The organism is Pseudomonas cichorii (assembly GCF_019719005.1).
Taxonomy (GTDB): domain Bacteria; phylum Pseudomonadota; class Gammaproteobacteria; order Pseudomonadales; family Pseudomonadaceae; genus Aquipseudomonas; species Aquipseudomonas cichorii_E.
Genome location: NZ_JAIGPJ010000021.1, coordinates 55,831 through 100,107, shown reverse-complemented (window position 1 = coordinate 100,107; position 44,277 = coordinate 55,831). Strand labels below are relative to the sequence as shown.

The 44,277-nt window shown below is 54.9% G+C and carries 34 protein-coding genes, 1 tRNA gene and 2 pseudogenes (1 of these 37 only partly in view); 15 read left to right on the top strand and 22 right to left on the bottom strand.

The genetic code is table 11. From position 1 onward, the window contains the following. From K5D32_RS16305 to K5D32_RS16290, 4 genes and pseudogenes are all read left to right on the top strand, one after another. A pseudogene (locus K5D32_RS16305) lies at nucleotides 1–165 on the top strand (type VI secretion system tip protein VgrG); the annotation flags it as partial. Beyond that, the gene (locus tag K5D32_RS16300) at nucleotides 152–1,051 is read left to right on the top strand and encodes a DUF4123 domain-containing protein (protein WP_221601036.1); all 900 of its coding nucleotides are present in this window, start codon (nucleotides 152–154) and stop codon (nucleotides 1,049–1,051) included. The pseudogene K5D32_RS16305 and the gene K5D32_RS16300, both read left to right, overlap by 14 nt. After that, complete coding sequence (locus K5D32_RS16295; RefSeq protein ID WP_260407417.1) at nucleotides 1,048–4,716, top strand: toxin VasX; 3,669 nt, start codon at nucleotides 1,048–1,050, stop codon at nucleotides 4,714–4,716. Before K5D32_RS16300 ends, K5D32_RS16295 begins: the two co-directional genes overlap by 4 nt. Next, nucleotides 4,709–5,839: a hypothetical protein gene (locus tag K5D32_RS16290; RefSeq protein WP_221601034.1), complete on the top strand. Its 1,131-nt coding sequence runs from the start codon at nucleotides 4,709–4,711 to the stop codon at nucleotides 5,837–5,839. The genes K5D32_RS16295 and K5D32_RS16290 overlap by 8 nt, the downstream gene beginning before the upstream one ends. Before the next feature lie 127 nt (nucleotides 5,840–5,966). Here the strand turns inward: K5D32_RS16290 and K5D32_RS16285 are convergent, their stop codons facing one another. The 5 genes from K5D32_RS16285 to K5D32_RS16265 all read right to left on the bottom strand — a co-directional run bounded on the left by K5D32_RS16285 (nucleotide 5,967) and on the right by K5D32_RS16265 (nucleotide 11,526). After that, on the bottom strand, nucleotides 5,967–6,767 hold the full coding sequence (locus K5D32_RS16285) for a carbon-nitrogen hydrolase family protein (protein WP_221601032.1): 801 nt from the start codon (nucleotides 6,765–6,767) through the stop codon (nucleotides 5,967–5,969). An 18-nt stretch (nucleotides 6,768–6,785) separates the two neighbouring features. After that, nucleotides 6,786–8,465, bottom strand: coding sequence for an NAD(P)/FAD-dependent oxidoreductase (locus K5D32_RS16280; protein ID WP_200995008.1), 1,680 nt, complete (start codon nucleotides 8,463–8,465; stop codon nucleotides 6,786–6,788). A gap of 180 nt (nucleotides 8,466–8,645) precedes the next feature. Next, nucleotides 8,646–9,689, bottom strand: coding sequence for a methyl-accepting chemotaxis protein (locus K5D32_RS16275; protein WP_221601030.1), 1,044 nt, complete (start codon nucleotides 9,687–9,689; stop codon nucleotides 8,646–8,648). 296 nt (nucleotides 9,690–9,985) lie between these two features. Then, the gene (locus K5D32_RS16270; RefSeq protein ID WP_221593951.1) at nucleotides 9,986–10,447 is read right to left on the bottom strand and encodes an Lrp/AsnC family transcriptional regulator; all 462 of its coding nucleotides are present in this window, start codon (nucleotides 10,445–10,447) and stop codon (nucleotides 9,986–9,988) included. A gap of 11 nt (nucleotides 10,448–10,458) precedes the next feature. Next, a complete protein-coding gene (locus K5D32_RS16265) occupies nucleotides 10,459–11,526 on the bottom strand; it encodes an FUSC family protein (RefSeq protein ID WP_221593950.1) in 1,068 nt (355 codons plus the stop codon). A 143-nt stretch (nucleotides 11,527–11,669) separates the two neighbouring features. Between K5D32_RS16265 and K5D32_RS16260 the strand changes: the two genes are divergently transcribed. The 4 genes and pseudogenes from K5D32_RS16260 to K5D32_RS16245 all read left to right on the top strand — a co-directional run bounded on the left by K5D32_RS16260 (nucleotide 11,670) and on the right by K5D32_RS16245 (nucleotide 15,037). Further along, the gene (locus K5D32_RS16260) at nucleotides 11,670–12,899 is read left to right on the top strand and encodes an acyl-CoA thioesterase/bile acid-CoA:amino acid N-acyltransferase family protein (protein ID WP_221601028.1); all 1,230 of its coding nucleotides are present in this window, start codon (nucleotides 11,670–11,672) and stop codon (nucleotides 12,897–12,899) included. Between the two features lie 153 nt (nucleotides 12,900–13,052). Next, nucleotides 13,053–13,304, top strand: coding sequence for a helix-turn-helix transcriptional regulator (locus tag K5D32_RS16255; RefSeq protein WP_221577915.1), 252 nt, complete (start codon nucleotides 13,053–13,055; stop codon nucleotides 13,302–13,304). 64 nt (nucleotides 13,305–13,368) lie between these two features. Then, nucleotides 13,369–13,929, top strand: a pseudogene (locus tag K5D32_RS16250) (HipA domain-containing protein); the annotation flags it as partial. 217 nt (nucleotides 13,930–14,146) lie between these two features. Continuing rightward, on the top strand, nucleotides 14,147–15,037 hold the full coding sequence (locus tag K5D32_RS16245) for a glycosyltransferase (protein WP_221577914.1): 891 nt from the start codon (nucleotides 14,147–14,149) through the stop codon (nucleotides 15,035–15,037). Here the strand turns inward: K5D32_RS16245 and K5D32_RS16240 are convergent. Both K5D32_RS16240 and K5D32_RS16235 read right to left on the bottom strand, forming a co-directional pair. After that, entirely contained in the window at nucleotides 15,027–16,229 is a 1,203-nt protein-coding gene (locus K5D32_RS16240) for an O-antigen ligase (protein ID WP_221601039.1), read from the bottom strand. The two genes, K5D32_RS16245 and K5D32_RS16240, sit on opposite strands and share 11 nt — an antisense overlap. A gap of 529 nt (nucleotides 16,230–16,758) precedes the next feature. Next, the gene (locus K5D32_RS16235) at nucleotides 16,759–17,190 is read right to left on the bottom strand and encodes a hypothetical protein (RefSeq protein ID WP_221596543.1); all 432 of its coding nucleotides are present in this window, start codon (nucleotides 17,188–17,190) and stop codon (nucleotides 16,759–16,761) included. Between the two features lie 183 nt (nucleotides 17,191–17,373). Between K5D32_RS16235 and K5D32_RS16230 the strand changes: the two genes are divergently transcribed. The 4 genes from K5D32_RS16230 (at nucleotide 17,374) to K5D32_RS16215 (ending at nucleotide 20,966) form a co-directional block, all read left to right on the top strand. Beyond that, nucleotides 17,374–17,667 carry a helix-turn-helix domain-containing protein gene (locus K5D32_RS16230; RefSeq protein ID WP_221601026.1) on the top strand — a complete coding sequence of 98 codons (294 nt, stop codon included), beginning with the start codon at nucleotides 17,374–17,376 and terminating at the stop codon, nucleotides 17,665–17,667. A gap of 433 nt (nucleotides 17,668–18,100) precedes the next feature. Next, a complete protein-coding gene (locus tag K5D32_RS16225; RefSeq protein ID WP_221601024.1) occupies nucleotides 18,101–18,997 on the top strand; it encodes a sce7726 family protein in 897 nt (298 codons plus the stop codon). Nucleotides 18,998–19,004: 7 nt separating this feature from the next. After that, a complete protein-coding gene (locus tag K5D32_RS16220; RefSeq protein WP_221601022.1) occupies nucleotides 19,005–19,940 on the top strand; it encodes a sce7725 family protein in 936 nt (311 codons plus the stop codon). Between the two features lie 150 nt (nucleotides 19,941–20,090). Further along, complete coding sequence (locus K5D32_RS16215) at nucleotides 20,091–20,966, top strand: RES family NAD+ phosphorylase (RefSeq protein WP_221601020.1); 876 nt, start codon at nucleotides 20,091–20,093, stop codon at nucleotides 20,964–20,966. Between the two features lie 696 nt (nucleotides 20,967–21,662). Here K5D32_RS16215 and K5D32_RS16210 read toward each other — a convergent pair. From K5D32_RS16210 to rpsU, 6 genes are all read right to left on the bottom strand, one after another. Continuing rightward, on the bottom strand, nucleotides 21,663–23,789 hold the full coding sequence (locus tag K5D32_RS16210) for a hypothetical protein (protein ID WP_260407416.1): 2,127 nt from the start codon (nucleotides 23,787–23,789) through the stop codon (nucleotides 21,663–21,665). A 1,053-nt stretch (nucleotides 23,790–24,842) separates the two neighbouring features. Further along, nucleotides 24,843–24,919: transfer RNA gene (locus K5D32_RS16205), tRNA-Ile, on the bottom strand. A 15-nt stretch (nucleotides 24,920–24,934) separates the two neighbouring features. Beyond that, the gene (locus tag K5D32_RS16200; protein ID WP_221601017.1) at nucleotides 24,935–28,105 is read right to left on the bottom strand and encodes a bifunctional diguanylate cyclase/phosphodiesterase; all 3,171 of its coding nucleotides are present in this window, start codon (nucleotides 28,103–28,105) and stop codon (nucleotides 24,935–24,937) included. Nucleotides 28,106–28,244: 139 nt separating this feature from the next. Further along, nucleotides 28,245–30,095 (bottom strand): RNA polymerase sigma factor RpoD, encoded by a 1,851-nt coding sequence (gene rpoD, locus K5D32_RS16195; RefSeq protein ID WP_025258329.1) that lies wholly within the window; start codon nucleotides 30,093–30,095, stop codon nucleotides 28,245–28,247. 67 nt (nucleotides 30,096–30,162) lie between these two features. Then, nucleotides 30,163–32,118 carry a DNA primase gene (gene dnaG / locus K5D32_RS16190; RefSeq protein ID WP_221601016.1) on the bottom strand — a complete coding sequence of 652 codons (1,956 nt, stop codon included), beginning with the start codon at nucleotides 32,116–32,118 and terminating at the stop codon, nucleotides 30,163–30,165. Between the two features lie 469 nt (nucleotides 32,119–32,587). Continuing rightward, the gene (rpsU, locus tag K5D32_RS16185) at nucleotides 32,588–32,803 is read right to left on the bottom strand and encodes a 30S ribosomal protein S21 (RefSeq protein WP_002551877.1); all 216 of its coding nucleotides are present in this window, start codon (nucleotides 32,801–32,803) and stop codon (nucleotides 32,588–32,590) included. A 198-nt stretch (nucleotides 32,804–33,001) separates the two neighbouring features. On the opposite strand from rpsU, the gene tsaD reads away from it, so the two are divergent. After that, entirely contained in the window at nucleotides 33,002–34,027 is a 1,026-nt protein-coding gene (gene tsaD, locus K5D32_RS16180; protein WP_221577901.1) for a tRNA (adenosine(37)-N6)-threonylcarbamoyltransferase complex transferase subunit TsaD, read from the top strand. A gap of 40 nt (nucleotides 34,028–34,067) precedes the next feature. On the opposite strand, the gene plsY is transcribed toward tsaD, so the two are convergent. Continuing rightward, a complete protein-coding gene (gene plsY / locus K5D32_RS16175; protein WP_221577900.1) occupies nucleotides 34,068–34,637 on the bottom strand; it encodes a glycerol-3-phosphate 1-O-acyltransferase PlsY in 570 nt (189 codons plus the stop codon). A gap of 74 nt (nucleotides 34,638–34,711) precedes the next feature. Between plsY and folB the strand changes: the two genes are divergently transcribed. Together folB and folK are read left to right on the top strand one after the other, a co-directional pair. Continuing rightward, on the top strand, nucleotides 34,712–35,065 hold the full coding sequence (folB, locus tag K5D32_RS16170) for a dihydroneopterin aldolase (protein WP_198724423.1): 354 nt from the start codon (nucleotides 34,712–34,714) through the stop codon (nucleotides 35,063–35,065). Then, nucleotides 35,056–35,571, top strand: coding sequence for a 2-amino-4-hydroxy-6-hydroxymethyldihydropteridine diphosphokinase (gene folK / locus K5D32_RS16165; RefSeq protein ID WP_221577899.1), 516 nt, complete (start codon nucleotides 35,056–35,058; stop codon nucleotides 35,569–35,571). The genes folB and folK overlap by 10 nt, the downstream gene beginning before the upstream one ends. Before the next feature lie 8 nt (nucleotides 35,572–35,579). On the opposite strand, the gene K5D32_RS16160 is transcribed toward folK, so the two are convergent. The 8 genes from K5D32_RS16160 to rsmA all read right to left on the bottom strand — a co-directional run. Next, entirely contained in the window at nucleotides 35,580–36,818 is a 1,239-nt protein-coding gene (locus tag K5D32_RS16160; RefSeq protein ID WP_221601014.1) for a multifunctional CCA addition/repair protein, read from the bottom strand. An 86-nt stretch (nucleotides 36,819–36,904) separates the two neighbouring features. Next, nucleotides 36,905–38,467: a SpoVR family protein gene (locus K5D32_RS16155; RefSeq protein WP_221593942.1), complete on the bottom strand. Its 1,563-nt coding sequence runs from the start codon at nucleotides 38,465–38,467 to the stop codon at nucleotides 36,905–36,907. After that, on the bottom strand, nucleotides 38,464–39,735 hold the full coding sequence (locus tag K5D32_RS16150; protein WP_221577896.1) for a YeaH/YhbH family protein: 1,272 nt from the start codon (nucleotides 39,733–39,735) through the stop codon (nucleotides 38,464–38,466). Before K5D32_RS16150 ends, K5D32_RS16155 begins: the two co-directional genes overlap by 4 nt. A 116-nt stretch (nucleotides 39,736–39,851) precedes the next feature. Next, complete coding sequence (locus K5D32_RS16145) at nucleotides 39,852–41,774, bottom strand: PrkA family serine protein kinase (RefSeq protein ID WP_025258338.1); 1,923 nt, start codon at nucleotides 41,772–41,774, stop codon at nucleotides 39,852–39,854. A gap of 335 nt (nucleotides 41,775–42,109) precedes the next feature. After that, nucleotides 42,110–42,430 (bottom strand): thiosulfate sulfurtransferase GlpE, encoded by a 321-nt coding sequence (gene glpE, locus K5D32_RS16140; RefSeq protein ID WP_198724434.1) that lies wholly within the window; start codon nucleotides 42,428–42,430, stop codon nucleotides 42,110–42,112. Between the two features lie 23 nt (nucleotides 42,431–42,453). Beyond that, complete coding sequence (locus tag K5D32_RS16135) at nucleotides 42,454–43,338, bottom strand: symmetrical bis(5'-nucleosyl)-tetraphosphatase (protein WP_221593940.1); 885 nt, start codon at nucleotides 43,336–43,338, stop codon at nucleotides 42,454–42,456. Next, the gene (apaG, locus tag K5D32_RS16130) at nucleotides 43,338–43,718 is read right to left on the bottom strand and encodes a Co2+/Mg2+ efflux protein ApaG (RefSeq protein WP_117166859.1); all 381 of its coding nucleotides are present in this window, start codon (nucleotides 43,716–43,718) and stop codon (nucleotides 43,338–43,340) included. Before apaG ends, K5D32_RS16135 begins: the two co-directional genes overlap by 1 nt. Nucleotides 43,719–43,835: 117 nt before the next feature. Beyond that, a protein-coding gene (gene rsmA, locus K5D32_RS16125; RefSeq protein WP_221593939.1) for a 16S rRNA (adenine(1518)-N(6)/adenine(1519)-N(6))-dimethyltransferase RsmA crosses the window boundary here: on the bottom strand, nucleotides 43,836–44,277 show its 3' portion. It continues 365 nt past the right edge of the window; the window shows 442 of its 807 coding nt (coding positions 366–807); its start codon lies off the right edge, out of view — the gene reads right to left on this strand; the stop codon is at nucleotides 43,836–43,838.

Below are 44,277 nucleotides of genomic sequence, written 5' to 3'. Positions count from 1 at the left end.
GGAACGGGGGCAGCGCCGTTGTTGCCGGGGCCGTTGAAGCAGGCGGATGCGGATAAGGCCGGGAAACTGCTGATCCCGGCACAGCGTCAGGCATTGATGCAGAAGAAGCCGATTTGTGCGGTATGCGAACAAGCCAAGCTGGAGGCATCAAATGCTAAAGCCTGACTTGCCTCTAAGTGGCAGCCTACCCCGCGACCTGCCGTGGCGAAAAAACGTTGCTCTACTGCTGGATGGCGTCAGTGTCGAAAAGTTACCTCAAAAATTGTATACGTGGTCGGACTCTCCTGATTTCGAGCCTCTTTATCTCGGGACGCGCTGGTCAGCGTTGAACGATATTTCGCCGACCCTCATACGCCTGAGTGGACAGAACGATCCGGTTTTTCAGCAGTTTCTGGCGCACGCCGACAAGGAATGGGGCTATCTGGTTTTCAGTGACCAACCCTGGAGTAACATGCTGGATCACTTTCGCTGGCTGACCAGCGTTACCCATCCACAAGGCGCAGAAGTACTGCTTCGTTTAGCTGACCCCGCAGTAGCGCATGCCTTGCTTGATCAAGCGAAGCACCTTAATGACGCGACATTGTGGGGACCTTGTCTGCAAATAGTGACGGCAGACGCAGCCTTGGGATGCTGGCACCAGCACCATCGTCCCGCCAATGCACCCGTCACTTCGCATGCCAAACCTTACCGGCTGAACGACTCACAAATCACACTGCTGGATGAGGTCAACTTCAGATCCGTTGTCATGCGGCTGGACCAGCATCTGTATGAATACTTCCCAGCGTTCCAGACAGAACTGCAAACACTGGAGCGCTGGAAATACCTGAACGAACTCGCATCACAATCTTATGAAAGAGGGTTTTGCAGCGAGTTCGAAATCACTCTCTACGCAAATATCCACGGTTTTCTCGGGAAAATGGCATTGGCAGAGCACCCGGATCTCGATGACTTGCTTGCATCGACTTCAGAGCAAACGCCTGTACAACGACTGGAATACGTAGCCAATATCGCCAAGGAAAGGGCTGAAAGCCTGCAAAGGAATCCAGGATGACTACCCCGACACCCTCAGGGAAAAACCCTAACAACGTTAGCGTAAGCCGCGATGACGCCAAGAGCTCCACGGGCACCTGCCCACTGATGAAGGGCAAGATCCAACTGGTACCTTTGCGCTATGGATTGGTGAACGGCACAGCACTGGATCCGTCGAACGAAATCCCCGTGCCATACAAACTTGGTACTCGTCCACTGGGCATACGTCTGTTACGCGATGGCTGGCTCTATGTGATCGACAGTCAGAACGACGAACTGTCAGAGTATCGAATCATTGACGGTCTGGTCAGCGCGATGCTGTGGCAAGGGGCTGATGTACAAAGTGACACACGGGATCAGCCGATCAAGAAACCTGTCTTGACGTTTTCAACACGCAGTACCCTATATATCACGTACTCAGAAATTCAGTGGACAGCAAAGAAATGCCATCAGGTGCTCAAGGATAAATCCGAGCGCAAGCTTTTCATGCAGGCCGTCGACCTGAGCAAGGCTAATTGTGAAACTGGAGGGCCGAGCCTGCTAACGCCTGCTCTGGCTGAGCGCTGGCTGGCTGAAGTAGCAACCGCTCGCGTGCAGAACGAGCAAAAAGCGAAAGACGAAGCGGCACTCAAGGCTGACGTTGATGCGCAAAATGCTGAACGACGCAAGCGAAATGAGCCACAAATACAGGTGACCACGCTTGAGTCAGTCACTGTCCATGCTACTCCGGAAAATGAACGCAAACCCTATTTGTGGGAAATTCCTGAGCGCTTTCGCGAAACGTCGATGACTCCACTGAGTAGCTGCATCGAAGCGGAGTACCGGCAAGATGTGCTGTATTTGGTGGTAGACGATCATATCGGTGTACTTCGCGATCTTGCCAACTATCAGGATCAGGTTGTCGAGTGGATCAGCACATGGGCCAATGGCGGACCCCAAGAGGGTGCCAACGAGCGCGACTACCTGCTGGCCTGCTATATCGAATCGCTGACTCAACTCACACAAGGGGACATCAGCGGGCTGGCTGATGCAAGTGACGACCCCGGCATCAAACGGATGCTCGGTGATCTGGAGAAACGCAAAGATCCTGAGAAAAGCACTACGCGTCAGGCCATGCTCGAATACCTCAACAAAGGTGGGCTGATGGCCCCGCCGAAAGGAAGTCCGGTACCACCAGAACTTAACAGGCAGCAAAGGGAAATTTTCAACGACCCCATGTATCAAGAGTCCGTGGCCAGTACCATGGCAGTAAATAGAGCCCTGGAAGATACTGAGCGCCGCTATTACACGCGGGAACACTTCAAGACCTCTCCGCAAGACTTCGTCGAGACACACTTTGAAGCCCTGATTAAACTCGGTAAAGAGCAAGATCGGCGGATAAGGGATGTACTCAAGGGAGCCAAGATGGGCCAACGAGGCGTCAATGACCTGATCGACCGTGAGGCCATGGACAATGCCCTTTTTGAGCACAGGGCATCACTCACGCGCTGGAACAAATTACTCGACCAGATTACTGCAGATCGAACAACAATGATTTGCACCGGCCGCTTTCATAAAAGTGCTTGGTACTACGACCCCAAAAACACCAAACAGGTGGGTCAGGCTTTTACAACAGAGTATGCATGCCTGAAAGACTTTTGCCGAAGCGATGAAGCCTGCGACTCGGCTCTCAAGTACCTTGAAGAAAAACCGCAATTCAGTCGCCCCATGTTTTATGCGCTGCCTTATAGCGAACAGACGGCTGTATGGGTTCAGTATGCTTTCGCCCAAACTGCTGGCATTACCCTGTTTAACAACTTACCCGAACACCTCAAAAGCCTCAAAGAAATTGAGGAACACCGTTTGCCGGCCCTTGATCAGCTTCCGGAAGATACTCGTGCGGTAGCCGACGCAGCACAGCAGACCATGAGCCCGGCTCTGAAACGTGGTATGGAAAAAGTTCTGGCTGACTTTGATCAGGTGCTCAAGGGGCAGGCCATGCCTGATCTTGATCAAATGTTCCGTCGTTTGCCCAAAGCCTTGCCAACTCGAATTCTGGATGCGGCGAAGCGCGAGGGAGTGACCTTTACCGTGGCGTCGGACGCTGAGAAGGAAGCACTTAGAAGCACCCTCAAAGACTTGTTCGAAGAACGGGAACATTTGAAGACCCTGACTCGCAAACGCGAAGTCGCAAAAGGTAATGCGGGCCACAAGTCGCCAGGAGCTCTGCAACTCCAGGCCGATATACAAATAGCTAAAAAACAGCTGGAAGGCACCGAGGCCAGACTGGCGGGTGCGCTCAGCCCTATTGGCGACTTACCGGACAACAGTGTCCGGCTGTATGGAGCAACGCCTGTACGCGCAGGCATTACTGTTGTATTTCCTGCGGCGAATCATCAAGAAATATCAGGCTTGATGAAAAACTTCCGAAGTGGTGTAAAGGCTGCGCCGAAACAGAATCTGATGGGGGATGGTGCAGCATTACTGTTGTTTTTTGCGCAGGCGTTGAACTTACGGCAAGTAGCGATAGAAACGGCCAACCAACCCAAAGACAAACGTGTATTGCTACCTGTCATCAGTGCAGCAGTTTCCACTGGTGCCGCAGGTTTTGCTGCAGCTCAGGGGATAGTCGATACGGCATTAACTGCTCGTAGCTCACTTCTGGCAAAAGGTTTGCAAAATAATGCAATAGAACATCTTTATGTCCAGATGGGCAAGTTACATATTGGCTTGGGAGTCACGACCTACGGACTTGGAATAATCGCAGCTGCTATAAGCCTCAATAATTATCAAAACAGTTGGGAACAAGCTGTCCGCAGCGGAAACGAGGGTGCTCAGACAGGAGCGATGATGTCAATGGCTGGTTCAGGGGGGTTGCTGGCCAGCAATGCATATGGGATAGGCAATACGCTCCAAGCAACCTATACCGTACTTGCAGCCGAGCAAGGTGCCGCCAGAACCGCCGCATGGGCAATATCAGGAGCCCGGCTATCGAGCGTGTTTTTCCGTGCGAACCTGGCAGGTGCCTTGTTTACCGCACTGGAGTTGGGTGGCAACTTTATTTACAACTACTACAACACCAGTTCGCATGACCAATGGCTACAGAGTACACCGTGGGGGCAGGATACGAGCAAACGCAAGTCTCTGAGACTGGCTGAATACCAACGCTCCCTCATAGAGATAATGCAGACACCTTCTGTGCAGGTAGGCCGTATCGAGCACGACTCTTGGTGGAAAAATCTGTTGCTGAGAGCCAAAATCGGCGATATCCATCTGCTGTTACCCGGGCTTGATACAGGCGCATTCCTGGCACCTCTGGCAGGCAAGTCTAGTTATCAGTTGAAAATCGGGGCATACCGCATTAATACAATTATTATGGACAGGGCGCGGACCACTGAACACTGGGAAATTCTTAGTGAGCCTGTCGTCGCAAGATTACGCCGTATAGAAGACAACCAAGTGGTTCTCTGCGTAGGTTACCCAGAGACTAATGAACGGATTGTAGGCTCATCTGGTGAGGAGTTGATGCTGGTTGTAGCTATTCAAAGCACTAGCCCCAATGGGCAGCCTCAGCAGAGAACACACTATATTCGTCTTGATCCAAGGGGAACTGGTGCCTTCCCCGCAGTTGATCGAGTCCCACCTCCCCCTCACGCGCCTCTGCTACAAGTAGAGCCACTGATGCTGGAGCTTTCTTCGCATGCCTAAAAACCTTGATGTAGAACCTATCGATCCTGCTGCAACGAAATTGCACCGTGCAGGAGATGTCGAGCGGTTTCCTTCTGGTAGCACGACATATTTAGCACCCTTGCCGCTGCCCACCGACGTCCCCCCACACAGCCCTTATGTGAGCGACCTGAATGATACGTATCTGGATTTCGGCGGCGGCAAGCCTCAAGTGTTTTCATGGCAGATGACACTGGGCGGTCCTTTTACTATTGCAGTCTTAATAGTCTTGGGTATTCCGCTGGCTGTTGGACTGATTGTTGCTACAAGCGGAGTTGTGCTGACTGAAGCTCTGGAGTTCAGTAGAGACCTTTTTCTTGCTGCTCGCGAACTAGCTATCGGGATGTTTCTGTTAATTTTGAGCATCGGCCTTGCCGTATGGATCTACAACCATAAAAGGTTCACACAAGTCATTCCAACCCGCTTCAATCGTCAACGCCGTGAAGTGTGCTTCATGCCTACGGGCGCAGAAACTCCGGTTTTCGTACCCTGGGAATCACTCTCCGCCTGGGTGGTTCAAGCACAAGGTGCCACACAGTATGGGGTCCGGCGACAGTACGGGATGGGCATGGGGTTCGAGCATGAGGGCCAGTTGGTCAGCGTCGAATTCGTATGCGGCGGTCTGCCATTGGCAATCGCACACTGGGAAGCCGTACGCGCCTACATGGAGTACGAGGTTCACGACCTGAAAAGCATTCAAGACCCCATGGATCTGCAAGGCCCCAACGACCCGCCCCATGAAGGGATGCACACGTTCCGAAATGCTCACGCCCGTCTGTATCGCCGGATTCGTGCAAAGGAAGTGGGTTGGGTCTATGCGTTCTTTTGGTACCTCTACCATGTCATGACGTTCTGGACGCTGCCCAATATGATCGTTGAATGGGAAGTGCGGCGTATCGCCAAAGTAGGACGCAAAGCATTGCCTGAAGCCATGCGCTCATGGTCTGAGCCATTGCCAGAAGAACAATGGGCAAAGCCCAGTGATGATTTAAAGCGCCTGAGCCAGCGGGTCAAAGTAATGAAAGAGCAGAAGCCACAGCGCTCAATCACAGACATCTTCGCAGAGGTTTATCTGACAGAAAGTAGTGTAAAGAAACAGGGGTGATGCTTTAGCGGTCTATGGAGACAAGCGCAGATGACGGGCAGGGCTTACCGGCTTGTTCGCGCATAAATTCTCCTACGATGTCTGCACATTTTGGTTGAATTCATGCGCGAACAACACAACGAGATACTCACGACCTGCCCAACACTCCATACAACTCCGGCCGTCGATCATGGAAATAGGGCGTGATCGCTCGCGTGCCTTCCAGCAATGGTTTGTCCAGCTCACTGACCCTCAGCGTTTCATCCCGCGCCGCCAGGGCCGGGCGGCTGCCGTCCGGTGCGCAAATACTGCTTTGTCCACAGTAATGAATCTCGCCCTCGCTGCCACAGTAATTGGCATACACCACATAACACTGGTTCTCGAACGCCCGCGCCCGCACGGTAATGTCACAGACGAAATCGTAAGGCTCCATGTTTGCCGTGGGCACCACAATCAGTTCGGCACCGGCGAGCGCCAGACGACGAGTGTTTTCGGGGAACTCCACGTCGTAGCAGATCAGCAGGCCGAGACGCCAGCCATCAAGCGTCACCACCGGAAAGTCATCGCTGCCCGCCGTGAACATCGATTTGTCCAGATCACCGTACAGATGGGTCTTGCGATAGTTGGCCAGGCTCTGTCCGTGGCTGTCGAGCAGTTGCGCCGCGTTGTAGATATGCCCGTCACTGCCGAGTTCGGGATAGCCATACACAATCGCGATCCCGTGGTTCCGGGCAATGGTTGCGACACGAGAAGCTGCGAGCCCATCGACCGGTTGCGCCAGTTTGCGGGCCGCTTCTGCTCCGATGTTGTAACCGGTCAGGAACATCTCCGGGCAGACCAGCAGGCCAGCCTTTTGCTCCGCTGCGGCCCGCGCCTGCTGCTCCAGCCGTAACAGGTTGGCATCGATATCCAGCGGCAGGGGCGGGCATTGATAAAACGCGATACGCATGGCTGTTTTCCTCCTGAATCAGTCGGCCAGGGCGATGGGGCCGATCTCGTGGAAGACATCCCCCGGCCCCGGATTTTCCGGGAACGTCTTGCCGCCAAAGTGAGTCATGATGCCCCACACGGCGTTCAATGACGTCTGCACTGCGCCCTCGACCCAGGCGGGTGTCCAGGAAATATCGTCGCCGGCCAGAAACATGCCGCGGTGTTCTGCAGGCATGTCCTGCTGCATGAAGTGCGAGTACATCCGCTGGTTATAGCGGTAATGACCCGGCAGCGCACCTTTGAAGGCCCCGAGGAAATGCGGGTCGGCTTCCCATGAAATGGTGATCGGGTCACCGATGATGCGCGCGGAGATATCCACTTTCGGATAGATCTTCTTCAAGGCATCCAGCGCCAGTTTCACCCGCTTCTCGATAGGCTGCGGCAGCATCTTCAGGGCGTCGCTCATCCATGAATAGGACAGGCAGATCACACCCGGTTTGTCGTCGCCGTTATCGAACAGGTAAGTGCCTCGGGTCAGCCGGTCGGTGAGGGTCATGCTCATGAGGTCGCGGCCGGTTTCCGGGTCTTTGTCTTTCCAGAACGGACGATCCACCATGACGAAGGTTTTCGAGGACTGCATGTAGCGGGTGCGATCCAGGGCCATCCACATCTTTTGCGAGAACAGCGACTCTTCACACTCGATCTGGGTGGTCAGCAACCAGCTCTGGCAGGTGGTCAGCACCGCCGAGTAATGCCGCGTATCGCCCCAGTTGTCGGTGACGGCCAGGTTGCCGTCCTCGGCCCGCGCAATCCGCTTGACCCCGGTGCGTGGCGCGCCGCGATGCAGTGACGACAGGCTGGTGCCTTCAGGCCAGTGGGCACAACGCTCCGGTACATGACGCCAGATGCCCAGTGGAACCTGTTCCACTCCGCCCACGATCAGGTGCTGGTTCTCGTCGCAGTTGGTCATGACCACGCGGAAGATTTCCAGCATCGAGTTGGGGAAGTCCGAGTCCCAGCCGCCAGTACCAAAGCCTACCTGGCCGAACACTTCCCGGTGATAGAACGACAGCTTGGCGAAGGCTTTGGAGGTGGCGACGAAATCGTAGAACGTGCGGTCGTCCCAGAGCGGAACCAGCTTGTTCCACAGCTCCTTGAGACGCGGCACATCGCGGTCGCGGATGGCCTGCTGGATATCGGCAAACTGCGAGCCGCACTCCAGAGCATCCGCCCACGCATCAGCCACTTCCTGAAAAAGCGCAGGCAAGTCCGACAGTTTTTGTGCGTAGTAAGTCGTGCCTTCCAGGTCGATGACGGTACTGCCCGAAGCAGCCGTCAGCGGGTTGGGGAAGGGGCGGGACTCAAGGCCCAGCTTGTCGACGTAGTGATAGAACGCGGTGGACGATACGGGAAAGCGCATGCCGCCCAGTTCCGCGATGATGCCTTCGGCACCCTCGAACGCCTGGGAGCGCAGGCGGCCACCCATTTTCGAGGCTTCGTAAACCACAGGTTTGAGGCCCAGCTTCATCAGTTCATAAGCCGCCACCAGCCCGGCGATACCGGCACCAATGATCGCGACTTCCTTGCCGTGGTTTTCTGCCGGAATGCTGCCCAGGCCTGCCGGATGCTCGATCCAGTCATCAAAGGGAAAAGGAAAGTCAGGGCCAAAAATGGTGATCGGCTTTTTGCCGTCCTGGGGATGACGATTGTTTTTCATGACAGACCTTGATTCGGCTACAGCGAAAACCACAGTCTAGATAAGCGCGAGTACGTTAATAAGACGCAAAGTGTCGTCGTTATGATTTGATTTTGTTCGATATGACGATGGTGGCGGTCACTTTGTCGATTTGAGCTGCGCAAGCGAGCCAGTGATGTCTGGCTCGCGGGTGCGGCTGTGTCAGGATTCTATGGCGGGAAGTTGTTGCTCTATCACGCCAAGCCATCCCATACCCGGCCAGGTTTCAAAACCGGGTGTCAGTGCATAGCCCTGAATGGCTTGAGCCTGCTGGGTGCTGTAACCGCTTTTGTGCCCGGTTCTGGTCTGTAGCTGGATGGGTTCGCCGAGCAGGCTTTCTGGGTCCGAGCTGGCAATGATCCGGTGGTTGGCGTCGACCATCATGACCCGGCTGCGCGCGCGCTCTTCATCACTCAGACGAACGCCGTCAATCACGGACCTGGCCTGGCTCTGCCAGTCGAAGAAAATACCGATGACGCCGACGACGGGGCTATGAGAACCGGCATTGCTGCGCACTGCCGCACTGAACGCGCATGTCTGCGAGTTGTTCAATAGCGGCTCTACAGTCACTTGCCCCGCGTAGTACTGATCGCTGGAGCTGTGACGCAATGCATTCTTGAACCAGGGCTCTTCGGCAACATTGGCCCCCATGACTTTCTCATAAGTGCCGGCACGGCCACAGGCAACCACTCGTCCTGTCGTGTCGGCGACCCATATGTCCAGGTAGACGGTGTAGCTGTCCAGAATGATGCCCAGACGTTTGCTGGCATGAGCGCATGTCTGCGGTGTCTGAGTGGTCAGCATGTCGACCAGCGAGGCATCCGTGGCCCACCAGCGGACGTCACATGTTCGTTCGTACAGGTTGCGGTCGATGATTTCGATCATGTTCAGGGACAGGTCGGCCAGGCGCTGGCCGCGCATGTCGAAACACATGCTCTGGCCCAGTTCGATCAACTGATTGACCGAGGCTTGCAAGTCATGAGTCAGGGCACCTGCGATCTTTGAAACACGCTCGGAGATATTCTTGACCTCTTCGGCCACGACCGAAAAACCTTTGCCTGCGCTACCGGCATGGGCCGCTTCGATCAGGGCATTGATTGCCAGCAGGCGTGTCTGTCGGGTAATCACTTGAATATCGCTGACGCCCCGATTGGCTAACGCCTCTACTTCTTTGGACAGGATGACGATCCGCTCTGGCTCAATCATTTTCGTTCTACTTGAAAAATGTGGGAGTGGCGGCAGAGTTCTCAAAGCTCGAGAGGGTGAAGCTGAAAAAGGGCCTGTTGGCCCCTGTCTATAGTTGTCCCTGATTTATTATTTATTGATGGCGTCCCTGATACGTGCAAATTATCTGAAAACTATCAGTAGTGTCACCTTGCCTGTATTTAGTTTTGATTATTATTCAGTAATGTCGCAATAAGGTAGGCGGACGTCGTAATCGGGTTTTTAAGGAGAAGTAGTTACACACTTTTCATACTGATCAGCCCATTGCAGAAGTCTGATCAAACAGCATGACCACGATCAATCTTGCTGCTGAGAATGATCGAAGTGGTGGTCTTTTCCACACCGTCGATACTGCCGATCAGGTCCAGCAACTGGTCCAGTTGTTCAGGCGAATCGGTGCGCAGCCAGGCGACATAATCGAACTCGCCACTGACGGCGCATAACTGCTGAACCTGCGCCAGAGTGCTGAGCCGACGCAGCACCTCTTTGCCCGAGCGAGGCTGGACGGTAATGCCCACGTAGGCCTGCAGGCCCCCATCAACGACCCGCTGGCTCAGGCGCACGCCATAACCGGTAATGATCTTGGTACTTTCCAGGCGAGCGAGGCGTGAAGTGACAGTGGTGCGGGCAATCCCCAGTTGCCGAGCCAGCATCGCCACGCTTTCCCGTGCATTGAGTTGCAGGGCTGCAATCAACTGGCGGTCGATATCGTCCAGAGTGAGAGGGCGGCTATCGGACAAAGTGCTCTCCTTCAAAATTTCCAGCGCCTGGCGGTCTTGGACAGGCGCTCTTGCAGGCCGTCGAGGTTGTGCGCCAATTGTTGGGTCATCAAGTGATAACCGGTCAGCTCGGCAGGTATTGCAGATTCGGTGGCCGTTGTTTCGGATTGCCGCGCCAGACGCTCGGTCGCACCGGTTTGCAGGGCGCGGGCCATGCCGATCAATTGCCTGCGGATCTGGCGGTAGTCGGCGTCCATGGAGGTTTTCAAGGCTGCGCCTGCGGCCTGATCGAGATCGGCAGGACGAATGTTGGAAAGGATCTCCAGCGTGCTCAGGCACATCCGGAAATGGCCCTGGATCGCATCCAGCTCGACCATGGAAATCTTCACTTCCTTGGACACCGACGGTAGCAGCGAGCGCAGTTGCAGCATCGTGGCGTTGAGTCGTGCGGTCAGCTTCAAGTGCTCATCGGCACTGATCGGCTCACCCTGATGGATGCGCCCGTACACCTTGGCGCAATCGCGCAGACCGCTGGCCAGGTTGTAGCGCCAGGAAAAGACCGCATACAGCGGCAAGGCAAAGGAGAAGGCCAGGGCCAGCGCGATACCGATCATGATATCCAGCGTTCGCCACAGACCATCACTGATCGGGTTGACCCCGTGTCCGGCCACGATAAACAGGGTGATTGCCGACAGCAGCGCGGTATAACCGCCCTTGCCGATGGCGTGATAAGCGAAGAATCCGCACATCACGGACATGATCACGTAAGTCAGCAACGGGATTTCCAGATACCCCTGCTGCACCACCACAAACAGCCCAAGGCCTGCGCCAATCAGTGTTCCGTATGCGCGCTCCACGGACTTCTTGCCGATATTGCCATGGTGCTGCAAACCGCCGATCACGATCAGCATCGTCACCGAAGCCCACTCGCCATGGGGCATGTTCAGGCCGGACGTCAGCAGGATCGACACCAGCAGCCCGACCACGATACGTGCCGCATGAATCAGCCGTGCATGCCGGTAACGGCGATACGGATCAAGCACAGGGCGCAGAACAGGGCGGAGCCAGGAAGGGATGAAAACAGAGCGCGAATTCGTCATGCGTTAAATGGCCGCGAGGTTGGGAAAGTGTCCATGCTTTGATGGTAGCGATGTCCAGTAAGCCACAACTGAAGGGGGAATTGTTTATTGCTTTGCCGCTTTGAGTCATTGTGACGGGTAGCAAGGACTCATGGAAAAAGCTGATGCCACATTTATCAATCACTCCGCTGGATGCTCTCCTCGACGAGCCGCGACGCATTTGTGTCGAAGGTCTGGCGGCGGGCCAACAGATAACCCTCATGGCAACGACCCGTCGTGGCGCAGGCCAGTCCTGGCAGAGCCATGCGACCTTTGTGGCCGATGCCCAAGGGATCGTCGATCTGCAGCGGGATGCGCCGATAGCGGGCGATTACGCTGAAATATCGGCCATGGGACTGCTCTGGAGCCAGCGCCCGTTGGGTGAGGCGAGCAAGGAAATCTTCCCGGATTCGGTGCTCGAACCGCTGCTGACCGAAGTCGCGCTGTCGGGCTGCGATCAATCCGTGACCATGATTCAGCGTCTCGCCGGGCCAGGCGTCAGCCGTCGCGATATTCGCGAGGACGGACTGGTGGGCACGTTATTCATGCCAGCAGGTGACGGACCGCATCCTGCCGTGATGGTCCTCAATGGCTCGGGTGGCGGCATCAACGAAGCGCGAGCGGCACTCTATGCGTCGCGAGGTTATGCCGCCCTGGCCTTGGGCTATTTCAAGGCGCCCGGTTTATCGGCCTACATCTCCAATACGCCACTGGAGTATTTCCAGCAGGCGCTGCTCTGGATTCGCCGCGAACTCAAACCGGCGAATGACTTCATCGCCCTGAGCGGCCAGTCCCGTGGCGGCGAGCTGGTGCTATTGCTTGGCAGCCTGTTTCCCGACCTGATATCCGCCGTGATCGGCTATGTTCCCAGCGCTCTGGTTCATGGCGGACAAGCTGCTGCTGACCCCGCCATAGGGCGCGACGGCCCCGCCTGGCTGTATCGCGGCCAGCCGCTGGATCACCTGTGGAACAACAATCGAACAGCCAATTGGGAGGCCAAGGACGCCGGACGTCGCAATGCCGAATCCATTCTCACGGCCCTCGACGATCCTGAAGCGGTAGCGCGTGTGGCCATCAAGGTCGAGCGAATCCGCGGTCCGGTCATTCTCCTGTCCGGCACCGACGACGCCGCATGGCCATCCAGCCTTTTCGGGCGCATGGTCGAGCAACGCTTGAAAGACCACCAACACCCATGGTCGGTGCAGCATCTGGATTTTCAGGATGCGGGGCATAGCATTCTTTTGCCTTACATACCGGCGACCTATGCCGATGATGGCAATCCGAGCGCGAATGCGCGGGCGAATGAGCAGTCGTGGTTGGGGGTGAAGAGGTTTTTGGAGAGGGCTACGAGCTAAAAGCGTGAGGTTTCAGGTTAAGGCTTGTCTTGACTCCGTTACAGTGATGCCCTGTAACTTAAACAAGACGCGCTTCCATGCCACGCCCGTTTTTGACTTTCTCAAGAGTCAGGTATACGTTACATTCAATATGAATTGTTACGTAAAGCGAACATGGATTACTCCCTGATCACCACGCGCCTCGGCGAGCAGATTCGCCAGCGTCGCCTCAACCGTGGGCTGACGCAGGCCAGGCTTGCAGCATTGGCTGCTGTCACCCGGCAAAAGGTCATCGCCATCGAGAAGGGCGATCTTTCAGTCGGTATGACGGCCTATGCACGAGTGCTGGGAGCTCTGGACTGTGAGTTCGCGGTCGTACCCGCTGTCATGCCCACGCTGGATGAAATTCAGGGAGTGTTTGACTGATGACGACCCTGCTGCAGGTTGCAACGCCAGAGGGGCAGAGTGGGAAGGTCCTCAGCATCGATGGAGACTATCTGTTCCGCGTCGTTTCGACCGGGATACCCAGCTCAATCCCATTGGCTTTGAAGACATGGCCGCACTGATGGGGCTACCGGCAGGGCAAAAGTACAGCAAGAGCTACTCGGCTATCGCCAAAGCGATCCGCCTGTTCTGCGCACCGGACCAGGTTCAAGATTCATTGGCGCAGTTATTCGCCATCGTCACCCTGAGCTGCATCGTCGGTAACGGCGATGCCCATCTGAAGAACTTCGGGCTGCTGTATTCCAACCCGGCCCAACGCGATGCGCGGCTCGCACCGGCCTACGATATCGTCAACACCACTGCCTATATTCCAGAAGACGTATTGGCGCTGGATCTTGTTGGCAACAAGTCGTTGTTTGCTTCACGGCAGGGGCTATTGGACTTCGCTCGGGTTTGTGATGTGGAGCAGCCAGAAAAGGTAATCAGTGGACAACTGCAAGCACTGGAGCAGGTTCTGGCTCGCTCAGACGGTCTTGCTGAACAGGCACCGAAGGTGGTCGCTGCGATCAAGAAATGTGCTGAGCCGTTTATGCAGACCTTCGGCTAGTGCATCGCAAGCCGCAAGCGTGTGCATCTTGCCCAGAGCAAGCCGCAGTACTTCTCATGGGGCATGCGTAACGGGCTGAGATGCCTACGAAAACAGGGGTGATTCAAGTAGTATTGCGCAAAATATATAGCCAGGGGCCACGAGCCTTGAGCCCGGCATTCACAATGTTCAGCTGAAAATACGGAATGCCGTACAGATACGACCCAGGGGATTTTTTATGTCTGCTCAACGTCACGAGGTCAGTGACACACCGTTGGTGACAGTGATCATCGCTTCCTACAATCACGCTCGCTACATAGAAGACAGCATCAATAGCGTCATCAACCAGACCTACCCGAATATCGAACTTCTGGTCGTCGATGACGGCTCCAAAGACGAGAGCCCGGAGCTCCTGAAGCAGCTTCAGGAAAAGCATGGTTTTGATTTGCGCTTTCAGGCCAACAAGGGCCTTGCCCGTACCCTCAATGATGCGATCGAGCGTGCGCGGGGCGAGTTGATTGTGCCGTTCGGCTCCGACGACATAATGTTTCCCCATCGTATTGCCACCCAGGTGGAATACATGAAGGACAAGCCCGAAGTGGGCATCTGCGCGGCCAACATCGAAACCATCGACCAGGACGGCAAGGTCATGGGCGAGCGGGAGCAGCGCAACCGCAATCTGGCATTCCGTCGTCTGGACTTCGACGACCTGTTCCTCAATCGCAAACCGGGACCGGCGTCAGCCACCTTGATGTTTCGCCGCGAAGCGCTGGACAAGGTGGGTGGTTTCAACCCTGAGATTCGTCTGGAAGATATCTATATCGAGCTGTCGATTGCTCGTGCCGGTTACTTTATCGACATTCTTGGCGAGGTCTTGGCGCAGTATCGTGACCATCCCAGCAATACCTTCAAGAATGGCCGGTTCATGGTGGACAACGTCTTGAAAACGTACGAGGTGTTCAGTGATCACCCGGAGTACGAGAGGGTGTGCATGAACTTTCGTAATTCCATGATGCTCAAGTATGCCAATCGCGATAAAGCACTGACCCGGGAAATCCTGGCGGACATCCCGGTCAAGTACTGGAACAGGAAAACCCTGCGCGGCATGTGGCGCCTGATCACTTCCTGAGTGCGTGTTCCTGCTTCCAGAGAATCAGCGACTGGGCGTAGATCAGCGCCATCGGCATCCAGATCAGGAACCAGTGCTCTTTCGGGCGTGACAAGAAGGCATTGCCTTCAGTCAGCCCGGAAGCAAATCCGAACACCAGCCAGGTCGCCGCAATGGTCACGGCGGCGTGACTGCGGTAGACCCAGCAAAAACGGATCGCCAGGCCATACAGCGTCATCCAGAGAGCCAGCCCCAGAATTCCGCCCGAATAGAGCACGCCCAGCTCCATATTGTGTGGATCGGCAAGATCGTAAGACAGACCTGGAATGACCACTGTCATCGATGTGCCGAAACCGTGGCCCAGCCATGGGTGTTCGCTGATCTGGCGCAGCGACTCCATCCATATCGCGGGCCGGTAGGACAGACCGCGTTGTGTGATTGCGTCGGGATAAATCACCAGAACAGCGACCAGGACAGCAAGGGCTGCCCCTATGGCCAACAGGCTGCGGTGCCGGTCACCCACAAGCAATAGCCAGCCCAGAGCGGCCGTCAGCCCGATCAAGGGCGTCCTTGATCCGGTTGCCATGATGGCTGCGCCAAGAAAAACAAGGCAGATAATCGGCAACGGGTTCCATGGCTTGCGCGCCTGAAACCATGTGGCCAGCCAGAAAGAAGCGAATGCGCCCAATACATGAGCGGTGAGCAACGGATTTTCGAGCACTCCGTAGCCATTCAGGCGGTTCTCGCCGGTCGGCATCTCGATAAACATGAAGTAGGCCAGTGACAGGCCTGCGACCAATGTGGCAAAGAGGGCCGAAAGGCGTGTGTACTGCTCCAGCCGTGCGGGGTAATGCAAGGCAATGATGCCGGTAGAAAACAACAGCAGCATGACGTACATCGGACGTTTGATCAGGCCTGGCAGATCATCCTCCGTCACGGCCCACGCAATGCTGATGAGGATATATACACTGAAGACACTGAAGGCTATGAATAGTGGATTACAGATGAGGGGCTTCAGCAAGCGTGGCTGCAGGACCAGCGTCAGAAAGGTGGGGAAGGCCAGGAAAATATAAAAAAGCTTGTGGTAGAGCGCTCGATCCCAGATCCAGAAAATTCCTGTCAGGGTAATCAGCCAGCCGAGCGGTAGTAAGTATTTGGTGATCAGGTTACTCAAGCGTTGGTTTCTACTCTCTACTGACACATCAACTGACATTTTTCGTGCCCATCTAAATAAGCCCTGTAATTGTATGCGATACGCCTCTGATTTATCAGGAGTATCTTGCGGGCTGTTTTTGGTCGGTGTTCCTGAAAACGGTGGGCCGTTGTTTTGTGTCAAAAAATCCAGGCAGCTATTCGTCTGTATAGCAGACCTGCGGTATTCCATCCCTGTACCTGCCAGTCATCCTCAACGTGACCGGTGCCCGTAGCTTACACGTCAGCGTGTGAAAAGTACGTGTGTCTTTTATTCAAAATCATTCCAAGTTCATCATCTGTATGGAGAAATCTCCAATTCAGGGAGGTTGAGAGGCTTCCATGAGGCGATTCGAGCGTCTCTGGCGCTGTAGGTTCCCGGATGGCTACGCAAGAGTGCCGGGAGCGCTGGACTGTGAGTTCTCGGTTATACCAGCTGTCATGGCTACGCTTGATGAAATGTGATGACGACCCTGCTGCTTGCAACGCCGGAGGGGCAGAGTGGAGACGCATGTGCAGTGCCCCTCTCTGCAAGAGACAGATGTTCTTGGTCACCTGTGTACATTGACCATCTGTTGGCGTATTTCGGCGGCGGTCTTGCCTTTGGTTTCCACCATCATGCCCGGAGCCTGGATCCTGGCAATATCCATATCGTTCAGGCCCAGGCTGCGCATGCCATCCACCCACCGCTGCAGACGTTCCGAAGCCGTATGCCTTGCATTGGGCCCTTTGGCCTTCAGGCAAGAGCTGCACATGTCATCCGGAAACGACCGGCTTTCCCATGTGCCGGGACGACGGTATTCAAATAACCCGCAATCACAGCGACACCACCAGAGAGTGCCCTTGCCCGAGCGGCTTGGACGATACCAGGCAATCGCGGTCATTTTTCCGCGTCGCTTGCCGGTGTAATCGGCGGCGTTTTCGGGGCGGGGAGAGAGGTGTGGCAGGTGGGTGAGGGGGAGTGGGGTCCTTGTGTTGTTCATGGGGGCTTCCTTGGTAAGCGGTTTCTGTCACCTTGCCGGCAGCGACATATTGGTGGCGTAGGGCGGGTGCCAGCGGCTTGAGATTAGTTCAAAAGCCAAGTGGGTTTGTTTGTAATAGGAAATATACTTCCTGTTCTGGCTTCTGTGCAACGTGTTGAATGCTCATTTTTTGAGCAGCTCCTGATGGACTACAACGTTGCCTTTGGCACAACCTTCAAGCGCTTGCGACGCCTTAAACGCATGACCCAGGAAGATTTCGGGGCTGTGGTGAGCGAGCGCTATGTCCGGATGCTGGAGAAGGGGGAATACTCGCCAACGCTAGGGACTGTTGCCGATCTTGCTCAGGTCTTGCAGGTGAGTCCGGTCACGTTGATTGTGCTTGTGCAGGCTGAGTACTTGGGTTTGGATGCGGAGACGCTGTTGGAAGAGGCGGTGAGGGATGTGCAGATTTTTGGTGGGGCTGATTCTGCGAGGTGATGTCGGATTGGTGGCCAGTTTGCGTGGGTTGCCACGTGCTTGGCAAAGTGAGTTTGGAAATTAGTGGATTTGCCGTCTTAGCCGCCGACAGCGCCTTACGTCTATATCTCAGAACGCCGAAATGAAGAAAGTCCGCCCTGAGGCTGGCCTTTTTTGCTCTGGTGGCCCACATGGGCTCGAAGCTGGGACCAAAGGATTATGGGTTACGTAGTAGGATCGCAAACCAACTGAAGCCTTGCATAGGGTACAAAGGTGCAGGAAGCTCAAGCTGAGAGCGGGCTTGGTAAAGTTAAGCGAGATTTAGACAAGCTACCTAGGGCACCGCTATTGTACGAAGCGACATGAGGGGGGAAGGGGTATACTGGCACTCTGGTCGAACCGGCGAAGCCCGGCTTTCCTCTGGCCCGAAAGGAACAATCAAAGAGTTAACTAGGTGAGCAGAGTTATTCAGGCAGAGAGTCACGTACAGGCGGCTATTGCGAGGATCTTCTCGTCTGCCGTCTTTCGGGAACTCGTAAGAGACGGTCGCTCGTCCCTTTTTGCTCGGTTGGTGCATGACATCTATGGCGAAGAAAATATCTGCACTTGTAGTGTCGGAAGATTCTTTGACGAGTGTTTCAATTTTTTGAAGCGGTCAGGCCTCCGAAATGAATATGCCTATAAATCTGCCATCATTCAGAAAATATTACTAGGCTCTCACTCTCTCAATACAGCTTCCATCGTTGATGAGTTCAGAGTAGGTGGGAACAAAGCTGATCTTGTAATGCTCAACGGGACTTCAAATGCGTTTGAAATTAAGTCTGAGAGAGATCGTCTGGATCGGCTACATGCTCAAGTCTCCTCGTACAGCGAAGTCTTTGCAGAGGTTACTGTGCTTTGTGCTGAAAAGCATTTGAGAGCAGTTCAAGATACCGTACCGGATTTTGTTGGTGTGTCGGTCCTTACTGAGCGCTATCAGATTTCAAAGGTTCGGAAGGGAGTAAATGATCCTGAGCGAACTAACTCAGTCTCTATATTCAATACTATCACGAAGAGAGAAGCAGCTAAGATTCTAAAGCGTTTAGGAGGGGCTGTACCAGATCTGCCTAATACCCTGATGCATCATGCGTTGGAATTGGAATTTTCAAAAATTCCTTCCGCGCTTGTGCATAATGAAATGGTAAAGGTTCTTAAGATAACTAGAAGTTTATCTGGGATGTCTGAGTCCTTGCAGGAAGTACCCCGGTCGTTGAGGTTTTTCGCACTGACCGTTCCGATGAAAAAACGTGGAAGGGAAAATCTGCTTGGAGCCTTGGATACTCCTTTAATGGATGCATTGAAATGGGGATGAATGGAGCATGTACTACCCTTACTTTCGTGGTAAACAGTATGATTTAATTGCAATTCGTGAATGTGCAGATATTATGGCCAGACGTGGGTTTGTCCCAATTCTTGAACCAGTTAAAGAGTCATTAAATGGCGTTGCTCGCACGATAGACACAGTAGTTGATGCTGGTGGCAGTATTGTATTGGTCATCAATCCTCAGTATGGCGAGCTTTCAAGGGATAGTTCTTCTATCCTTGAATTGTTGGAAAACAGTTATGGACAGAGTGACTCTGTATTTGCTGGTGTATTGCTCAACGAAAGTACGGATTTGGATGATATAAAAGAGCTCTTGGAAGCGCTCGATGGTCGGAGGGTCCTTTTTATTCATGCTGGGTTCCGCGATGGTGCAGACCTCCTGAGTTTGATCGAGCCCGAGGGCGACGTGGCTCATGTTTTTCTTGAGAAGGCCAATCGCAGGTATCAAAGAAATTTCAGCGAGTTTGAGCGTATTATAGTTCGAGATGGATTCAAAAAACGCGCAAATCGACTGCACCCAGAAGTTGAGTTTTTTTCAGATCTCCATATAACTTTCGAAGAAGAGGGGGCTGATGGATTTGGCGACTTTCTGATGGTTGGCGATGAGTATTCTGAAGGTGGTGGGCCTGCTTATGCTGTCGCAATTCACTTAACTTTTATCGACGATGATCAAGGTGATGATATGTTTATTCATCACTTCAAATCTGATAGGTTCGAAACCCCAACAGACCCTGCGGGGAAGTTTGCGGAAGCAGTTAGGAAGCTTGTTGCGGAAGCTACGGATCCAGATACTAAGATTTACAGGACAAGGGCGGTTCAAGAATTCATTGACTTGCACCGTCGTGGCCACTTTCCAGGGCTTGGTTATATCAAGAAACTGTCCATGCAGCATCATATTGAAGTAATGGCTAGTTATTTTCATGGAAGATGATATATGTACTGCTGCCCGGTTTGTTTTGGTGATTCACACCTTAGGCGGAACGTATTCCCTGAAGCTTCCACTCGTATAGGGGATTGTAATTACTGCCTGTCCGTAAACCAACCGTTGCTTGAGCCCATGGAGTTAAGGGAGCACTTTGAATTGCTCAGAGGTGTTTACATCACTGATCCTACAGGTTCTGGATTAGTTGATCTGCTAAAGAGTGATTGGGGTTTGTTCGCCCATGAGCGTATGGATGTCGCACATTCCAAGGAATTATTGAGCGATATTTTAGATGATGGGGAGGTGGTTAGGCAGAGATTCAAACCGTCGGATAATCTAGCCACTGAGGATGCGCTCCAACGCTGGAACGATCTTCGTCAGGAATTAATTCATCAGAATAGATATTTTCCCAAGACTGAAATCAATTTGTCACGGCTCAGTCGTCTATTTGGTTTTTTAATTTTGCCTCAAGGCGAGCTCCCGGAACTCTGGTTTAGAGCGCGAATACAAAGTGGCGTTGCTTCATTTCCTCCTGGTGAGATGGGTTCTCCCCCGAAGCATTTGGCATCTCACGGTAGAGCTAATCCTGCTGGTATACCCTACCTGTATTTGGCCTCCACCACTTTGACTGCAATCTCTGAAACAAGACCCCATACGGGCGAGCTTGCTTGTGTTGCAGCTTATGAAATTCCCGATGAATTAAAACTTGTAGATTTAAGACACCCCCGCCGGAGTGTATCTCCATTTATCTTGTCCGACGAAACTGAAATTTCTATGCTAAGAAGCGATATAGAGTTTCTCGAAAAACTGGGTGATGAGTTAACGAGACCTGTTCTTCCACGCTCTGCTGCATTTGACTATGTGCCTAGTCAGTTTTTATGTGAATACGTAAAAGTTTGCGGTTTTGATGGTGTTTTATATAGAAGCTCGGTCGGGGATGGTGTGAATCTGGCTTTGTTTAACCCGCAATTGGCAAGGGTTGGAGAAATAAGAAGCCAGCGTGTGATCAGCGTGATGGTGGATTTTGCTGAATAATTTTGCGGATTGGTTGGTTGTCGGCAAGGGGATAAGTCCGCTCATATCAGTCGCGATCATTGTTTTTGATCGCGATTTTTATTTTTTAATTGTGCTAGTTTGTCGGTGTGGTATTTTCATTCTTCTATGCTCACACCCTGTCATTAAAAATGAAGTAATCAAGGCGGCTAAATCGCCGGGCTTCTATTTTATATTTGTAAGTGTTCTATGACCCCCGCATTCCACGTCTGCATTTGATCCCCCAATGCTGCACTCCTGATCTCTTTCTGGAGCGAGCCCAACCATGATGCGTCCCGACGCCAAAGTCGAAAAAGTCTACCTCTACCCCAAGCCTGTCGACTTCTGAAAATCCATTGTAACCGCTCCATAAACCCCACCTAGCCAACGATGGGCAGAACGTTTAGCTGTGAAGTGTTAAAACTCTAGAGGCTTAAAGATTGTTCGCGTCTTTTTCCTTTTTCTGTCCTCCGTTGAGGCTATGAATATAGATCGCAAATGCGGACGGCAATTTATATAGCCCATTGTTGTCTGATTTTTCAGCTTTCATGTACTCAAATTCTTTAATTTAGTATCGGCTGTCTGATGTAGGAAGGAGCGTGTTTGTGGTTAGTCCCCAGTCTTGCTGTGCTACTAATATACATCTATCGGACAGCTCTATAATGTTCGCTCTCGTCACTTTTAAATATTTATTATGTGTTATTTTTCGGGCTCTAAATTGAGCTTCAGTTTGCTTTGATAAATACCTATGCGCTTTTTTGCTCGTTTAATAACATCGGCGAAATGCAGTATCTCAAAATAGGTTTCACCGAGAGGATACCTGGTTCGGTGGTCAAGAAGCGCCCCAGACTGAAACCATCCATTTCCTGTCGGAAATGGCGTCCATCCATTCAATCGTAACGGGTTTACTGTGTCACCTATCAGATAGCCGTATATTTTTTTTAGCTTTCCGCCTGATTTTGCAGCAAGCAACTGGGCGTACTCTGACAAATCACCGATATGATCGTCCATATATACACCTGGAGCTTTAAACTCAAGGATTATTGCTGAGCCCTCCTTGCTAAATAACGCGATATCTGGTCGCTTGCCTCCATTGTCGCTTGCTCGTTTTGCAAGAAGCTCCATAAAGTCCTTGTCTATATCCTCATCAAAAAGTTTCTTTCCATCATCCCAGGTGATACTCGATAAAGGCATGTCTGACGCGATATAATCGTAGTAGTGATATTCTTCACTTAATAGCCATATGTCGTGGTCGCTAACATCAGAGCTATCTTTTCTCATCGGAAAGAAGATGCTGTGTATGATGCGCTCATCTTTACGTTTGGTGTTATCAGTAATCTGTTGCATTTTAAGACTTTTGCTGCATGCCAGATCCAATATTTGAACAATTGCGGCCCTGCGCACGATTAGTTGTGATAGATTTGCCATATCAAAATTTTTTAATGAAGAAGTGTACTTCCATGAAAGTTCATTTATTTTTATTCGAAACTCATCTGTGTCAGGTTCTGTGTTTATTATTTCTTCCTTGAGATTAAATATTTCAACGGTTTCGTCGACTACTCTTTCTTGATATTTCTTTAAAACACGTTCAGCAACTGCATGTGCTGATTCGCCATACATTATGCGGGTTGAAGTATCATGAAGCATTGCTTCAGTGATGCCAAACTGTTCAATGATCTCTAAGAGAACGGTTTCCTTATTCCAGCTTGTGGGTACTACCATTTCGTGGATGGTCAAGTCTATAGCATCATAAATTGAGGCATAAGATATTTTTCCAGTCGAAAATATTTCCCCGCTTGGGATCTCCTCCGGTATATTTTCAAAGTTATCCCGCTGCTCATTAACACTTTGATCCAGGTAATCGCTTTCGATCAGAACTATATGGTGCAAGCCATGTACTGGATTGTTCTGCTCTGCTCGAGTCCTTAGATATCGATGAGTTATGTCTTTGACAGGGGACGATTTGGCGCAGAGCGCAATCGAGTTTTTGGGTAATCCGTATTGTCTAGCATCCAGCTGATAGTGAGACACCTTAAAGTTTTGGGTCGTATTAAGGTATGTACCTGTTTTTGGATCTTGCTCCTTGATTTGAACTATACGCTCGCTGGTTACAATTGGTAGATCGGCACGTGTTAATAGCTCATTTTGTACGGCTGCTCCACTTTGGTGTGTTGTAAAGGATATTTCAAACTGTCCTAATTGATTTTCAAGTCCGATAAGTCGTTGAAGGAAAGTTACGAGGACGGTTTTCTTCAATGTCGATGCTGAGTAATGATTTGATATTCCTTCAGTAGGCAAAGTTCGGCTTCTTATGTTGTCTTTGAGCTCGCTTAATTTGAAAGATGTACCTATCGCACTCGTACTTCCTGAGTCGCTAGTGAAATGATGTGCATCGATTTGTTTTTGCGGCTCTTTATAGTGCATCTCTCGCCGAATCAAATCCCTCCCTTGACGAAAGGTACTATCGATAGAAAGAGAAGAGAAATGATGGAAGAATTGGATTCTTCCAGCCCCTTTGCATCTTCCAATTCCTGAGATGGAAAGGTCATCTTTATATGAGGTATCTTTAGTTAGGAATGCCTTAAGCTGATCATCTCCAAAGCCACACCCATTGTCGACGCAAGACACCGATACGCTTTCGGTGCCTCCGATCAAGTCGGATAACAAATCTACGGTGATAGTGATTTGCAAGCTTTCAACGCTTTGATCACTATGTTTTCTGATAAGATATGAATCAATAGAGTTGGAAATTAGCTCTTCAAAAACCACATATGGATTTGAGCTTAGTTTCGTGTTTTTTATGCTTCCCCTGATGTCGAGTGTCATATTTCTCAGCTTGATTTTTCAGGTTTTGATGGCGTGTTAAGAATTGATCAAATTAGCGGAGTTAAGCAAGAGTTTTTTCCGGATTTTGGCCCAGCTTGACGATAGGCCTGTGCGATCGGCAGAGACACGTCTTGCGTCTGTATTGGCCCATTACAGGACTGCGTGACGCGCATAAAGCCTTGGGGCGCCCGTGCTATTCATCAGTTATCTTGGAGAATTTTAGCAGCCCGTACCCTATAGCACTTGTCATCCAGTTGTGGTGGTCAATTGTTCCAGTGGACCTACATTTCCTATGCTCTCTCAGCCAGAATTCGCGAGGGTAGCCGGAATCTTGGCTTGGGCCTGATGCCAGAGGTTTCAAGGCCAGCTAGGTGGGGTTGTTTTTAGCAGGAAGTATGTTTCCTGTTTTGGCGTTTGTGTAATGGTGGGAGTGGCGATTTTTTGAGTTGCCACTGATGGACTGCATGAGTGCGCTAATAGCTTAGGCGGTTACCGATGGTTTTGAAATGCCCGAGACCGTTGATCCCTTGCTCAAATTTGAGTAGCCTGACGCGGTCTGGATATACACGGAGCGCGCATTCATTAGGCCTGAGAGAGATCTCTTGATCTATCGTGAATCATGCGTGTTCAGATGCCGCCATTGGTTCCGGTCGTGCCGGTTGATGGGTTCGCCCTAAGGGCATCCGCGAACCCCCCTTCATCGGGGGGGGGGGGGGCTTTTTTTACGGCCGGGATCTTCCGAGCCGCAGATTATTTCCACGATGCCCCCGCACAGGCTCCCCTCTGATCTTTTTCAGAAGCAGCTTCCAAGCCTGCATCTTGTCAGCTTTTTTGAAATTGACTGGCTCATTGTCCGCGTCTTCGTCCCGGACGTATGCACTCTCGACGAACAGCTTCAGGGTGTTTTCTTGCTCGCGTCTTTGCGGACGTTGAAATAGATTTCGGATTGTGTATCCCGATAGCCCGGAAGGTGTGGTGGTCACTTTGTGGACATGTTCTGCTCAGGGAGGCACAAAAACAAAAAAACCGCGCAAAGCGCGGCTTTCTAAAACATGGTGGGCCCACACGGACTCGAACCGTGGACCAAAGGATTATGAGTCCTCTGCTCTAACCAACTGAGCTATGGGCCCTCAGTAGGCCGCGGATTATAACGGCGGTTTCGCGGCTGTGCTATCCGAAAAATCCGAAAGATTCATAAGAAGAAATCTGGAGCAGAATTCCTCGGGTGGCAAGGGGAGGCTGACGATGTAGCCCTGGATCTGTTCGCAGCCGTGTTCGGTCAGGAATTTCTGTTGTTCGGGGTTCTCCACGCCTTCGGCGATGATGGTGAGTTGCATGCTGCGGCCCAGGGCGATGATGGCGCGGACGATGGCGGCGTCGTGGGTGTCTTCCGGGAGGCCGCGGACGAAGGACTGGTCGATTTTCAGGATGTCCAGAGGCAGGCGCTTGAGGTAGCTCAGGGATGAGTAGCCGGTGCCGAAGTCGTCGATGGCCAGCTGGACGCCGAGTTTTTTCAGTTTGTGGAGCACCGACAGGGCTTCTTCTGTCTGGCTCATGATGAAGTTTTCGGTGATTTCCAGTTGCAGGCAGCCGGGCTCCAGGTCGTTGTCTGCGAGCAGCTGTTCGATGCGTTTGAGCAGATTGGGCTGGCGTAGCTGGGCGCCGGCCAGATTGACCGAGAGCGGGCCGAAAGGCGCGTAGTTCTTGCGCCATTCGTACATCTGACGACAGGCGTGTTCCAGAACCCAGTCGCCTATTTGCAGGATCATGCCGTTCTCTTCCGCCAACGGGATGAAGTGCTCGGGCGGCACTTCGCCAAAGGTCGGGTGGCTCCAGCGAATCAGGGCTTCGGCGCCTACCAGTCTGTTGGTCAGCAGGCTGGTCTTGGGTTGGTAGGACAGGCTCAGTTCGTTGCGTTCGATGGCTCTGCGCAGTTCCTGTTCAAGGGCGATCCTTTCGCTGGCCTGGGAGGTCAGGTCGCGGGTGTAGCTTTCGATCCGGTTGCGGCCCTTGGCCTTGGAGCGGTACATCGCCGCATCGGCGTTCTTGACCAGCGTGGCGACGTCGGTGCCATCGGTGGGGAACAGGCAACTGCCGATGCTGGCACTCATGAAGAACTCGTGCTCGCCCGCCTGGAAAGGCGCCGTGAAGCAGGCCAGGAGTTTGTTGCCGATGGTTTGTGCATCTCCGGGTTGCAGCAGGCCGGGCAGCAGGACGATGAATTCATCGCCGCCCAGGCGCGCCACGGTGTCGATGTCGCGCAGCGTCTCCTTGAGGCGCTGTGCGATGCCTTTGAGAAGCAGGTCGCCCACGGGGTGCCCGAGGCTGTCGTTGATGTGCTTGAAGCGATCCAGATCGATAAACAACACGGCACCGAGGCTGCCCGATTCTTCGCTGTGCAACAGGGCAGAGTGCAGGCGGTTTTCAAACAGCGTGCGGTTGGGCAGGCCGGTCAAGGGGTCGTGATGGGCCTGATAGTCCAGGCGCGCCTGGGCGTGCTTGAGACTGGAAATGTCGGCAAAGACGGCGACGAAGTGGGTGATGAAGCGATCCTTGTTACGCACGGCGCTGATCGTCAGCCAGCAGGGGTAAAGCTCGCCATTCTTGCGGCGGTTGCAGATTTCTCCTTGCCAGTGTCCTTCTGCGCTCAATTGATGCCACATGGCCGCATAGAAGGCGCTGTCATGCTGGCCCGAGGCGAGCAGGCGAGGTGTCTGGCCCAGTGCTTCATCCTCGCCGTAGCCGGTGATTTCGCTGAACGCCCGGTTGACGGCGTTGATGCGCTGGCGCGTATCGGTGATCAGCACGCCTTCGGCGGTACTCTCGAAGACGGTGGCGGCCAGGTGCAGTTTCTCCTGCATCTGCTGGCGCTCGGTAATGTCCCGGGCCAGGGTCATGATGCATTCTTCCCCGGCGATGAGCAGGGGATGCGATGACATTTCGCAAAGCCTGACCTGTCCGTCCAGGTGCCGGATCTGGCCGCGAAAATCCCGTACCACGCCATTTTGTTGCAGTTGCTTGATCAGTTGCTGGCGTTCATGAGGGTCGACCCATATCTGCAGGTCGAGGCCTGAGCGCTCAAGGCACTGGCTTTCGCTGTAGCCGGTCATCCGGCAGAAACCTTCATTGACCTCCAGCAGCAGGCCGTCGCTGGTCCGGGCGATAAGCAGGCCGTCGGGTGATGAATGGAAGGCCTTGGCGAACTTCTCTTCAGAGAGTTGCAACTGCTGCTGGGCCTGCTTGAGGGGCGTGATATCGCTGATGGTGAGCAATACGGCTGGCGTTGTGCTCATCTCGAAGGGTTCGGCTGACATCAGGCAGGAAAAGGTGCGCCCGTCCTTGCGCCGCAGAGGCATTTCCAGGTTGCGGATCCGGTCCTGTTGCAGGCGCTCCAGCAAGCCCGGACCGACTCCCGGCACTGCCCACAGGTTGATTTGCGTGGCGGTTTTACCGATGACTTCTTCGCTACTCATGCCGATCTGGGTCACGAAGGCTTTGTTGACCTCGAGAATGATGCCGTCGGACAGGCGGGCGATGATCAGGATATCCGGGCATTGGGCAAAGACCGAGGCGAATTTCCCTTCGGACAGGCGCAGGGCTTCCTCGGTCAGCTTGCTGTCGCTGATGTCGATCATCAGGCCGCGAATGACGGGATCCGGCCCGTGCTTGATCAGGCTGACGATGTCCCGGATCCAGAGTGTCCGCCCTTCGGCATTGCGGACCCGGTAGTCGAGGCTGTGATCATTGCCGCTCAAGGCTTGTTGCTTGCAGAAGGTTTCGGCAGCATTCAGGTCTTCGGGGTGCACGATGCTGCGCCAGAAGCCAGGTTGCAGCCATTTCGACAGTGGATAACCCAGCAGGCTTTCTGCCTGCGGCGAGACGTAGTTGTAGGTCATCTTTTCCGGGTTGGCTTCCCAGGCCACGGCGGAAAGGCTTTCTACCAGCCCCCGGTAATGATGTTCGCTGCCACGAAGTTTCTGCTCCAGCTCGATGCCGCGGGAAATCTCCAGGCTGAGCTTTCGGTTATTACGGATAACCACTGCAAGAGCAGCCGAAAGTAGTAATAAGCCCGGCAGGCCATAAAGTAGAAAGTTTTCCCAATGCACCGGTTCGTGGTTTATCCAACTGTGAACTTCGGGCTGTTGCAGGCTCGTCAGCGTGTTGTCCGACGCGAGTAGCAAGGCTTTGGAGTCCTGCTGGGCGAGCCATGAGCCTGGGTTCTGTGTTTGATGAGGCCGGGCAGGCAAGTCCTGGGTGTTGGCGTTTGCTATGGAGCCGATCAGACAAAAGAGTGTGATGGCCGACAGTCGTAACATGGCAGCCTCATAGCGGCGGATAGTAATGAGACGAGTGTAGACGGCGTTGGGGAAGGGGTGAAAAAACTACTAACCGGAAAGTGTTATGCCAGAAAAGCAAAACCCCCGGCGGGCCGGGGGTTTTGACTTGCGTGTGCTGTTACTCGTCAAGGAACGAGCGCAGGTGCTCGCTTCTTGTCGGGTGACGCAGCTTGCGCAGTGCCTTGGCTTCGATCTGACGAATCCGCTCGCGGGTTACGTCGAACTGTTTACCAACCTCTTCCAGCGTGTGGTCGGTATTCATGTCGATGCCGAAACGCATGCGCAGAACCTTCGCTTCACGGGCGGTAAGACCCGACAGCACTTCACGCGTGGCTTCTTTCAGGCTTTCAACAGTGGCGACATCGATTGGCGACTGCATGGTCGAGTCTTCGATGAAGTCACCCAGATGCGAGTCTTCGTCGTCACCGATCGGGGTTTCCATGGAGATCGGCTCTTTGGCGATCTTCAGTACCTTGCGGATCTTGTCCTCAGGCATTTCCATGCGTTCGCCCAGCTCTTCCGGAGTCGGTTCACGACCCATTTCCTGCAGCATCTGGCGGGAAATACGGTTGAGCTTGTTGATCGTCTCGATCATGTGCACCGGAATACGGATGGTGCGTGCCTGGTCGGCAATCGAGCGAGTGATCGCCTGACGGATCCACCAGGTTGCATAGGTCGAGAACTTGTAGCCACGACGGTATTCGAACTTGTCCACCGCTTTCATCAGGCCGATGTTGCCTTCCTGGATCAGGTCGAGGAATTGCAGGCCGCGGTTGGTGTACTTCTTGGCGATGGAGATAACCAGACGCAAGTTCGCTTCGACCATCTCTTTCTTCGCGCGGCGGGCCTTGGCCTCACCGATCGACATGCGACGGTTGATGTCCTTGATCTCGGCAATCTTCAGGCCGGTTTCTTCTTCGAGCGCGGTCAGCTTCTGCTGGCAACGCTGGATGTCCGGCTGCAGACGGGCAATGGCTTCGGCGTACTTGCTCTTGCCTTTGGCCAGTGCGTCGGTCCAGCTTTCGTCAACTTCGTTGCCGGGGAACTGGCGCAGGAAGTCGGCACGTGGCATGCGGGCATCACGCACACAGAGTTGCATGATCGCGCGCTCTTGAGCACGGAGACGATCAAGTGCACTGCGAACGCGCTCTACCAGGCCTTCAAACTGTTTTGGAACCAGTTTGATCGGCATGAACAGTTCAGCCAGGGCAACCAGTTCGGCGATGGAATTCTTGTCTTCACGACCGAATTTCTTGAGCGCCTTGCGGGTGATTTCCATCTGGTCGGCAACGGCGCCAAAGCGCTGCTGGGCAATGACCGGATCAGGACCGCTTTCGGCTTCTTCTTCATCGTCGGAAGCGTCGCCCGATTCTTCTTCGTCATCGTCGCTGTCGTCAGCCTTGGCTGCTTTTGCGTCGATAGGCGGCGGGACTTCGGCCGGCGGTGCAATGCCGTCGTCCGGGTCGATGTAACCGCTCAGAACGTCGGACAGGCGGCCGCCTTCGCTCGTGACACGCTCGTATTCGGAGAGAATATGATCAACCGTGCCAGGGAAGTGCGCGATGGCGCTCATCACTTCACGGATGCCTTCCTCGATACGTTTGGCGATTTCGATTTCGCCTTCACGGGTCAGGAGTTCAACGGTACCCATTTCGCGCATGTACATACGCACGGGATCGGTAGTACGACCGATGTCGGTTTCAACCGCTGCCAATGCTGCGGCCGCTTCTTCTGCGGCGGCTTCATCGGTATCGGCATCGGCCAGCATCAGGGCGTCTGCGTCCGGAGCACTCTCGTGTACCGGGATCCCCATGTCATTGATCATGCGGATGATGTCTTCCACCTGCTCAGGATCTGAAATATCCTCAGGCAAGTGGTCGTTGACCTCTGCGTAAGTCAGATACTTCTGCTCACGACCCAGGGTGATCAACTCTTTGATACGAGACTGCTGTTGCGCTTTTCCGGACATAACACCCTATCCACTGAAGGTCTTGGCGGGCAAAAAACAAGCCGAGGATTATACCCGAGCTGTGACCTCACGCGCCAGTTGAGGTCGGGTTTTGTGCAGAAACATTGCGATTATATAGCTGGACGAGCAGGGTTTTTTCCTCTGCTGTCAGGCCGATTTTGCTGCCTTTATCGACCAGTTCATCAATGCGTCGCACACGTTGTCTATCTGATAGCCTAGTTATAGTGTCGAAAAACTGTTGTTCAAGGTTATCGGCCTCGATCAACCATTCCTTTTCTGCCAATGCGCGCAGCAATCGGCCCTGTTCCGTGCCATGCCAACGCGCTATCAATTGTAACGACCGAAGATTCGGATTCTTTTGCCTGGCCTCGATCAAGGCGACCAGTAACTGCGCCTGTGCGTGGTCTTCTGCGGCGAAATGGCTCGCATTTTCGACTTTCTCGGCCAGTTCCGGGTGATGCAGCAGGGTTCTCAGTGCCGCTTGCAACGGCGGTTCTACGGCCGTTGGTACACGTGGTGCACGAGGTTCGAACTCCTGACGCTTGCCCTTTTTGTCCCAGGGCTTCTTGTCCCATTTTTTCTGATTCTGACCACCGGCTTTCTTGGGCGTCCATTGCGGCTGCTCTTCGTGGCCGCCGTGCTGCTGGTAATCCGCGAAATCCGGCATTGCGTCGTAATCGACGTACGGATCGTAGCTGGGAGGCACATCTGCAGGCGCACTTTGTACCAACTGGCTGACGGCTTCGTTGTTAAGGCCGGTGATTTCGCTGAGGCGCTGACGCATCAACGTGCGCAGATTGGCGCCGGGAACCTTGTCGATCAGCGGTGCTGCGAGGGTGGCCATATGGGCCTTGCCTTCGAGGGAGCGCGGGTCGGACTCCTTGGTCAACTGCTCGAAAAAATAGTCGGCCAGCGGCTGGGCATGCTGATTGATGCGTGCCTTGAAAGCATCGGTGCCTTCGGAGCGCACCAGAGTGTCCGGGTCTTCGCCTTCGGGCAGGAACAGAAAGCGGGCGCGTCGTCCGTCCTGCAGGCTCGACAGGGTGGCTTCCAGTGCGCGCCATGCGGCATTGCGGCCGGCCTGGTCGCCGTCGAAGCAGAACAGGACGTTGGGCACGACCCTGAACAGCCGTTTCAAGTGCTCTTCGCTGGTTGCGGTGCCGAGTGTCGCGACGGCATTGCGCAGGCCTTGCTGGGCCAGGGCGATGACGTCCATGTAGCCCTCGACGACGATGATTTCGTCGAGGTTGCGATTGTATTTGCGTGCCTCGAACAGGCCGTACAGCTCCTGGCCCTTGTGAAAGACCGGGGTTTCAGGGGAGTTCAGGTACTTGGGTTTGTCGTCGCCCAGTACCCGGCCACCAAAGGCAATGACGCGGCCTCGTGAGTCGCGGATCGGAAACATGACCCGGTCGCGAAAGCGGTCGTAGCGCTTGCCGGTTTCCGCGTTCTCGATCAGCAGGCCGGCATCGATCATGACCTTTTGCTGAAGCGTGTCGCTGCTCAGGTGCTTGTAGAGGTTGTCCCAGCCGGGCGGGGCGAACCCCATGCCGAAGTCCCGGGCGATCTCGCCGGACAGGCCGCGACCCTTGAGGTAGTCCACGGCGGCCTTGCGCATCGGGTGGCTTTTCAGGGCCTGACGATAGAACTCGGCGGCGGCTGCCAGCAGCGGGTACAGCGGGGAGTCGGTCGGCTGGCGCGGCTTCTGGCCTTTGACGTTCTGTTCCCGAGGGACTTCCATGCCTGCTGCTTTGGCAAGCTCCTCGACCGCCTGGGGAAAGTCCAGGTTGTCGTGGTCCATGACGAAGCCAAGCGCGTTACCGCCTGCGCCACAGCCGAAGCAGTAATAGAACTGTTTGTCCGGGCTGACGCTGAAAGAGGGTGTTTTCTCTTTGTGGAACGGGCAGCAGGCGCTGAAATTCTTCCCGGTTTTCTTCAATTGCACGCGCGAGCTGACAACATCGACGATGTCGGTGCGGTTCAGAAGGTCGTCAATGAAGCTTTGGGGAATCAGCCCTGCCATGGCGTTCTCGTCATCAGGCGTATTACGAAATTATCGTGGCGAATCTGTAAGCGTGCGCGAACATTTCAGCCGCCTTTGTCAGCAAGAATAGCGAGATGCGGGCGGGTATCGGCATCCGATAATCGGGCCTGCAGCCTTGAAAGGAAATAAGTGTGCAGCGATTTCATGTGAATTCGACTTCAGCCTTGAGCTTTGGTGTTCACTGAGGGATCGCAAGAGACGCTGCCTTGGCTGAGCTTCTTGCGAAGTCATCAAGGCATGCTCGTCATGCTCATTGATCAAGCCTGCCCGAAGGACAGATCAATCAACGTTGCCTGAAGCAGGCTGGACGTGCTTTGACGGATTTGTCTTGGTCGCGTGTGCGGCTTCGACAGCCTCTGTCAATGAAGCGTGAGGCTAGTGCTCCAACTGCCGACAGCCCGGCTTTGATGGCCGGGCAAGGCAGAAGCTTGCGACGTAAGGCTGTAAATTAATACAGACGAACGGCGCGGCGCTGTTCGCGCTGGACTTTCTTGGCGTGACGCTTGACAGCAGCAGCTGCCTTACGCTTACGCTCGGAAGTCGGCTTCTCGTAAAATTCGCGGCTACGAACTTCAGCCAGAACACCGGCTTTTTCGCAGGAGCGCTTGAAACGACGCAGAGCTACGTCGAAGGGTTCGTTCTCTTTAACTTTGACGGCTGGCATCCAGAGCTACCTTCATTCATTACCGGGGTCAACGCCTCGTGCAAACACTGCACAAAAGTACGTCGGTTTTTAAGGGTTGCGGATGTTAACCCCTCATTGAGAGGAATGCAAAGCCTCTGATCGAAAACCGCTGGTCGGAGCCTTTTGCGACGACTATCATGCGCGCCTTCAAATCTGCCCCCTACAAGGCGCAAACCCATGTTAGTACTGGGATTAGAAACTTCCTGCGACGAAACCGGCGTCGCTCTTTACGACAGCGAACGCGGTTTGCTGGCTGATGCATTGTTCAGTCAGATCGACCTGCATCGTGCTTATGGTGGCGTGGTACCAGAGCTGGCATCGCGCGATCACGTCAAGCGCATGCTGCCTCTCATTCGCCAGACGCTGGCTGAAGCGGACTGTGTCGCGACCGATATCGATGCCATTGCCTACACGGCCGGGCCGGGTCTGGTCGGCGCCTTGCTGGTCGGTGCGTCATGTGCCCAGGCCCTGGCATTTGCCTGGGATATTCCGGCCCTTGGTGTTCATCACATGGAAGGTCATCTGCTGGCGCCGATGCTTGAAGAGCAGCCGCCACAGTTTCCGTTCGTCGCCTTGCTGGTGTCCGGCGGGCATACGCAACTGGTCCGGGTCGACGGTATCGGTCGTTATGAGCTGTTGGGCGAAACCCTGGATGATGCCGCAGGCGAGGCTTTCGACAAGACCGCCAAGATGATGGGCCTGCAATATCCGGGTGGCCCCGAGATTTCCCGTCTGGCGACTCGCGGTGTAGCGGGGCGTTTTGTATTTCCGCGTCCGATGACCGACCGTCCTGGCCTGGAATTCAGCTTCAGTGGTCTGAAAACCTCTGCCCTCAATGCCTGGCAGCAGTGCCAGAGCGCTGGGGACGACAGCGAGCAAACCCGTTGCGACATCTCTCTGGCCTTCCAGCAGGCGGTAGTGGAGACTTTGACCATCAAGTGCAAGCGGGCACTCAAGCAGACCGGCCTCAAAAGCCTGGTCATCGCCGGTGGCGTCAGTGCCAACAAGGCGTTGCGAGAGTCGCTGGAGAGCATGCTGGCGGGCCTGCGCGGTCATGTTTACTACGCTCGTCCCGAGTTCTGCACCGATAACGGCGCGATGATCGCATTTGCCGGTTGTCAGCGTCTGCAGGCGGGCCAGAAGGAAGATTTGAGTATCAGTGTGCAGGCACGCTGGCCGATGGAGCAGTTGTCGGGTATCTGAGGGGCGGCATGCCGAAGGTGAGCCGTTTTCATGCGCACCTTCAGAAATGCCGTTCGCGCCCGGCGAGCAGGTCGCGTAGATTGCCGCGATGACGCCAGACGATCAGCAGGGTCAGGACACTCATGGGCAATAATGCCCGGGGTTCCTGCCAGGCCAGCAGTGGCAGGGTCAACGGTGTGGCGATCAGCGCGGCGAGCGAGCTGGTGCGGGTCAGGTAGAACGTCAGCAGCCAGGTCGTGATGGCCAGTGCCGCTGCGGGAGGGTAGAGCCCCAGCAGCATGCCGGCGGCGGTTGCAACGCCTTTGCCGCCCTTGAAACGAAAGTACAACGGAAACAGATGGCCCAGTACGGCGCAAAGGCCAATCCAGGCCTGGTCTCGCGGGTCAAGGCCGCCAAGGTTGGCAAGCAGTACGGGGAGCAGGCCTTTACAGAGGTCGCCTGTCAGGGTCAGGACGGCAGCTTTTTTACCGGCCAGACGCAGCATGTTGGTCGCGCCTGCATTGCCCGAGCCACTGGCACGTGGGTCCGGGCTGCCATTGAGGCGGCTGAGCAGGATGGCGAAGGACAGTGAGCCGAGCAGGTAGGCGAAAATAGCCAGTGACCAAAACATGCTAACCATTCCGGGCGAGGATGCCCTGATTCTAACGGCGCATCGCGCCCTTGTCGTGCAGTGGAGAGTAGTGCTTGGACAGAGTTTTCATTGACGGTCTTGAGGTCGATACGGTGATCGGCGCTTATGACTGGGAACGTGGCATTCGCCAGTGCTTGCGGCTGGACCTGAGTTTTGCCTGGGATAACCGGCCTGCCGCAGCGGGTGACGACCTGAGCAAGGCCTTGGACTATGCGAGTGTTTCCGCTCGCATCCAGGCTTTTGCCGAGCAGGCGCAGTTCCAGTTGGTGGAGACTTTTGCCGAGCGTCTGGCCGAAGTGCTGATGAGCGAGTTTCATATTCCCTGGCTGCGTCTGAGGCTGACCAAGCCGGGCGCTGTCGCCGCTGCCAAGGGCGTGGGCGTGGAGATCGAGCGCGGATGTCCCTGACTCGGGTTTTTCTTGGGCTCGGCAGTAATATCGAGCGCGAAAGGCATTTGCATGCCGGGCTGGATGCGCTCGATTCATTTCTGAGCGATCTGACCTGCTCACCGGTCTTCGAAAGCCAGCCGGTGGGGATCAAGAGTGGTCCGTTTTTCAATCTGGTCGTTTCGGCCCTGACCGATCTGCCGCTGCTGGATCTGGACCGCCGTTTGAAGATGATCGAAGCCGATAGCGGCCGTTATGCTCCGGATCGCAAAGGGCTGCCGCTGGATATCGATGTGCTTCTGTATGGTGAGCAGGTCGGTAATTTCGACGGTTTGATCCTGCCGCGTGCAGAAATTCTCAAGAACGCCTTTGTGTTGTGGCCCTTGTCGCTGATCGCGGCGGATCGCTTGCATCCGGGTGTTGGCGTGCCTTTCGGCACGCTCTGGGCCGATGCTCGGATCGATCAGCAGCTCTTGCCTGTAGCGTTCGAGTGGCGCGGTAAACAATTAACGCCGGATGCCGTGTAGGCGCGAATTCATTCGCGAAGGGCGCTGCACTCAGCCTTGTACACCTTGAGCGCATCCAGCCTTTCGTTTTTCAGCGCATTCCCCAGGTCCTGTCCCTTCAAGCCCTTTTCCACCAGGGGCTGGACCGCAACGGTTCGGGCCGCATGGGCTGCGCCGCGCAGGTAGTCAGCCTGTGGATAATTACGCTCCTCGAAACCGTCGCGTCCACGAGCGTCCATCTCGCAAGCCACAATGAATTCCTCAAAGCGTTGCGGGCGACGGTAGACGTCGAAGCTGTGCAGTAGCTCCAGCAGGGTCAGGGGCTTGAGCTCAAGGGCGCGATGTCCATGAGTGTGGTACTGGCCAACCAGCAGCGCCAGTTCCTGACATTCCTTCGGCACCTTGAAACGCTCGTTGACCGCTTTTATCAGGCGCAGGCCCCTGTGTTCGTGGGCGATATGCCGAGGCCATTCGGATTCCGGTGTCAGCCCTTTACCCAGATCATGCAGCAGACAGGCCCAGCGTACGCTCAGCGGCTGTTGATGAAGGGCGGATTGCCCCAGCACGCTGAGTACATGCTTGCCTGTGTCGATTTCGGGGTGATGGGCGGCAGGCTGCGGTACGCCGAACAGCGCCTCGACTTCGGGAATCAGTTCCTTGAGAGCACCACAGTCATGCAGCACCTGAATGAAAACCTGAGGCTGATCTTCCATCAGCGCCCGGGATATTTCCTTCCAGCTGCGCTCGGGTGTCAGGGCCTTGAGTTCACCGGATTCGCTGAGTTGGCGCATCAGTTTCAGTGTTTCGGGCGCGATGCTGAAACCCAAAGGTGCATAGCGGGCTGCGAAGCGGGCGACACGCAATACTCTGAGCGGATCTTCGGCGAAAGCGGGTGAGACGTGGCGCAAGACTCTGGCTTCGATATCGTGCTGTCCGCCATAGGGATCGGTCAGATTACCGTCCTTGTCTTCGGCTATGGCATTGATGGTCAGGTCGCGGCGGATCAGGTCTTGTTCGAGGGTGACATCAGGGCTGGCATGAAAGACAAAGCCGCCGTAGCCGACGCCGCTTTTGCGCTCGGTGCGAGCCAGTGCGTATTCCTCACCCGTCAGAGGATGAAGAAAGACCGGAAAATCAGTACCCACCGGACGATAGCCTTTGACCAGCATTTCATCGGCGCTGGCACCTACGACGACCCAGTCGGTATCGGTAACGGGTTGACCCAGCAGGCGGTCGCGTACAGCGCCACCAACTTTATAAATCTGCATAAAAAACCTCCATAAGCACGACAGGATAAACCTGAGTCGTCCTTACGGAGGTTAAAAGTTAAAAACATTCTCTGCGGTTATGTTCTTCAGAGATGAACAACCGCCATATCGAGTCGCGGGTAATCACCCTCTGCATGCTCACCGCGTGGCGGGACATGGTGGGTTTTCATCACCTGATCGCCTTGCAGGGTTTCCAGGTGAATATCGAAGCCCCACAAGCGGTGCAGGTGTTTGAGCACTTCGTCCGTGGAATCGCCCAGCGGTTTGCGGTTGTGTTGTTGATGGCGCAGCGTCAGTGAACGGTCGCCACGGCGGTCGATGCTGTAGATCTGCACGTTGGGTTCGCGGTTGCCCAGGTTGTATTGAGCGGCCAGAGTTTCCCGAATGGTCCGATAACCGGCTTCGTCATGGATGGCGGGCACCAGCAGGTCGTCTTTCTGGTCGTCATCCATGATGCTGAACAGCTTGAGGTCACGAATGACCTTGGGCGACAGGTACTGGAGGATGAAACTCTCGTCCTTGAAGCTGGACATGGCGAATTTGATCGCCGTCAGCCAGTCCGTGCCGGCAATTTCCGGGAACCAGTGGCGATCCTCGTCGGTTGGGTGCTCACACATGCGCCGAATGTCCTGATACATCGCAAAACCCAGAGTGTACGGGTTGATGCCGCTGTAATAGGGGCTGTCGAAGCCAGGCTGATAGACCACGCTGGTGTGCGATTGCAGGAACTCCAGCATGAAGCCATCGGTGACCAGGCCTTCGTCGTACAGATCGTTCATCAGTGTGTAGTGCCAGAACGTCGCCCAGCCTTCGTTCATCACCTGAGTCTGGCGCTGCGGATAGAAATACTGGGCAATCTTGCGCACGATACGCACCACTTCGCGCTGCCAGGGTTCCAGCAGCGGCGCATGCTTCTCGATGAAGTACAGGATGTTTTCCTGTGGCTCGGCAGGGAAACGGGCGTTGTCCTCCTTGTTGCCCTTGTCGGCACCTTTGGGAATGGTGCGCCACAGGTCGTTGATCTGCCGTTGCAGGTGTTCTTCGCGATCCTTTTGTCGGCGTCGCTCTTCTTCGGCTGAAATCGGGTAGGGCCGCTTGTAGCGGTCGACACCATAGTTCATCAGGGCATGACAGGAGTCGAGCAGGTCTTCCACTGCATCAATGCCATGGCGCTCTTCGCATTGCATGATGTACTGCTTGGCGAAGACCAGGTAGTCGATGATCGAACTGGCATCGGTCCAGGTGCGGAACAGGTAGTTGCCCTTGAAGAAGCTGTTATGCCCGTAGCAGGCGTGGGCAACCACCAGTGCCTGCATGCAGATGGTGTTTTCTTCCATCAGGTAGGCAATGCACGGGTCCGAGTTGATCACGATCTCGTAGGCCAGACCCATCTGCCCGCGAGTGTAGGATTTTTCGGTGCTCAGGAAATGCTTGCCGTATGACCAGTGGTGATAGCCCAGCGGCATTCCCACCGAGGCATAGGCGTCCATCATCTGCTCGGCCGTGATGACCTCGATCTGATTTGGGTAGGTATCCAGGGCATAGCGCTCGGCGATACGGCTGATTTCGCGGTCGTAGGCCTGGATCAGTTCAAATGTCCACTCGGACCCCGTGGAAAGGGGTTGGCGCTTCTGCTCTCTAGCGGTCATGTCACTAACCTGCGCTGGAAGAGTTCACGGAATACCGGATAGATATCGCCGGCAGAGACCAGCTGTTGCTGGGCAAAGGTGTCGGCAAATTCTTCACCGATGCGTTCGTATTCGAACCATAGGGCCTGATGCTCTCGGGGCGTGATCTCCACATAGGTGTAGTACTGCACGAACGGCATGATCTGCTTGGTGAGGATTTCGCGGCAGATCGGTGAGTCATCGTTCCAGTTGTCGCCATCGGAAGCCTGGGCCGCATAGATATTCCATTCGCTGCTCGGATAGCGCTCGGCCATGATCTCCTGCATCAGTTTCAGGGCGCTGGAAACGATGGTGCCGCCGGTTTCCCGTGAATAGAAGAATTCCTCTTCGTCCACTTCCCGGGCGCTGGTGTGATGGCGAATGAACACAACTTCAATCTTGTCGTAGTTTCGCTTGAGGAACAGGTAAAGCAGGATGAAGAAGCGCTTGGCGACATCCTTGGTTGCCTGGGTCATGGAGCCGGAGACGTCCATCAGGCAGAACATTACGGCCTTGGAGCTTGGATTGGGTTGCTTGACCAGCAGGTTGTACTTGAGGTCGAAAGTGTCCAGGTAAGGCACGCGGCGAATACGTGCTTTCAGACGAGCGATTTCTACTTCCAGCTCCTGGATATCGCCGAAGTTATCCGGTTCTTCGCGCTTGAGACGCTCCAGCTCGTTCACTGTTTCCTTGAGCTTGGCGCGGCTGCTGCCGGACAGTGCGATGCGGCGTGCATGGGCTGAACGCAGGGTCCGGATGATATTGATGCGCGAGGGATTGCCCTCGTTGCTGATGCCGGCGCGTACGGTCTTGAAGGTGTCGGTGCCGGTCAGGTTGCGTTTGACGAGGTTGGGAAGCTCCAGGTCCTCGAACATGAATTCGAGAAATTCTTCCTGAGTGATCTGGAAGACGAACTCGTCCATGCCTTCGCCGGAATTGCTGGCCTTGCCAGGTCCTTTGCCACCGCCACCACCTTGCGGACGGGCGATGTGCTCGCCGCTGGAGAATTCCTTGTTGCCGGGATGGACAACCGTCTGTTTGCCTCCGCGACCATGATGAAGCACCGGCTCGTCGATATCGCGGCCGGGAATGCTGATTTGTTCGCCATGTTCCATATCGGTAATGGAGCGACGGCTGACGGCTTCTTCCACTGCTTTTTTGATGTGATCACGGTAACGCCGCAGAAACCGCTGGCGATTCACCGTGCTCTTGTTCTTGCCATTGAGGCGTCGGTCGATCACATAACTCATAGGCCCTCCGGGCAGCCGCAAGTAGAAAGCAGCTTCAAGCCACAAGCTGGCGACGGTCGTATCTGTCGAACCGGCCGTTCCAGCCTGTTGCCTGATGCTTGTAGCTTACCGCTGCATCACTGCGACTTGCGCACGCGCAGATACCACTCGGAGAGTAGACGCACCTGCTTGTCGGTATAGCCCCGCTCGACCATTCGGGTGACGAAGTCGTTGTGTTTCTGTTGATCCTCTTTGCTGGCTTTGGCGTTGAAGCTGATGACTGGCAGCAGGTCTTCGGTGTTGGAGAACATTTTCTTCTCGATCACCACGCGCAGTTTCTCGTAGCTGAGCCAGGTCGGGTTCTTGCCGTTGTTGTTGGCGCGGGCACGCAACACGAAGTTGACGATTTCGTTGCGGAAATCTTTCGGGTTGCTGATGCCGGCAGGTTTCTCGATTTTTTCCAGTTCTTCGTTCAGGGCAACGCGGTTGAGAATCTCGCCGGTTTCCGGATCGCGGTATTCCTGGTCCTGAATCCAGAAGTCTGCGTAAAGCACGTAGCGGTCGAAGATGTTCTGGCCGTATTCGCTGTAGGACTCCAGGTACGCGGTCTGGATTTCCTTGCCGATGAACTCGATGTAGCGCGGCGCCAGATACTCCTTGATGAAGCGCAGGTAGCGTTCGCGGGTTTCGGCCGGGAACTGTTCCTGTTCGATCTGCTGTTCGAGCACGTAGAGCAGGTGCACCGGGTTGGCGGCGATCTCGTGGGGATCGAAGTTGAAGACCTTGGACAGAATCTTGAACGCGAAACGGGTTGAAAGGCCGTTCATGCCTTCGTCGACACCCGCACTGTCGCGGTACTCCTGGATCGACTTGGCCTTGGGATCGGTGTCTTTCAGGTTTTCGCCGTCATACACGCGCATCTTGGAGTAGATGTTGGAGTTTTCCGGCTCCTTGAGGCGTGACAGGGTGGTGAACTGCGCCAGCATCTTCAGGGTGTCCGGCGCGCAGTGCGCCTTGGCCAGGGAACTGTTGAACAGCAGCTTGTCGTAGATCTTGATTTCGTCGCTGATACGCAGGCAATAAGGCACCTTCACGATGTAGATCCGGTCGATGAAGGCTTCATTGTTCTTGTTGTTACGGAAACTGTGCCATTCCGATTCGTTGGAGTGGGCCAGCAGGATGCCCGTGAACGGAATCGCGCCCAGGCCTTCGGTACTGTTGTAGTTGCCTTCCTGGGTTGCAGTCAGCAACGGGTGCAGAACCTTGATGGGTGCCTTGAACATCTCGACGAATTCCATCAGGCCCTGGTTGGCCCGGCACAGAGCGCCCGAGTAGCTGTAGGCGTCGGCGTCGTTTTGCGAGAACTCTTCCAGCTTGCGGATATCGACTTTACCTACCAGTGCAGAAATATCCTGGTTGTTCTCGTCCCCTGGCTCGGTTTTCGCCACGCCGATCTGGTTGAGAATCGATGGATAGAGTTTCACCACTTTGAACTGGCTGATGTCGCCCCCGAACTCAGCCAGACGCTTTGTCGCCCATGGCGACATGATGGTATTGAGGTAACGCCGCGGGATACCGAAGTCTTCTTCGAGAATCGCGCCGTCCTCGGTTGCATTGAACAACCCCAGTGGCGACTCGAATACCGGTGAACCCTTGATGGCGTAGAAGGGGACTTTTTCGATCAGTTGCTTGAGCTTTTCAGCCAGAGACGATTTGCCGCCACCTACCGGGCCAAGCAGGTAGAGAATCTGTTTCTTCTCTTCCAGGCCTTGGGCTGCATGGCGGAAATACGACACGATCTGGTCGATGCATTCTTCCATGCCATGGAAGTCGGCAAAGGCCGGATAACGCCGGATCACCTTGTTGGAAAAGATCCGCGACAACCGTGAGTTGGTGGAGGTGTCCACCAGCTCCGGCTCGCCAATGGCCAGCAGAAGACGTTCTGCGGCAGAGGCGTAGGTGCTGCGATCCTGTTTGCAGAGCTCCAGATACTCCTGTAACGAGAGCTCTTCCTGACGTGTGGTTTCAAAGCGTTGTTGGAAGTGGCTAAAAATACTCATGACGTCACCTCGCTCGATACGTTGAGCCGGCGGCGGATCGTCAGTCGATGCTGGCAGCAGCTGAGTATCCAGATGCCGTTTACCCCCCAGAACACCATAAAAGTAACTACCGATGACCCACGCGCCGGTGTACCGGCTCTCCCCTGATTACGGATGGCCTGAGGCTAAGGATAGTTCGGATTCGGAAAGATAAAGAAGGGATGAGCAAGAAGTGTGGCTGACCGTTCGTCAGTTTGGGCGCGAACCCGCGCAGGACGCGGGATCGGCTTGATAAAAATATTTTTTCAGAGTGTGCCGGGTGTTTCTGCGTGTCTGCACCAGCATCCGTTCTGTCGTTAACCCTGCGCTGTTTCGCTCGGAAAGGTGGTGCGCCACAATTCGAAGCCGCCATCGAGGCTGTACACCTCGGAGAAGCCCTGGCCCACGAGGTAGGCGGCGGCACTCTGGCTGGAGTTGCCGTGGTAGCAGACCACTACCAGCGGTTTGTCCAGATCGGCCTTGGCGATGAAGTCGGCGATCGAGTGATTGTCCAGATGGTGAGAGTCGGTGATGTGATTGCTGGCGAAAGCCTGCGGGTCGCGCACGTCTACCAGTACGGCACCCTGCTCGCGAAGGGCTTGGGCCTGTTCAGGGGGAATACGTTTGAATTCGGTCATGGCTGGACTCCTGAGCTGATCTTTTAACGCCGGGCCTCGCTGGCCTCTGGCTGGGGAATGAGGGGCGTTGCCGGGCGCGTGGCGGCATTGCCGACAGCATCGCAATCGCAGCGATGACGTTCAAGGGTATCGACGTTCATCAGGGTCATGGCACCGCCCCATACACACCCGCTGTCCAGCGCATAAACGCCGGGTTCATCGCACTTGCCTTCAAGGGCTGCCCAGTGGCCGAAGATGATCTTCAGGTCACGGGTCTTGCGATTCGGATGCTTGAACCATGGCTCATAGCCAGGCAAGGCGGTTTCGATGCCTTCCTTGCTCTTGAGGTCGAGCTTGCCTTCGCGGGTGCAGAAGCGCATGCGGGTGAAGTAATTGGTGATCACCCTCAGCCGCGTTACGCCTTGCAGGTCGTTGTCCCACTTGACGGGTTCGTTGCCGTACATGCCATCCAGGAAGGGTTCGTACAGGTTGTCGTCCTGCAGGGCCTGTTCGACTTCGCTGGCGTATTTGAGGGCTTTCTTCAGTGACCACTGCGGCGCAATGCCCGCATGGGTCATGGCGATATTGCGCTGTTCATCGTAGTGCATCAGTTTTTGCCGACGCACCCAGTCCAGCAGGTCGTTGCCGTCGGGCGCCTCGATGATTTCGCGCAGGGTGTCGGCCTTCTTCAGACGCTCGATGTTCCGCGAGGCGGCCAGCAGATGCAGGTCATGGTTGCCGAGTACGCAGACCACGGATTCGCGGATGCTGTAAAGAAAGCGCAGCGTCTCCAGCGACTGTGGGCCGCGGTTGACCAGATCACCTACCAGCCAAAGCTGATCCTTTGCAGGATCGAACCGGACATCACCCAGCAGGCACTTCAGGGGCTCAAGGCAGCCTTGCAGGTCGCCAACGGCATACACAGCCATCAGTGAAGTGAGCCGGGGACGGCGAGACGGAAGGGCGCAATCACCGCATCGAAGCGTTTACCGTCCTCGGCGAGCATCTGATACGAGCCTTGCATGTTGCCGACTTTCGTCGTCATCACCGTGCCGCTGCTGTAGGTATGGCTCTGGCCAGCCTTGATCAGCGGTTGCTGGCCCACGACGCCCTCGCCACGCACTTCCTCGACATGGCCGTCACCATCGGTGATGACCCAGTGCCGTGACAGCAGTCTGGCCGGCAGCTCGCCGTTATTCTGGACGGTGACGGTGTAAGCGAAGGCGAAGCGATTCTGCTCGGGTTGGGACTGTTCTGCGAGGAAGCGCGTGACGACGCTGACGTCGACCTGATAACGGGAATCGGGCATGCGGTAGACCTTGAAAGCTATAGCGGAAAAAACTGGAGCGTTCGATAGACAGGTCAGTCTAGGACAAGTAAGCGGAAAATGACTAATGGCATATAGCCGTTTACTTGTCCTGTCAGATTATTCCACCTCTGCCTTTTCGCTGAGTTTGTCCGCCAGGCGGACGAATGCAGCAAGATCCAGCTGTTCGGGGCGCAGACTGCCATCGACACCGGCGGCTGCAATCTCATCGGCGCTCAGCAGCAGCTTGAGGGTATTGCGCAGGGTCTTGCGGCGCTGGTTGAAGGCTTCGCGTACCACGCGCTCCAGCAGGCGGTGGTCCCTGGCCGGATGAGGCAGTGTTTCATGGGGCACCAGGCGGACGATGGCCGAGTCCACTTTCGGGGGCGGGTTGAATGCTCCCGGACCTACGTTAAACAGGTGTTCCACGCGGCAATGGTACTGAACCATGATCGACAGACGGCCCCAGTCACCGCCACCCGGTCCGGCCGCGAGGCGCTCGACCACTTCCTTCTGCAGCATGAAGTGCATGTCGCGGATCAGTCCTGCGTTTTGCAGCAGA

Bases quoted from the DNA above. Each gene is read 5' to 3' on its own strand.
- dnaG (WP_221601016.1), bottom strand. From the start codon at position 32,118: ATGGCAGGGCTGATTCCCCAAAGCTTCATTGACGACCTTCTGAACCGC.
- K5D32_RS16160 (WP_221601014.1), bottom strand. From the start codon at position 36,818: ATGCAGATTTATAAAGTTGGTGGCGCTGTACGCGACCGCCTGCTGGGT.
- rpsU (WP_002551877.1), bottom strand. From the start codon at position 32,803: ATGCCAGCCGTCAAAGTTAAAGAGAACGAACCCTTCGACGTAGCTCTG.
- K5D32_RS16150 (WP_221577896.1), bottom strand. From the start codon at position 39,735: ATGAGTTATGTGATCGACCGACGCCTCAATGGCAAGAACAAGAGCACG.
- K5D32_RS16275 (WP_221601030.1), bottom strand. From the start codon at position 9,689: ATGATTGAGCCAGAGCGGATCGTCATCCTGTCCAAAGAAGTAGAGGCG.
- K5D32_RS16280 (WP_200995008.1), bottom strand. From the start codon at position 8,465: ATGAAAAACAATCGTCATCCCCAGGACGGCAAAAAGCCGATCACCATT.
- folK (WP_221577899.1), top strand. From the start codon at position 35,056: ATGTCCCTGACTCGGGTTTTTCTTGGGCTCGGCAGTAATATCGAGCGC.
- K5D32_RS16255 (WP_221577915.1), top strand. From the start codon at position 13,053: ATGGATTACTCCCTGATCACCACGCGCCTCGGCGAGCAGATTCGCCAG.
- K5D32_RS16290 (WP_221601034.1), top strand. From the start codon at position 4,709: ATGCCTAAAAACCTTGATGTAGAACCTATCGATCCTGCTGCAACGAAA.
- K5D32_RS16200 (WP_221601017.1), bottom strand. From the start codon at position 28,105: ATGTTACGACTGTCGGCCATCACACTCTTTTGTCTGATCGGCTCCATA.
- apaG (WP_117166859.1), bottom strand. From the start codon at position 43,718: ATGCCCGATTCCCGTTATCAGGTCGACGTCAGCGTCGTCACGCGCTTC.
- K5D32_RS16265 (WP_221593950.1), bottom strand. From the start codon at position 11,526: ATGACGAATTCGCGCTCTGTTTTCATCCCTTCCTGGCTCCGCCCTGTT.
- glpE (WP_198724434.1), bottom strand. From the start codon at position 42,430: ATGACCGAATTCAAACGTATTCCCCCTGAACAGGCCCAAGCCCTTCGC.
- rpoD (WP_025258329.1), bottom strand. From the start codon at position 30,095: ATGTCCGGAAAAGCGCAACAGCAGTCTCGTATCAAAGAGTTGATCACC.
- K5D32_RS16155 (WP_221593942.1), bottom strand. From the start codon at position 38,467: ATGACCGCTAGAGAGCAGAAGCGCCAACCCCTTTCCACGGGGTCCGAG.
- K5D32_RS16145 (WP_025258338.1), bottom strand. From the start codon at position 41,774: ATGAGTATTTTTAGCCACTTCCAACAACGCTTTGAAACCACACGTCAG.
- K5D32_RS16210 (WP_260407416.1), bottom strand. From the start codon at position 23,789: ATGACACTCGACATCAGGGGAAGCATAAAAAACACGAAACTAAGCTCA.
- K5D32_RS16285 (WP_221601032.1), bottom strand. From the start codon at position 6,767: ATGCGTATCGCGTTTTATCAATGCCCGCCCCTGCCGCTGGATATCGAT.
- K5D32_RS16260 (WP_221601028.1), top strand. From the start codon at position 11,670: ATGCCACATTTATCAATCACTCCGCTGGATGCTCTCCTCGACGAGCCG.
- K5D32_RS16220 (WP_221601022.1), top strand. From the start codon at position 19,005: ATGTACTACCCTTACTTTCGTGGTAAACAGTATGATTTAATTGCAATT.
- K5D32_RS16230 (WP_221601026.1), top strand. From the start codon at position 17,374: ATGGACTACAACGTTGCCTTTGGCACAACCTTCAAGCGCTTGCGACGC.
- K5D32_RS16300 (WP_221601036.1), top strand. From the start codon at position 152: ATGCTAAAGCCTGACTTGCCTCTAAGTGGCAGCCTACCCCGCGACCTG.
- K5D32_RS16135 (WP_221593940.1), bottom strand. From the start codon at position 43,338: ATGGCTGTGTATGCCGTTGGCGACCTGCAAGGCTGCCTTGAGCCCCTG.
- plsY (WP_221577900.1), bottom strand. From the start codon at position 34,637: ATGTTTTGGTCACTGGCTATTTTCGCCTACCTGCTCGGCTCACTGTCC.
- K5D32_RS16245 (WP_221577914.1), top strand. From the start codon at position 14,147: ATGTCTGCTCAACGTCACGAGGTCAGTGACACACCGTTGGTGACAGTG.
- K5D32_RS16240 (WP_221601039.1), bottom strand. From the start codon at position 16,229: ATGTCAGTTGATGTGTCAGTAGAGAGTAGAAACCAACGCTTGAGTAAC.
- K5D32_RS16235 (WP_221596543.1), bottom strand. From the start codon at position 17,190: ATGAACAACACAAGGACCCCACTCCCCCTCACCCACCTGCCACACCTC.
- tsaD (WP_221577901.1), top strand. From the start codon at position 33,002: ATGTTAGTACTGGGATTAGAAACTTCCTGCGACGAAACCGGCGTCGCT.
- K5D32_RS16295 (WP_260407417.1), top strand. From the start codon at position 1,048: ATGACTACCCCGACACCCTCAGGGAAAAACCCTAACAACGTTAGCGTA.